A 56,808-nucleotide genomic window follows, 5' to 3' on the forward strand; every position below is an offset into this window, starting at 1 on the left:
TTCTAAAGTCCTCATTCTTATTAATAGTCATGTTACCTTGAAAAATTAGTTTTAGCCAATTTAAAAACGTCGTTTTACCCGTTTTGCGCTCTTCACTTACCAAACATAAAATTGGTAGTATTTGCGTGGGATGCTTCCATAGAATTGTGAGATAATCTAAACCTATTTCATAATGCTCATCAAAAATGTGTTTTAAGAAGGCTTTAGTTTTGTTAAAATCACCACTTAAAAATTCATGATGTAACTTTTCATATTCATTATAGAATCCATCAATATCTTGCTTGTAACTTATATGTGATGGTATTAAGCAAAATCCATTATATTTTTCAATTTCATCTAAATAATCCTTTCCTTCATCTGTAATTATTTCCCCTTTTTTCCATTTTAATAGCGTACTCCATTTGTCCCCGCTATGCAAAGGCACCAAAGCTTTCTTAAAGTATTCGGTGCCTATTCTTAAATATGTAGATTCTGTCATTATTAAAACAATTTACCTCTTAATGCTCCAGGTCGAGTAATTTGAGACGGTTTAATATCTAATACCAAAAATATTTGCGTGATTTCAGGATCTCTAATGATCATTTCATTAATTTCAGAGGCAATAGCATTTAATTTCAAGGTTCTTTTACTTAAATTACTCATATTGTTTTGTAATATTTTTGACGATGTTAATTTTGATGTTTTTTTATTGGAAGCTGAACTATTTTCTTGGATATTCTTTAAAAGATTAGACCTTTGGGGTCGTATTGAGTTGAATTTTTTAATGTTACCCATAGCAATTACTTCCCCACTTAAGGAATCAAGATATTTTAATATTAATTCTGTGATTTTTTTAAGTTGAACGCTTGAGCTACTTTGCGCTAATAATTGTTCACAGCGCTTTTTCTCAATTCTGATAGCTTTTAAAAGTTCTTTTTGCATAGCTGATATATTTGTTTTAGTCCTCACCATTATCTTCTATATTTTAAAGATTTAACTTCAGATAAAGCCACGTCAAAGTCTCGACGTTTTATAAACACACGTCTTCCTATTTTAAAGGCGGGTAGAATACCTTTCTTAATGTAATTATGGATAGTTAATTCCACCACACCTAATTCTTCAGCAGCTTCTCTAATGGAGAGTTTGGTGTTTTCTTTTGTAGAGAATAAAGGAGAGAGTCTCTTTTCAAATAGGGCATCTATATGACCTAGTAATTCTTGTTTAGTAAGTTCTTCAACTTGAAAAATTGTTTTCATTTATATAGTTTTACGATTAATAATACCGCTAAACTATATTGGATTAACCTTGAAAACCTGGTGAAGTAACTATGTAGTAGGTACTATAAATTTAATTCAATTACTTTTAAATCATTTTCGCATTGTTTTCTAGCATTTTCTGATAAAAATGGTAAGATTTTCACCAGCATCTTTTTTCGGTTTAACGTTGCTTTTAATCTGTATTCTTTATCATTCAATAGCTTCCCATGTACTTTTCTAATATTAGGTCCACTACATTTAAATTTCTTACCTATTAAATTCCAATAATCAACTCTTTTTAGGTCTTTAGATTCTATTATCTTCTCACTTACATATTCCCTATAAAAAATATAATAAGCTACTTCAGATGCGGTAAGAGACATTTCCGATAAGTTATCCACTATATTATCATCCAAATAATCTTTATCAAAATCAAGGTCTTCCATCGTAGGAGGTTTGTTCTTATTATCTATCTCATCTATTAACCATAAAATTTCTTTTAGAATTAATTCCTTTACACTAAAATCACGCCAGTCATTAATCAAATCATCTAATTCTATATCATCCTTATCTTCATGCTTTTGAAGAATTAAATTAGAAAAATCCTGTACATCATCATTGAAAGAGAATTCATTATTTTTATGGGTTAAATAAGACTTTATTAAAAAAACCCCTATTTCTTGAGGAAGGAAGAATTGTTGAAAATTTTCATACCAAGATATATTGACATCGAATAGAACAGCCTCACATTCGACAAGTGTCGAGTATGCACGGAAATCGATGTTTTTTGGAAACTCTTTTTTATAACGCTTTTTGAGAAATTTTTTCTTTGCTTTCTTTCCGACGATAGCGTGAGTTTCTAACATTAATTCATCCACGTAATGTTCTAAAAACAATCCCCTTGTGCCTGCAATATTTTCCATGATATTATATAATTCGGCAACAAGAACAGGATTTAACTCAAAGCATTTACTATCATAAAAAATCATAACGTCAAATTCAGTAGAATCATCAGGGTCAAAAAAATCTAAAAATTCTTTAAATGGTGTAAAAACTTTTCTCTCAATTAGTGCTTCTATCGTTTTTTTATCGAAAATATCAATATCAATGTCCGTTCCATTTAATAATCCTATAAATTGGTAACCGTAAATATCTGTTGAATAACCTTCTAGTTCTTTTTCGTGCATATTATAATTATATCGCTTTTATTTTAGGTAACTCTATTCTTCCGAAAACTGATCTAACAGCATCTAACCTAGCATTATTATCTACTTTGTGATACATGTTAAAAGTTTTCTGATCTTTATGACCTGTAATACTCATTATAGTTTTGTCGGCCACGCCTTTATTTCTCATAATAGTAACAAATGTTCTTCGTGCTGTATGAGTTGAAACTCTTTTATAAAAAGGCTTAACAATAGTTGTTTGATTTACACCTTTAATGCGTGTAAATTCAACATCATAATCAAATTTGGCTTCTTTTAGAATTGCTTTAATATATTCGTTTTGTTTTTGGTTTGATAATAAAGGTAGATTATAATCATATTTAGAAAGTATATAATTAGTGATTTCAAATAGAGGAATTTGTCGCTCTTCTTTACTCGAATCCTTTTCCTCTTTCAAAAAGATACAGTTATCAAAAACTACTCTCTTATTAACCTTCTTCAGCTCGCCAAATCGTAAACCTGTTAAGCATTGAAAGACAAAGACATCTCTAACTTTCTCCAAACTTCTAGATTTGCATTCATAGTTGAATAATTCTTCAACTTGGTCAAGCGTTAGCGCTTCTTCTTTAGTGACAACACGATTCGGTTTTTTAAAATTAATAAATACATCATTATATGTATAATTGTTTTTTAAAGCCCAATACATAAACGTTTTTATCAAACCAACATTTCTTGCAAGTGTATTAGTATAGTGATTTCTATTGGTATAACAAAAATCTACAAATTGGCTATAAAATGATTCATTAATATTACTGAAAGTTAGTTTATAGGACTTTTCTTTCTCAAAATCTTCGAGAAGGTTCTTTATATTTTTATAACGCTTAATAGTAGATGGTTTCCATTCCTTATGTAGGTTTTTCTCTGTTGTAAAATCCTTATAGACTTCAAAAAATCTGTTACTTTTTTGAGCACTTTTTTTAAAACGAACATTAAAACAGTCTTTTATATATTTTGAAGTGAACTCTTGCTCCATCCTTTTGCAATCAGATTCATCAACCATAAAAGCTTCAGCATACCTCCCCAGCTGAAGATTAATGGTTGATGAATTAATATCCTTATTAGCACCTTTTAGAAACGGTCTATTATTTTCCTTATCCCAACTTTTAGGTTTGATTTTTTCACCAGTAGAATAGACAAACTTTTTTCTTTCTTCTTTGAAATAGCATGAGAAATATATTAAGGATTCTTTTTTGGTGTTTGCTTCTTTAAGATAAAAGGTATAAGTCATTTTGCTAGGAATAAAGAGGTGACAAATTAGGTGACAATTAGGATATATTTCGATATCATTTCAATTGAAAACAAACATAAAGATATTCTTACAAAAACCTAAAAATCCCGTAGTATTGTTATAAACAGTAAAAATAAATAATAAAACGGATAATTCTCTCCGACTCCACTTTTAACCCTGTAAATCATTGATTTACAGGGTTTTATTTTTTTAGTTGACAATTTAGTTGATATTTTTGAATTAATAATAATTACAATTTTATATTTCTCTCGGTTATCAGTTTGCTGATAGATTTTTTCTTCTTAAACATTTCGATAAACAGTATTTAAAAATTCATTAATTGAATTTGTTTTATTTTTTATTTTCGAAGACGCCCATTTGCAAAAAAAATGTGCATCTTAATTAGTAAAAACACCCATAGCTATAGTATCTTTAATGCTTAGATATGTTAGAAAACCGTATTATGAATCTTGAAGTATTATATGAAAACAGCAAATATTTAGTTGTAAACAAAGAGGCTGGACTTATAAGTGAGAAAAACCCGTTTGAAAATAACACGGTGGAGGATCAAGTTTTAGACTACCTTTTACTAAATAACCCAAAACCTTATATTGGCGTTATTCATAGATTAGATCGGGTTACGAGTGGCGTGCTTATTTTCGCCAAGAAAAAGAATATTCTGGTTCACTTTAATAATTTATTTAGCAACCGCAAAGTTCAAAAAACATATCTGGCAATTGTTTCTAAAAAGCCTTCTAAAAACAAAGAGCATTTAAATCATTTTTTGGTGAAAAATAATTTAGAAAAAAGAGCAGACATTGTTAAAAGCGAATCCAAAGACACTTTGGAATGTCGACTATCTTACGAAGTTATAGACCAAAACGAGCATGGTTATTTATTGGAAGTAAAACCAACTACTGGCCGATTTCATCAAATTAGAGCGCAATTATCTCATATAGGACTTCCTATTATAGGGGATGAAAAATATGGTTCAGATCAAGACTACTTGCCACTTGCCATATGTCTTCATGCTTGGAAATTAAGCTATAAAATTGCTGGTTCTGAAGACATCCAAACCTTTCAGGCGCCTTTGCCTAAAAATAATTTTTGGAAATTTAAATCTGTTTAAATCCAAATGTATATTATTCCCATATTTGAAAAAACTAAAAAATTAAATCGCCGGGAAAAAGTGTAAATCGCTTATATTTGAATACAGGTAGAAATATAATTATCAGATAATCAACTTATATGCTTTCAAGAAAAATTGTTCTGATTTTAGCTTTTTTCTGCCTGGTAAAACTATCACTTCATCTTATTGCTGATTCCAACTCCGGATTTCAAGGTGATGAATTATTACACATTGAAACTGGAAACCATCCCAGTTTTGGTTATATGGAGTTCCCACCCGTTATTGGCTGGCTGGCGTTTATTCAAAATCAATTTCATTCGTCATCCGTTTTTGTACACCACATCTTTTCGCACCTAGCTTCTTTTTTCATTTTAATACTTATTGCACTCATAACCGTTAAGTTAGGCGGCAAATCTAAAGCTGTATTTATAGTATTACTTTGTGTTTTAACGGCACCCGCTTTTGGCCGAGGTCATCAATTATTTCAACCTGTAGTTTTTACACATTTCTTTTGGCTTTTTTCGTTTTATCAAATGGTTAACTATATTCGAACTTTTGAAAAAAAACATTTATTATACCTAACCGTCGGTCTTGGTTTAGGGTTTCTTACCAAATATGACATTCTTTTCTTTATTGCAGGACTAACCGGTTTGCTGTTTTTTAAACGGATAAGATTAGCCATCTTACAAAAGGATATATGGAAATACATGTTACTATTTATAGTTATAATAACGCCTAATGTGTTGTGGCAATACACTCACGATTTTCCGGTTCTGGACATGTTTGCGCGACTTTATGAAACCCAATTAGACAAACTAACTATCTTGGGTGTTCTTAAAAATATAATCATATCCTTAAATCCTGTAACGGCCGTCTTTTGGTTGGCAGGTTTTTTTTATATGTTAACCGCAAAGAACAATTACAAATACCGCCCTATAGCCTTCACTATATTAATATCCATAATACTTTTGGCAGGTAATAAAAGCAAGGCCTATTATTTTTATCCTGCTATGATAACGCTGCTGATTTTCGGGAGCATATGGTTTGAACAAAAAGTTCTAACAAAACGTAAATGGATTATATATCCAGCAACAACATTACTTGCTTTGTCTGGTATTATTTTAATACCATTCGGACTAGCCGTGTTACCATTGAAAACCTTTATAAAATTTGCAGGAATAGAAAAAAAAGATAATCGTTATGAAGTAACATATACCGAATATTATTCAGAATCGAAATGGGAAAAAACTATGCTGAGTTTAAAATCTGTTTATGATAGTCTGCCAGCTGACGAACAAACATACGCTTTAATTTGGGGTAAACATTACAGTCAAGCGGGCGGCGTTAATCTTTTTAGGAAAAAATATCAGGTTCCAAAAGCCTTTTCATATCATGGAAGTTTTTATCTCTGGACAGCAGAAGAAGGCGATTTACCAAAAACAATTATAGCTTTTAGCAATGGTGACGCTAGAATAGATTTTTTTCAAACCTTTTTTAATTCTGTTGTGGCTGTAAAGCGCATTTACAATCCATATGCAGATGATGAAAAACATGTATGGCAAACTATTTATATATGTAAAGAGCCTAAAGTAAATTATCACCAATTGCGAAAAGAATTTAAAAATCGTGTTTTTGAATAAGTTCAAAGCTATAAATGCGCCTATAAATGCCTTATATTTGAATTTCGCTAATTGTACCCAGAAAACAACAAAGTATGAAATATAATCTCTCTAGAATGATGTGTTTAGATATGTATTTATCTGCCTTGCCTTTCAAAGAATATAAGGAAGTTAAGGATCAAATAAAACCTTCCAAGTCCAAAAACATGCCATTATTAAGTTGGGATATCTTTAGTCAGCAATATTCACAAACGCTTGATGACCTGAAAACAGAAAACGATATTAAAATGGTTAAGTTGTTTGCAGAAAAAGAAAAATGGCAAAACGAAATAGATTCTATTTTTGAAAATCAAGATTTTGAAGCCTTGATTATTACGGATATTGAACAAAAAATACTTTGGGTAAATGATGGTTTCACAAAAATGACCGGATATTCTAAAACGTATGCCGTTAATAAAACCCCTAAATTTCTGCAAGGACTAAATACTTCTGCAGATAGCAAACAGCAATTTCGAGCTAAATTAAACCGATTAGAACCTTTTACAGAAATTATAACCAATTACAGAAAAGACAACTCGCCTTATACATGTGAAGTTAAAATCATTCCTCTGTATGCTGAAAATGTAACACACTTTTTAGCCCTAGAAAGACAAGTAGTATGAACATAGAAGAGCGCATAAAAAATTCATCAACCACCATTTTCAAAGCGGTATTCCCGAATACAACTAATCATTACCACACCTTATTTGGAGGAACGGCTATGCAATTAATGGACGAAACTGCTTTTATTACGGCCACACGATTTAGTCGGCAAAAAATGGTAACCGTCAGTAGTGATAAAATAGATTTCAAAAAACCCATTCCCGCTGGAACCATAATAGAATTAAGCGGCTATGTTACGCATGTAGGGAATACCAGTTTAAAAGTGCGAGTAGATATTTATGTTGAAGAAATGTATACGGATTTTAGAGAAAAAGCCGTTTCAGGCGAATTTACCTTTGTGGCCATTGATGAAAACAAAGCACCCGTAAAAATTCTATAAGTACAGTTATATTACAATCAACTTATAAACGTAATTAACGGATTAAAATCACGTAACAACTCCCGCTAATATCTAAATTATGATTAAAGCTATCATCATAACGACTTTCATTTTATTTGCAAATGTCCTGTTAGGACAAAATGACAACGCGATTTTTCAATTTGATAAAAACCTCAATCAATTTCATAATGTTCGAGACTTATGTGTTTCTGAAAGTGGAAAGGAGGCGTTTTTTACACTTCAAAGTCCTAATGGCGAAATTTCACAAATAGCCACCATGAAGAAAGAAGATAACGTATGGTTAGAACCCGAACTATTACCTTTCTGCGGTGCTTATATGTATCTAGAACCGTTTTTATCTAGCAACGGCAATCGCTTATTTTTTGTCTCTGATAGACCTCTTTATATTAAGCAAACCGAAAAAAAAGACTTTGACATCTGGTATGTGGATCGAAATTCCAGAGATCAAAAATGATCAGAACCTAAAAATTTGGGATTGCCAATTAATTCGAATTTAGATGAATTTTACCCTTCCGTTAGCGACAATAACAATCTTTATTTTACCATGGACTCTCCTGAAGGTTTAGGGAAAGATGATATCTATTTGTCTAAATGGGCGCAAAGCACCTATCAAAAACCGGTTTTATTAAGCGAAAACATCAACAGTAGCGGTTATGAATTTAATGCGTTTATTTCCAAGAAAGAAGATTTTATACTATTTACAAAATACAATGCTGAAGACGGTCATGGCAGTGGCGATTTATATATTTCCAAAAAAGATGTCGATGGAAATTGGCAAAAATCCACGAATTTAGGACTTCCTATTAATTCAAAATATATGGAATATTGCCCTTTTTATGATGAAACTAATGGAATTCTATATTTCACAAGTAAGCGACAGCAGGTTACACCTAAAACATTTAAAAATATTTTAGATTTCAAAAATTATATTAAAAATGGCGAAAATGGTTTAAGTAAAATTTACGGCACTTCCTTTAAAATTGAATAGAAACAAGCATCCAATTAAAAACCTTTGAAAATAATTTATAACCTATAATCATTAATGGAACCCTGTGCAAATCAGGGTTGATAATTTGAGTTTAAAGAGTACATTTCAAATTAAAAATTTTTATCTAACTTAGATTAAAAGCTTTCGTTTATCTAATTCATATGTTACTAACCTATTACATATTATCCGCCTTATTTATTACCGTTAGTCTGTTACCCCTTATACCGCATCAGCACTGGATGTTTCGGGTTTGGGAATTTGGGAGGATACAAGTCATGTTCCTTCTGCTCATAACATTGGCAATAGGCCTTCTTTTTGTAGAAGATAAAACGCCTCTATTTTGGGCAAGCGTTTTTATACAGGTAGGGCTCATAATTAATAATATAATCATCTTATTTCCTTATACCACGGCCTATAAGCGAAATAAAACTGAAAATATCGACAATAATTCTGAATCAATTTCTATTATATCGGTTAATGTGTATCAATTCAATGAACGGTATGACGATTTAATAAAATTAGTTGAAAAAGTGCAGCCAGATATTCTGCTCACTATGGAATCGAATCAAGCTTGGGAAAATGGGCTTTCCAAAATTGAAAAGGATTATCCAAACTTTAAAAAAGTAGCTTTAGAAAACACGTATGGTATTCATTTTTACACCAAACTAGACGTGAAAACTATAAAAGTGAACTATTTTGTAGCAGATGATTTGCCTAGTATTGAAGCGTCTGTAGTTACCAAAAACGGCACATCATTTACTTTTTTCGGTGTGCATCCACCACCGCCAAGTCCTACTGAAGAGGACAATTCCAAGGAACGAGATGGCGAATTGCTTTGTATAGGTAAGAAAGTTTTAGAAACCAAAGGTCCTGTAATTGTTGTTGGCGACTTTAATAATGTTGCTTGGGCTAAATCGTCAATTCTTTTTAAAAACACCTCAAAATTGATAGATCCCAGAATAGGTCGTGGTTTTATAGCTACTTATCATGCTAAATATAGACTGCTTAGATTTCCTATTGATCTATTTTTCCATACATCAGATATTTTTGTTCAAGACTTTAAAACCTTATCAACTATTGGTAGTGATCATTTGCCACTGTTCTGTGAATTCTTTATAAATGAAAAGGAAGATGTTCAAGAATCGGAAGTGGAAACACTAAATGAGGGAGAAAAAGAGGAAGTGGAAGAAATGATTGAAGATGGAATCAAAGAACAAGGTGATAGACCAAAAGTAGCCACTAGCTAATAAAAACGTCTAGCTAAAAACCATAAATGGTGTGGTTTACTTTTCAATAACTACTTTTAAATAATACACAAAAACTATTAACTTCATCTATTTGTGATGTGGTGTCTTTGAGTTTTTGTGACTTTGAGACTTTGCGCTATAATGCAACTAGAAGAAACAATGGCTAATTAGGGCTGAACAATTTCAAATCCATCATGTTCCCATTTAGAAATGCCACCTTGCAAATCATAAACCTTGGTAAACCCAGCATCCACCATTTTCTGTGCACATTTAGCACTACGACCACCAGATCTGCAATATAAAATAACTGGTTTATCCTTATCCAGCTTTAAAATATCTTGATCAAAAGTTGGCGATAAAAAATCGATATTCTGAAAATCTGGAATATACCCCTCTGCATATTCTTCTGGAGTTCGCACGTCTAACAACTGTACATTATCCATTTCTAAAAGGGCTTGCATTTCTTCGCTTGTAACCACTTGTATAGCATCATTTTTAGGCTCGTTTTTACAACCAACCAAAACCATAGTGCACACTAGTAAACTAAAATAAAGTATTTTTTTCATAACATTTTATATTTAAGATTGTACAACGTCGCCGGTCCAATCTGTAAAACCACCTTCTAAATTATAGGTGTTGGCAATTCCTAACTGATTCATAATGGAGCAAGCCTGGGCACTTCGCGCACCAGAACGGCAATATACATAATACGCTTTTGTTTTATCCAACTCTTGAATACTACTCATAAAAGCCGGCGCATCATAGATATCCATTTGAATAGCGTTAGGAATCATCCCTTCTGAAACCTCTTCATCTGTACGGACATCTAAAATAATCGCTTGACTATCCTGTTCCAATTGCTCACGCCATGCTTTTTGTGTTAAATCTGCCATTGTCATTATATTTTGCTCAAAATTACTACATATTAAGGAATACACGAAAAAAAACCACACGCGTTATGAATTCATTCCAACATCTTTATTGCTAAAACCCCTTATCTCTTGATGGTACAGCCAATAGCACGCGTTTGTTTTTCTTTAATATCACGACCTTCTAATAAAGCATCCACAGCATTTTCGGCATATTTTTGATTTACGGCATTCACATCTTGATAATTATCATCAATGGCTCCTATATATTTTACTTGGCTCCCCGCATCTACCTTTTGCAGGACATAGACATGAGGCGTTTTTCTAGCGCCATATTGCGGAAATATTTTTTGTCCAGCATCCATTAGGTAAGGAAATGTAAACCCTTTCGATTTTGAACGCGCTTTCATGGCATCCATACTATCTCCTTTTTGTAAATCTGGATTATTGGGCATAATAGCAATAACAGGATAGCCTTTTGCAGCATATTTTTTATCCAATGCGATAATGCGATCTTCATAAGCCACTGAATATGGGCATGTATTACACGTAAAAACTACTATAAAACCCTTCGCATCGGGATAATTTTTTAAAGAAACCATATTGCCATCTATATTCTTTAAACTAAAATCGGTTGCCATATCACCAACTTTATAGCCCTGTGCTTCCACCGTATTTGTTAGTATGAAGAAAGCTAATAACCCAAAAAATAATGTCGTTATTTTAAATATTTTCATGTTCTATTTATTTAAAAATTGTTCTACTTCAGTTTGTAACGTTTCATAAGTAAACGTTTGCTCATAAAACTGTCGTTTATCATTACTATAAATTAATGTGGCAGGAATTGCGCCACTCCAATCGGCATTTACCTGTGGAATCCATGTATTACCGTCGGTATCATTTAAAACTAATATCTCCGATTGCAAGTTATGTTTAGCTATAAAAGGTTTCAACTTGCTGTTATATTGATGCGGAAAATCTAAACTAACCAAAAGTACCTTTACGTTTTCAGATGCAAAATCTCGACCTATTTTTTCGAAAGCTGGTAATTCTTTTATACAAGGTGCACACCACGTGGCCCAAAAATTAACAACATAAATGGTATTATCGGTTTTATTTAGTAAAGGTTTTAAACCCTCAAAATCCAGTATTTGCAAGCTATCTTTAAAGGTCTGAACGGTTTCGTCAATTTCAATAAGCTGTTGATTATCCGGAAAATTGTTACAATTCCACAACAGTAAAACAAAGAGGCACCACATATATTTCATAAGTATAAAAATACGAATTTGTTTTGTAACACTACAGTCATATCTTACATTTCAACTATTTCATTGACTTTTAAACCATTTTTATGCAATTAGTTTTGGATAGTTACATTTTCATTTTTATATTTGACATTCAGAAAACAAAAATGAACACAATTTTAAATCATACTTGGTGGTGGAACAATCGAAACTCAAAATTCGTGATCTAACCCTATACGTATATTTAAATTAAACATACTTAAAAAGGCTTGTCATTCACGACAAGCCTTTTTTTATTGCCTAAACTTTATGAAAAAATTCAGTCTTTACACACATTACAAAAAAATTCTTGCAGATACCATTACACCTGTGAGCGTTTATCTTAAAATTCGTGATAAATTCCCAAATAGCATTCTATTAGAAAGTAGTGATTATCATGCCAATGATAATACGTTTTCCTATATATGCTGCAATCCTATAGCGTCTATTTCGGTTAAAAATGAACAGATAATCCAAACATTTCCTGATGGAAGTCAATTATCCAATTACATTTCTGAAAAAGGCGCTGTGATTAATAAAATCCACAAGTTCACCAAGCGCTTTAAAATTCATGCTGATACAGACTTCAAATTTATAAACAACGGTATTTTTGGATATATGGCTTATGATGCCGTTCGGTATTTTGAAGATATTTCCATAGCTAAAAAAGAAGGCCATCAAGATATTCCTGATATTTATTACGCTGTTTATCAGAATATAATTGCTATTAATCATCATAAAAACGAAGCCTATATTTTTGCACATTGCTTTAATACGGAGAATAATATTGATGAAATTTTACAACTCATTACTTCCAAGAATTTTGCGGCTTTCAAATTCACGACCTCTGGAGAAAGCACGTCTAACTTAACAGATGCTGCCTATAAAGAACAAGTGGAACTGGCCAAACAACATTGTGCCCGAGGTGATGTGTTTCAATTAGTGCTTTCCAAAAAGTTTTCACAAAAATTTAAAGGTGATGAATTTAACGTGTATCGCGCCTTACGAAGCATCAATCCGTCGCCCTATTTATTTTATTTCGATTATGGCGATTTTAAAATCTTCGGCAGCTCGCCAGAAGCGCAACTCATCGTTAAAGGTGACAAGGCCGAAATTCATCCTATTGCAGGAACGTTTAAACGAACAGGTAACGATGAAAAAGATGCTGTTTTAGCCAAGCAACTTTCAGAAGATGCCAAAGAAAATGCCGAACACGTTATGTTGGTAGATTTAGCCCGTAATGATTTAAGTCGTCACGGAAGTCAGGTGGAAGTTGAAACCTACCGTGAAGTTCAATTTTTTTCACATGTTATTCATTTAGTCAGTAAAGTTTCGGGTAAAAAACATCCTGAAACCACTACTATGCAAATGGTAGCAGATACGTTTCCTGCCGGTACATTAAGTGGCGCACCAAAACATAAAGCCATGCAACTTATTGAAAAATATGAAACCACCAGTCGCGATTTCTATGGCGGCGCCATAGGTTTTATGGATTTTGATGGCAACTTTAATCACGCCATTATGATTCGAACTTTTTTAAGTAAAAACCACCAGCTTCATTGGCAAGCTGGAGCAGGCTTGGTATCCAAATCGGTTCCCGAAAATGAATTACAAGAAGTTTATAATAAATTAGGCGCGCTAACTAAAGCTATTGAATTGGCAAATGAAATTTAAACATGAAAAAGAACACACATATATTAGTCATTGATAATTACGATAGTTTTACCTATAATTTGGTACATTATTTAGAGGATTTAGACTGTGAAGTCACTGTAAAACGAAATGATCAATTAACATTGGAAGAGGTTGAAGCTTTTGATAAAATAGTATTATCTCCAGGTCCAGGGATTCCCGATGAAGCCGGATTGCTTAAAGCCATTATCCAAAAATATGCGCCCAATAAAAGTATTTTAGGTGTTTGTTTAGGTCAACAAGCCATTGGCGAAGTTTTTGGCGGAACCTTAACCAATTTAGAAACCGTTTATCACGGCGTAGCAACTCACATAACAGTTTCGGTAACCGATGAAGCGTTGTTCAAAGGATTAGGAAAAACGATGGAAGTAGGTCGTTATCATTCTTGGGTGGTTCATGAAAACTTACCCGATGTTTTGGAAGCCACTTCTTATGATGAAAACGGCCAAGTGATGTCCCTACGTCATAAAATTTATGATGTTCGTGGTGTACAATTTCATCCAGAATCGGTTTTAACCCCAAATGGCAAACAGATGCTTGCTAATTGGCTGAAGACTTAATCGCTTAATTAAAAAAGTTATAAAAAAATTAAAATAGTATCGAGAAGAACGTCACTTCGAGTGATTTTTGAGAAACGAAAAAATAGTATCGAGAAGATGAAAAACATACTTAACAGACTTATAAACCAAGAGCATATTTCCAGCGAGGAAGCTAAAGATGTTTTGGTAAATATGTCTCATGGCGATTATAATCAAAGTCAAATTGCATCATTTTTAACCGTATACATGATGCGCACCATTACCATCGACGAACTACAAGGTTTCCGTGATGCCTTATTAGAATTATGCATCCCTGTAGACTTAAAAGGCTATAATGCCATTGATTTATGTGGTACAGGTGGCGACGGAAAAGATACTTTTAATATTTCAACTTTAGCCTCTTTTGTAACATCTGGTGCGGGTGTAAATGTCGCTAAACATGGAAACTACGGCGTATCATCTGCCTGCGGATCCTCCAATGTACTGGAACATTTAGGTGTGAAATTCAGTAAAGATGTGGGCTTTTTAAAAACCTGTTTGGATGATGCCGGTATTTGCATCATGCATGCACCTTTATTTCATCCGGCAATGAAACATGTGGCGCCTATAAGACAGGATTTAGCCGTAAAAACATTTTTTAATATGTTAGGTCCTATGGTAAACCCTGCATTTCCTGAAAACCAAATGGTTGGTGTTTTTAGTCTGGAATTATTGCGTTTGTATAGTTACCTCTATCAAAATACAGCTAAAAATTACAGCATTGTTCATGCTTTAGATGGTTATGATGAAATTTCACTTACAGGTTCAGCAAAAGTCATAAATAACAATGCAGAATACATGATAAACCCCTCTAATTTTGGGGTTGAAACTTTAACGGAAGGTGCCATTCATGGCGGCCATTCGGTAGCCGCATCAGCGCAAATATTCACGCATATATTGGATGGTCAAGGCACCATTGCTCAAAACAATGTGGTATGTGCCAATGCCGCTATTGCCATTTCAACTGTAAATAATACGCCTATTTCTGAAAGTTTTGTTTTGGCACAAAATTCTTTAAAAAGCGGTGCCGCCAAAAAACGTTTTGAGACCTTAATTGCCTTGAGCAAGAAATAAAATGGCCGTTCAATAAAAGAAAACACATGGATATATTACAACAAATAGTAGCAGATAAATATCGGGAAGTTGCTTTTAAAAAACAACTCATTCCTGTTTCACAATTAGAGCAATCAGTTTTATTTCAACGTGAAACATTTTCACTAGTTAAAAACTTAAAAAATAGTACAACAGGAATAATTGCAGAACACAAACGACGCTCACCATCCAAGCACATGATTAACGATAGTTTAAATGTTTTTGATGTCGCTAAAGGTTATGAAAAAGCGGGAGTTTGTGGCATGTCTGTTTTAACGGATGCTAAATATTTTGGCGGATCATTAGATGATTTGTTGCTAGCCAGAGCCAGCTGCAATCTCCCCTTACTACGTAAAGAATTCATCATAGACAGCTACCAAATTATTGAAGCCAAAGCCTATGGCGCGGACGTTATTTTACTCATTGCTGCCATTCTTACACAAGCCGAAATTAAGACGTTTTCAGAATTAGCACAAAGCCTGAATTTGGAGGTTCTACTAGAAGTTCATAATGAAGAAGAATTACAAAAATCCATCATGCCAAGTCTTGATTTGCTCGGTGTAAACAATCGGAATTTAAAAACCTTTGAAGTTTCTTTAGAAACAAGCATGACATTAAGTTTCTTAATTCCAAACGAATTCATAAAAGTATCTGAAAGCGGAATCAGTTCTACCGGTGCTATTCAAGTATTAAAGCCTTATGGCTTCAAAGGTTTTTTAATAGGAGAAAATTTTATGCGAAGTGAAAACCCCGGAGATAGTGCTGCTCATTTCATTAAAGCGTTAGCGGAATGAAACTCAAAATTTGCGGAATGAAATTCCTCGAGAATATAGAAGCAATAGCAAAGTTAAAACCAGATTATTTGGGTTTTATTTTTTATAAAAAATCTGCACGGTTTTTTGATGGCATTATTCCAAAATTACCTTCAAACATTAAAAAAGTTGGTGTATTTGTGGATTCATCGCCATCAGAAATAATAATGATAGCTAATAATTACAATTTGGATGTGGTTCAGCTGCACGGAAATGAATCTGAAAAATTCATTTTAGAACTCCATAAGTCAGCAACATTGAATGCCGAAAAACATTTTGAGATATGGAAGGTATTTAGTGTCGATGATACTTTCAATTTCCACCAGCTAAAACCCTTTGAAAATAGGGTGAGTAAATTCTTGTTTGACACTAAAGGAAAACAACCAGGCGGTAACGGTTTCACCTTTGATTGGAATGCATTAAATGAATACCCATCTACAAAACCATTTATTTTAAGCGGTGGCATTGGTTTGGATGAACTTAAAAACATAGAAAAATTTTCAAAATTGGATGTCTCCAAATACTGCTATGCCATAGATGTAAACAGCAAATTTGAGATAGAACCCGGATTAAAAAGCAGTGTGAAATTAGAAGAATTTAAAAATAAATTAGAGCAATGGACATGTTATTAAGAACAGATACTAGTACATCAAAATTAACATATCTTAAAATGTCAATCCATTGCACAACAACTAAATATTATGAGATACAACATTAACAAAAAAGGCTACTATGGCGAATTTGGCGGCGCCTACATTCCCGAAATGCTTTATCCAAACGTGGAAGATTTACGCCAAAAGTATTTAAAAGTCATGGCGGAACCAGAATTTCAAAAAGAATTCAAAGCGCTACTAAAAGATTATGTGGGTAGACCATCACCTTTATATTTCGCCAAGCGACTTTCAGAAAAATATCAAACCAAAATCTATTTAAAACGGGAAGATTTAAATCATACGGGCGCCCATAAAATCAATAACACTATCGGCCAAATTTTAATGGCACAGCGTTTAGGTAAAAAACGGATTATTGCCGAAACAGGTGCTGGACAACATGGTGTTGCAACGGCTACCGTTTGTGCTTTAATGGGTTTGGAATGCATTGTTTATATGGGCGAAATCGATATGGCACGCCAAGCACCAAACGTTGCTAGAATGAAAATGTTAGGAGCCACAGTTATTCCTGCTGTTTCAGGCAGTAAAACACTTAAAGATGCTACAAATGAAGCCATTCGTGATTGGATAAATAATCCGGTGGATACACATTATATTATTGGAAGCGTAGTTGGTCCACATCCCTATCCCGATATGGTAGCACGTTTTCAGTCTATTGTTTCTGAAGAAATAAAATGGCAGTTGCACGAACAGGAAGGACGAGAAAATCCCGATTATGTGATAGCCTGTGTTGGTGGTGGCAGTAATGCTGCAGGTGCTTATTATCATTTTTTAGAAGATACTAAAGTGAAACTTATTGCTGTAGAAGCTGCTGGAAAAGGTGTTAATTCAGGCGAAAGTGCCGCGACATCTGCTTTGGGAAAAATAGGCATTATTCATGGAAGCAAAACCTTATTAATGCAAACAACGGATGGGCAAATTACAGAGCCCTACTCTATTTCTGCAGGTTTAGATTACCCTGGAGTTGGTCCTATGCACGCCCATTTATTTAAATCGGGTCGTGCGGAATTTATTGCCATCACCGATGATGATGCCATGGAAGCTGGATTAGAATTATCTCAATTAGAAGGCATTATTCCCGCCATAGAAACAGCCCACGCTTTAGCCATATTTAAAGAAAAGACCTTTAAACCAGATGATATTGTAGTTGTCAGTTTATCCGGTCGTGGTGATAAAGATTTAAGTACCTACAGTGATTATTTTAATTTGTAACACAGGCCCTCATGAACAGAATAAATAAAAAATTACAAGCAGATAAAAAATTACTATCTATCTATTTTACAGCTGGATTTCCAAGCTTGAATGACACAGCAAGCATTATTCAAGATTTAGAGAAAAATGGTGTGGATATGATTGAAATTGGTTTACCCTTTAGCGACCCATTAGCTGACGGCCCCACTATTCAGGCTAGCTCTACTCAAGCTTTAAAAAATGGCATGACTACGGATATCCTATTTAAACAACTTAAAGATATTCGACAAACCGTCTCCATTCCCTTAATAATAATGGGTTATTTTAATCCCATTCTACAGTTTGGCGTTGAAGCTTTTTGCGAAAAATGTCAGGAAATCGGCATGGACGGTCTCATTATTCCAGATTTACCGGTAGATGTTTATAATGAGAAGTATAAAGCTATTTTCGAAAACTACGGACTTATTAATGTGTTTTTAATAACGCCACAAACTTCGGAAAAACGCATTCAATTTATCGATTCTATTTCAAGCGGTTTCATTTATATGGTAAGTAGCGCTAGTGTTACCGGTGGGCAATCTGGGTTTGGAGATGAGCAAATGGCTTATTTTAAACGGATTGAAGCCATGAATCTGAAAAATCCACAAATAATTGGCTTCGGCATTTCTTCTAGCGAAACCTTTAAACAAGCCACAAAACATGCTAAAGGCGCCATAATTGGAAGTGCGTTTATAACACATATTAAGAAGGAAGGTATTCAGGGAATTCCTAACTTTGTAAATCATATTCTTTCATAAAATATATAATATGTTCAAAATCCTTAACGACTGGAAGCTATTAATTTTACTATGTTTAACACTGGGATTGGCTCCATTTTATCCAGAACCTCACATCTGGGGGAAATTAAAATGGATTATTGGTGGTGCTGAAGGCATGGGATTTATGGATTGGTTTGACGTGGTTTTACACGGCTTTCCGTACATACTATTAGCACGCTTTTTAGTGGTGAAATTTCTATTGAAAAAAGTTCAAACTCCTATAAAATAAAGCGAAAACATCATATTTGTTATCTTCGCATTTTATAAATTATTTTATATGATTTCAAAGTCCAACATGAACAATAAAGCACTTTTTAACTATTTTGTAGCCGTTCTTTTTTGCTTTATTTCTCAAATGTCATGGTCCCAAAATGACACGCTTGTTTTAAAAAATAACGATAAAATTATTGGAGAAATCAAATCCATGGATCGTGGAGTCTTAACCGTAAAAACGAGTTATAGTGATTCTAATTTTAAAATTACTTGGGTTGACATTAGAAGTATTCGCAGTGAGCAAACTTTTTTGTTAAACCTATCAAATGGTAATCGTGTTAATAGTTCATTGAATACAAAAGCTGGTGAAGAAAATCAAGTTACGTTGATTGAAAATGAAACGGAAATCACCATACCCCTTGAAAATATTGTATTTATTAAACCTATAAAAGACGATTTCTTATCCCGAATAACCGCATCCATTTCTTTAGGTTTAAACATTACTAAAAGCAATAATTTAAAACAGTTCTCCGTTAGTAGTAATTTAAGCTATACCGCTTATAAATGGGTTTTAAATGGCAGTTATAATTCCGTACGAAGTAATCAAGATGACGTGGATGAAACACAACGAACCGATGCCAGTGTAGGTTTTAACTATTTCATGAAAAATGATTGGTTTTATTCTGCCGAAGCCAATTTCTTATCAAATGATGAACAAAAATTAAGTTTAAGATCTACTCTAAAAACCGGTTTCGGAAAGTATTTTATTCATACTAATAAATTATACTTTGGCGGTGGCATCGGTGTAGGTTATAATAACGAGCAGTTTTCAGATGAATTGAATACTCAACGAAACTCCATGGAAGCTTATGCCAATATATCTTTAAACATGTTCGACTTTAATGATTTTAGCATGAAAACAGGTTTAACTTTTTATCCTAGTTTAACGGAAACCGGTCGGTACCGAGCCGATTACAATCTGAATTTAAAATATGATTTACCGCTAGATTTCTTCATCAAATTAGGACTAACCTACAACTACGACAGCAATCCTGTAGAAGGCGCTTCCGTGTCAGATTATGTCTTTCAATCTACTTTTGGCTGGGAATTTAACTAGAACGTTTTTTATTCTTTAGCATTTTCAGATACATATATTCTACTTTCTGTCGTGCCCAAGGGGTTTTTCTTAAAAATTTTAAACTGGATTTAACAGATGGCTTATCTGTAAAACATCTAATTTTTATGGTATGACCCATATATTCCCATCCATAGTGCGCTTCCAGATCTGTAAGGATTTTTTCAAGCGTTATACCATGTAACGGGTTATTTGGCTGCTGTTCCATTATTTAACGTACTAAATCTCTAATTTTTACGGCCTTTTCAAAATGATCCAATTGATGTGTTTGAATCCACCAAGTGGCCGCTTCCATCAATACTTTTGGATTATCATTTTTATTCGCAAAAAAGGCATAGAAAGACAAGCCAACGTTCTCGCCTTTCTGTGCTATTTTAGTATTACAAACGTGTATGATTTTAGCTTTTAATTCTGCCGTCATATTTAATCTCTTCTACTTTTTGGTCGTCTGCTTGTTGAACGACTCTCACTTCCTCTAGATGATTTTCTAGACGAATTTTCTTGTGAATTTCGCGGCGTGTTAGACTTGGATTTTTTAGGCCCTGAAGATTGACTTCTACCTTGACCTTGTTTAATAGGCTGCGTTGAGGCATTTGGATCTGGTTCAAAACCCTCCAAAATAGTCACTGGAATGCGTTCGCCTACTAATTTTTCAATATCACGTAAAAAAGTCGTTTCATCAGCACTTACCAAAGAAATGGCTTCGCCACTTGCTCCTGCTCTACCCGTACGTCCAATTCGGTGCACATAATCTTCCGATATATTAGGCAACTCAAAGTTAATTACATGTGGTAATAATGGAATATCCAAACCACGAGCAGCGATATCCGTAGCCACTAATACACTTATTTTGCCAGATTTAAAACCAGCCAACGCTTTGGTTCTAGCACCTTGACTTTTATTTCCATGAATGGCTGCAGCAGTAATATCACTACTCACCATTTTCTTGGTCAATTTATTAGCACCATGTTTAGTACGTGTAAATACAAGCACCTGATTCCAATTACCTTCGGAAATAAGCTTAATTATTAATTCTGTTTTTTTGTCTTTTGCAACCCGATATACTTTTTGGGAAATAGCATCCACCGTTGTATTTTCAGGTGTTGCTTCCACCATAACCGGTTTTCGTAAAATACCGTTGGCTAATTTTTTAATATCTTTTGAAAAAGTTGCAGAAAACATCAAATTCTGTCTTTTAACAGGCATTAAAGCCATGATACGTTCAATATCACGCAAGAATCCCATATCTAGCATTCTATCGGCTTCATCTAAAACAAGAATTTCTATTTGTTTTAAGGAAATAACACCTTGATTTTGCAAATCTAAAAGACGTCCTGGTGTTGCTACCAAAACATCCACACCGCGATTAAGCGCTGCAACTTGCGGTTTTTGATTTACACCGCCAAAAATGACCAAAGAGCGTAAATCTGTAAACTCACTGTACGACCTCACGTTTTCATGAACTTGAGCCGCTAATTCTCGTGTTGGCGTTAATATTAAAGCACGAATTGGTCTTTGTCTAGAGGTTTCTTTTTGAGATAAAATATGTAACAACGGCAAAGTAAAGCCAGCTGTTTTTCCAGTTCCAGTTTGAGCCGATGCTAAAACATCGCGACCTTCTAAAATTGGTGGTATTGCTTTTTGTTGAATGGGTGAAGGTGTTTCATAACCTTGATTACTGACCGCTTTTAAAAGGGCGTCAGACAAACCTAATGAGCTAAATGACATATATATTATTTGTGAAGTGATAATCTAATAAAACAGATGCCACTTCTAAAGTTAGTGGCAAAGGTAAGCTTATTTAATTCCAAAATCTGCAATAAAAACGATTTTATACACGGTACTTCAAGCGGAATAATTAACATATAATACATTGATTTTAAGATAGTTTTAATGTAATTACAACATAAATTTCGTAAATTATGTTAACATTAAAAACAGATATATTATGGGAACTATAGAAGAAAAAAGAAAATTTAAAACATCAAAGGAACAAACTAACCCTACAAATCCAACAGGGAATACCAATATTAAAACTAATGATTTTGATATTGATAAAGATACCATTAAGGAGCAAAGGAGTAAAAAGTGATTGCTCCATTTAAGTGGAAAAAGCCTATTTCAGCAATTGAAATAGGCTTTTTTTATGAAAACTTTCCACCGAATAAAGTAGCCAAAATTATCTCCAAACTATACTTACAAATGATTGCAGAATTGCTTTATTTTGCAATATGGAAAACACCCTAAAATCTTATATTCCTGAAGCGGCTATTGCACAAATCCGTGAATTGCTAGATCATGATGATTTATCTATAAAAATTAAACCCGAACGCAAAACGCGTCATGGCGACTATAGACGGCTGCTAAATGGCAAACATGAAATAACCATCAATTCAAATTTAAATACCTATAGATTTTTAATAACGCTTATTCATGAAGTAGCTCATTTTGAAGCTTACAAAACATTTGGGAAAGGCATTAAACCACATGGTAAAGCGTGGAAACACACCTTCCAAAAACTCATGTTACCGTTTTTAAATCCTGATATTTTTCCTATGGATTTATTACCGCTTTTGGCCAATCATTTTAAAAACCCTAAAGCCAGTAGTGATACAGACGTCAAGTTGGCTTTCGCCTTGAAACAATTTGATCCACCAAATGATAAAACCTATGTTTTTCAAATTCCAATGGGCACCACTTTTAAACTCTATAATGGCAAAGTTTTTAAAAAAGGAAATAAACGTGTTAAACGAATTGAATGTATTGAAATTAGAACGGGAAAATTGTATCTTTTCAACCCAAATGTAGAAGTAGAAGTTTTAAATGATTAATGAATATCTTACTAGGATTATGATTTCAAATTACAATTCTAGTATAGATTAAATGAAACTAAATGAATAAAAATTATTACGCCATATTAATGGCAGGTGGAGTCGGCTCTCGATTTTGGCCTGTTAGCACACAAGATTTCCCCAAACAATTTCACGATATGCTCGGAACGGGCCATACGTTAATTCAAAAAACATTTAGCCGTTTAAGCACCATCATTCCAAAAGAAAATATATTTATACTTACCAATGAAATCTATAATGATTTAGTGCTGGAACAACTTCCTGAAGTTACCGAGCGTCAAGTTGTTTTAGAACCAGCTATGCGAAATACAGCGCCTTGTATTTTGTATGCATCCTTAAAAATTCAGAAAGAAAATCCTGATGCTTTAATGATTGTGGCACCAAGTGATCATTGGATTGAAGATGAAGCAGCCTTTACTAGTAATGTGAAACAGGCTTTTGAGTTTTGTTCAAAACAGGATGCTTTAATGACTTTGGGAGTAAAACCGACCTTTCCAAATACCGGATATGGTTATATAGAATATGATAAATCTTCAGAAGCGCCAATTAAATCGGTTTCCCAATTTCGTGAGAAGCCAAATTATGAAACAGCGAAATCCTTTATAAACAAAGGGAATTTTCTATGGAATGCTGGCATTTTCATGTGGAGCGTTTCAAGTGTAATTGATGCTTTTAAAACGAATCAATCTGAATTATTTGCACTTTTTCAAAAGGGAATGGATGCCTATAACACCGAAAATGAAGCGGCGTTTATTGCAGAAAATTATGCTAAATCAGAAAACATTTCAGTGGATTATGCCATTATGGAATCTTCAAAAAATGTATATGTGCTTCCAGCTACTTTTGATTGGAATGACCTGGGAACTTGGGGTAGTTTATATGATAAACTTGAAAAAGACAGCAATCAAAATGCTATTGTAAATGCGCAAACCCTAACCGAAAATGCTTCTGGAAACATGATTAGAACAGAAAGCAAAAAACTGGTTGTAATAGACGGTTTAAACGATTATATAGTTGTCGAGAAAAAGGAAGTTTTACTTATCTTCCCAAAATCTAAAGAACAAGAAATAAAAGAAACTTTACTTCGTGTAAAGGACAAATTTGGTGATCAATTCATTTAATACGAATGGAAGAAAATAAATTCAATTTCTCGGATGAGGAAGAAAAGAAAGATCAAGCAGCTGATGAAGCTAAAAAAGATGCGGCTGTAGCCGAATCAAAAAAGGCTGTAACTAAAGATGCTAAAGGTCTTTTTCAAAATATCAAAAAGTTTTTAGTGGAGCTGTTGGATTTTCGTGAAGATACCGATCGTGATGAAACTATAGAAGCCATTAAAAAAGATATATCCTTTAAAGGCGCTACCGCTTGGATTTTAGTTTGTTCTATTTTTGTGGCCTCTATTGGATTAAATGCCAACTCTACAGCAGTTGTTATTGGTGCCATGTTAATTTCCCCTTTAATGGGTCCAATTTTAGGTGTGGGTTTTTCTGTGGCTGTCAATGACATTGACACCATGAAAAAGTCGCTAATTAATTTAGCCACCATGATTGTGTTAAGTTTATTTACGGCATTCCTTTTCTTTTGGTTATTTCCATTAAGTGAAGATACCTCCGAACTTTTAGGTCGTGTTCAACCGGACATTCGTGATGTATTAATTGCCTTTTTTGGCGGGGCCGCCTTAATAATAGCCAAAACAAAACGTGGTACAATTGCCTCCGCTATTTTTGGTGTTGCCATTGCTACAGCCTTAATGCCGCCTTTATGTACTGCTGGTTATGGTTTAGCAAAAGGAAATTGGCCTTATTTTTTTGGTGCCATGTATTTATTTATTATAAACACCATTTTTATTGCCTTAGCAACATTTATAGTATTGAAAGCTTTACGCTTCCCCATGTTAAAATACGTGAATTCTAAAAAAAGAAAGCGCATTGCCAGAATTGCCTCCTTATTGGCTATTGTAGTTATGATTCCTGCTGCATACACCTTTGTGCGTGTTTTGCAAAAAAGTAATTTTGATGTGGAAGCTAGAAAATTCGTGGATACCGAATTAAAAGGGTTGCCACAATATGAATATATTAAGAAGAATACCATACCAAGCTATAATAATGGAGATTCCTATATTGAATTTAACACCTATGGTTTAGGCGAAATTCCTGAATCCACCATTGGTCTTATTCGAAGCAAAACGGCCAGTTATCCGGCCTTAACAAAAACGCGAATCATTTTCAATCAAAGTCGGATGGAGCAGTATGACAATATGAAATACATGGAACAAATTAGGTTTCGTGATTCGGTTGATTTAGTAACGCAGACTCAAAAAATCGTGTCGTTGGAAAATCGTGTGAAGGCATTATCTGCATATGAGAAAAACACCATTCCTTTTCATGATGTCTTAAAAGAGGCTCAAATTAATTACGAAAATTTACAACGTTTTAATTATGCTACTGAAATTGTTTCAGATTTTAAAAATACGGATACAATTTCTGTGTTTTCAGTTAAATGGAATAAATCTAAAATGAATGCTACTGCTGTTGAGAAAGAACAAGATAAACTAGAACGTTGGTTAAAGGTGAAATTAAAGTTAGATACGCTTATAGTTAGACAAATAGATTAATTAACTACGTTCTTCTTGGTACATTTGACGCACTTTTTTAAAAAGCTCTGAAGAATATACAAAATTAGTTACAGCTTCATTATCAGTTCTAAAAATGTTTTCTTTAGAACCTTCCCATTCTTTTAATCCATCTTTTAAGAAGACAATTTTCTGACCGATTTCCATTACGGAGTTCATGTCATGAGAGTTAATTACGGTGGTAATATTATATTCTTCTGTAATTTCTTGAATCAAGTTATCAATAATCATAGCTGTTTTAGGATCTAAACCTGAGTTTGGTTCATCACAAAACAAATAATTAGGTTTGTTTACAATAGCGCGTGCAATAGCAACACGCTTTTGCATGCCTCCAGATGCTTCACTAGGCAGTTTATTGTGGGCGTCTTCTAATTTAACCCGTTTTAAAACAAAATCAGCGCGGTCTTGCATTTCGCTTTTACTTTGCTTGGTAAACATGCGCAAAGGAAACATAACGTTTTCTAAAATAGTCATAGAATCGAAAAGTGCGCTACCTTGAAAAACCATGCCCATTTCAGCACGTAGTTCACTTCTTTGATCGTCTGATAATTCTGAATAAATTTTACCATCATAAGAAATAGTTCCTTCATCCGGCGTAAATAATCCTAATAAACATTTCAAAAAAACCGTTTTTCCTGATCCACTTTGACCAATCACTAAACTTGTTTTCCCCTTTTCAAAACTGGTAGAAATACCTTTTAAAATATGAGAATCACCAAACGATTTGTGGATACCTTTAACTTCTATCATACAGTCAACATCATTTGAGTTAATATATAGTTACAAAGAATAATCATAACACTGGTCCACACAAACGATGTGGTACTTGCTTTACCAACTTCCAAGGCACCACCTCTCATATAAAAACCATAATAAGAAGGGATGGTAGCTAAAAGGAAAGCAAACACAGTAGTTTTTATAAATGCGTAGGTAATGTGAAAAGGAATAAAATCCATTTGGACACCGGTTACATAATCTTCAACTGTTGCAAAACCACCAAAATAACAGGCCGCTAAACCGCCTACAATACCTAAAAACATAGCAATAGATATAACAAAAGGATATAACATTAATGCCACAAATTTTGGGAAAACCAAATAATTCACCGCGTTTATTCCCATTACTTCCAATGCATCAATTTGCTCTGTAACGCGCATGGTACCAATACTGGATGTAATGAAAGATCCCACTTTTCCTGCCATAATAATAGAGATAAAAGTAGGCGCAAATTCCAAAATTACAGATTGCCTTGTGGCAAAACCAACAAGCGTTTTCGGAATAATTGGACTAGTCATATTCAATGCCGTTTGAATGGTAACAACACCACCAACGAAGAAAGAAATAAAGGCTACAATACCTAATGAGCCAATAATTAAATCGTCAATATCATTAAAAATTAAGCGTTTCATCACAGACCACTTCGTGGGTTTGCGAAAAATTTCCTTAATCATCAAAAAATAAGCACCAATATTATGTAGGTAATTCATTCTGCGTTTTCTTCCGGCTAAAATAAAGAACAAAAATGTATTTAACGGTAATTTTAATTAGGGAAATTTAAAAATCATTACTTTTGAATTTAATTTAACATTCAAAATGAAAAATCTTCTTCTTTTTACGGCGATTGCCTATTTTATAACGTCGTGCCAAGCCCAAAAGCCAACTGTAGAAACAGTAGTTTCATCAGAAAAAAACATGCAAAACAGCAATCCTAAATTGGTTGTTGGTATTGTTGTTGACCAAATGCGCTATGATTATTTAACCCGATTTTATAATAAATATTCCGAAGGCGGTTTCAAACGCATGATGAATGAAGGCTTTAACTGCAAAAACAACCATTTTAATTATATTCCGACTTATACAGGTCCTGGTCACGCTTCCGTTTTTACTGGAACTACGCCTAAATATCATGGAATAATTGCTAATGATTGGTACGATAAAGAATTAAAAAAATCGGTTTATTGCGCAGGCGATGATACCATGCAATCTTTAGGCACAACGGATGACGCTGGCCAAATGTCACCACACCGTATGCAGACAACTTCTTTTGCTGATGAAAATCGACTATTTACACAAATGCAAGGAAAAACTATTGGTGTAGCATTAAAAGATAGAGGCGCCATTTTACCAGCTGGACATACTGCTAATGCTGCCTATTGGTTCCATGGAAAAGATGAAGGAAAATGGATTAGCAGTACTTTTTATATGGCCGATTTACCAAAATGGGTGAAAAATTTTAACAGCGCCGACATTGCAGAATCGTATTTAAGAGAATGGAATACGCTTTATCCAATAGAAACTTATACAGAAAGTGGCCCTGACTTAAGCGCATTTGAAGGTGGTTTTAAAGGAAAAGAAACGCCTACTTTCCCTTATGATTTAGCGATGTTAAAAGACACGAATAAAGGTTATGATATTTTGAAAGCAGTGGCTTACGGAAATAGTTTAACAACCGATTTCGCTTTAGCCGCCATTGCTGGAGAGCAATTAGGACTAGATAATTATACGGATGTATTAACTTTAAGCTATTCTGCAACGGATTATGTAGGTCATAATTTTGGTGTAAGTTCCAAGGAAGTTCAAGATACCTATTTAAGACTAGATTTGGATTTAGAGCGCCTTTTCACGTATTTAGATAAAACAGTTGGTGTTGGTGAATATACGGTTTTTTTAACCTCGGATCATGGCGCTGTGGAAGTGCCTTCCTATTTAAAATCTGTAAAAATTCCATCAGGATATTTAAACAATAAGGAAACGAAACAGCAATTTAATACCTTCATGAAAGAAACGTTTGGTAGTGATGATTTAATTGAAAATGTTAGTAACAGTCAAATTTTCTTGAATAGAGAGAAAATTTTAGCTTTAAAATTGAATTTATCCGACGTTCAAGAAACGATTGTAAACGCTCTAATTAGTTTTACGGATGTAGATAAAGTATATTCTGCAACAACAATGAATAATGCCTCTTTTACTGTTGGTATAGAATCTTTATTACAAAATGGCTTTAATCAAAAACGATCTGGCGATGTTTTAATAGTTCCAAATGCTGGGCATCTTTCCTACAGCAACACGGGCTCTAGTCATGGAAGTGGTTATAATTACGATACCCATGTTCCTCTATTGTTCTTCGGAAAGGGTATTACTCACGGTAGTACATTAGAAAAAACAGTTATTCCAGATATAGCAACTACCATGTCTGCCATGTTAGGAATCAGTTTCCCAAGTGGATCAACTGGTAAACCATTAGAGTTTGTATTAGAAAAAAAGTAGATATAAATAATCAACAGGAAAGTTTAAAAGCTTTTCTGTTGCTTTATTTTCGGTATAAGAAGTAATTATTTACCAAGCCTATGTAAGTTTCTTTGGCTTCGTCTTCTGTAATATTTTTTATTTGAAATAAAGCGTTCGTTTTAAAAGCAGTAATTAAAGGTTTACTGCTGCTAGGCCGACTATAATCGTTAGTAGCCTTTTTATAATAGGCATAAAGACGCAATAGAAAGTCAGCAGGAAACGGCTCATGATAATCGTTAATTCTATCAACAGCTTCCTTAAAGGCGATATCTAATTCTTCCGAGGTCATTCCTTTTCAGCTATGATACTTTCAGCGCCGCGCACTTTTTGATTCAACCTCACTTTAATATTGGTACCTAAAGGCAAAAACAAATCTACTCTTGAACCGAATTTTATAAATCCAGAATCCATGCCTTGATTAATTTCTTGTCCTTCTTTAGCATAGTTAACAATACGTTTAGCCAATGCTCCAGCTATTTGTCTGTATAAAACAGGTCCGTAAACCTCATTCTCTACAACTACTGTTGTACGTTCGTTTTCCTCACTAGCTTTTGGATGCCATGCTACCAAATATTTTCCAGGATGATATTTGCTATAAATTACCTTTCCTCCTATTGGATAACGGGTAACATGAACATTTATAGGAGACATAAAAATACTTACTTGCAAACGTTTTTCTTTGAAAAACTCCTTTTCAAAAACTTCCTCAATCACCACAACCTTTCCATCAACTGGAGATACCACGTAATTATCATTATAAGATGTTTGGCGTTTTGGGTTTCTAAAAAATTGTAAAATCAGCAATAAAAAGACCAACAAAATAATCATAACCATCATGTTTAACCATGGCAGAATGATATACGTATCAGTAATTAAAAATAAGGCTACCACAATAACAAGCGTACCTACAATAATTTTATGACCTTCTTTGTGAAACATATTAAATAATATCTAAAAACAGATGAACAAATGGTGCAGCAAAAATAATACTGTCTAGTCTGTCTAGCAAACCGCCATGACCGGGCATAATTACACCACTATCTTTAACACCTGCTTGACGTTTAAATTTGGATTCTATTAAATCTCCTAATGTACCAAAAACACTAATTATAATGGCTATAATAAGCCAATTATTGAAATTCAATGTTTCGGTAAAGATAGCAATAAAATAACTAGCTACAGACGAAAAAAACAAGCCACCAATAAAACCTTCAACCGTTTTTTTTGGTGAAATTTTTTCAAATAGTTTTTGTTTACCAAAGTTTTTTCCGACTAAAAAAGCAAAGGTATCGTTCACCCAAACTAATATAAAAGATCCTAATAAAATTAAAGGATTGTAAGTACCTTGATAATTAGCTATAAGCACCAAAAACACAAATGCACTAGACAAATAAAAGGTGGAGATTAGAAAGCGTTTAGAAATAAACAGCGGTATTTTCTTTTCAGAAAACAAGTCTTTAATTAATATGAGTTGCACAAAAATTGTTATTACCTGAAGTATACGTGTTGCTGGAATTAAACCCGTATCCGACTTCATTAAAAATTGCCAATATCCAAAAACGAGATACATGGAAACGAATATAAAATATGGCCAATTTGATTTGTAGTTAATGAGCTTTTTAAATTCGCCCATACAAATCAAGCCAAACACAAAAAACAGAATAATTAAGGCATGTTCGTTTAATAGAGACAGCATTAACAAGGAAATATACAACAGCCCTGTAAAGGATCTAATAAGGATTTCTTTCATGCTAAAGGTCTTCTAAAAGAAGTAGATATAAATTTTTGGAATTACTACCATAATTCATAAAGTCCTCTTCTTTTTCTTTAGTATCTAAAGTTTTAAAATGCTTTATGGTGGTAATATTGGTAGGTATTTTTGTAGTATTATTATTTTTGATGCCACGTAAACCTTCACCAATACTTCCGGTAATTTGACTTGTAGTAGCAAAAACAATAACATGCTCTGGAAATTCTACGAGTCTTTTTTCGGCTATTTGATTGGATGAAATAAGTAAGGAACCATCATCAGCAATTAAATTTTCGCAAGTGGTTAAAAAATATGTGGCTTCAGGACTAACACGCGTAACATTTAAACCAGAGTTTTCAAAGCGTAAACGCAGTTGCTCATCATAAATTAAGACATTGGTATCTTCCCAATCATTCTCAAGAATAATATTATTTAAACTATCAAAAACCTCATCTAAATTTTCACAATACAGAAATTTGCCACCATTTTTTTTGAAGTTTATAGTAAACCGCTCATCTATAGGCAATTTAATTTCTGGCATGTATTTACCACGCTCATTAGATTTTAATTCATTCTCCGAACTATCCGTTTTTGAACCAAAAATTTTTCTGAATAGACTCATTTATGTTTTCGCTATTAATCTGAGTATTTTAAGGTGTTCTTCAAATATAAAAAATCTTAAACGAACCGTAAGGCTAATTTAAGATTTTAAATAAATGTTAACAGTAAAAATATGATTATTCTTCTTCTTCAGCAAGTAAAACTTGTGGTCCAAAAGCACGTTTACCAAATATTTTTTCTAGATTGTCTTTAAAAATAACTTCTTTCTCTAATAAAACATCAGCTAATTCGGTTAACTTATCTTTATTTTCTTCTAGAATTTTTATTGCACGATGGTACTGTTCTTCTATGATCCGAGAGATTTCGTTATCAATTAATTCCGCAGTTTTTTCACTGTAAGGTTTGGTAAAACCATACTCGTTTTGACCTGAAGAATCATAATAGGTTAAGTTTCCAACTTTTTCGCTTAAACCATAAATAGTTACCATGGCACGCGCTTGTTTGGTTACTTTTTCCAAATCGCTTAACGCACCAGTGGAAATTCTATCAAACATCACTTTTTCTGCAGCACGACCACCTAAAGCGGCGCACATTTCATCTAGCATTTGTTCTGGATGCACAATTAAGCGTTCTTCTGGCAAATACCAAGCCGCTCCTAAAGAACGTCCACGAGGAACTATAGTAACTTTTACTAATGGCGCAGCATGTTCAAGCATCCAACTTATAGTAGCATGACCAGCTTCATGGAAAGCAACAGCCCGCTTCTCGCCTGGCGTAATAATTTTATTTTTCTTTTCAAGACCACCAACAATTCTATCAACGGCATCTAAAAAGTCCTGTCTATCAACAGCTTTCTTATTATTTCTAGCGGCAATTAATGCGGCTTCGTTACAAACGTTAGCAATATCTGCTCCAGAGAAACCTGGTGTTTGCTTGGATAAAAAATCGATATCTAAATCGTCTGATTTTTTCAAAGGCCTTAAATGCACTTCAAAAATTTCCTTACGCTCACGAACATCCGGAAGATCTACAAAAATTTGTCTATCAAAACGTCCGGCACGCATTAAAGCTTTATCCAATACGTCAGCTCGGTTAGTTGCTGCAATCACTATAACGTTAGAGTTAGTACCAAAACCATCCATTTCCGTTAATAATTGGTTTAAAGTATTTTCACGTTCATCATTAGAACCTGACATATTATTTTTACCACGAGCACGACCAATAGCATCAATTTCATCAATGAAAATAATTGCTGGAGATTTCTCTTTGGCTTGTTTAAATAAATCACGCACACGAGAAGCTCCTACACCTACAAACATTTCCACAAAATCTGAACCTGATAATGAGAAAAATGGCACCTTGGCTTCACCTGCAACGGCTTTGGCTAATAATGTTTTACCTGTTCCTGGAGGCCCTACTAATAATGCACCTTTAGGAATTTTACCTCCTAAATTTGTGTACTTATCTGGATTCTTTAAAAAATCTACAATTTCTTGTACTTCTTCTTTAGCACCTTCTAAACCAGCTACATCTTTAAAAGACGTTTTAACATCCGTATTTTCATCAAATAATTTAGCACGTGATTTACCTATATTAAATAACTGACCACCAGCACCACCACCAGAACCGCCTGACATACGCTTCATGATGAAAATCCAAACACCAATTAATAAAATAAACGGTAGCAATCCAATTAAGAAATCACCCCATAAATTTTGTTCAGTTTTGTATTCTACTTTAGGTCTAGGATCTAAATTTTCTGTTTTTATTGCCGTAGCAATATCATCTTCAAAGTTTTGAAGATCTCCAAACTCAAAACGATAGTTTGGCGCTTTTCCTGATGACGGTAAAATTGAATTTGGTTTCGATTTTTTATGAACTTCTTTTGCTTCTGCTTCCTTTGTTAAAAAAACTTTAGCTTCCCGCCTATTTACAATTTCTACTTTATCAACATCGCCATCTTTTAAGTAGGACATAAATTGAGAAGGTGTAGTTGGATTTGTTTCATCAAATCCACTGCCGCCCAAAATTTGCATTCCTAAAAATATAACTATGATTCCACCATAAATCCAATATGGATTGAATTTAGGTTTTTTGTTTTTGGTGTTTTTAGTATCCTTTGTCATTAATATTCCTTAATAGTTTGTTTCAATTACCGTTATTTTTGCGTCACCCCAAAGGCTTTCAATATCATAATACTCACGAATATGTTTTTGAAAAACATGAACAACAACGTTCACGTAATCCATTAATACCCATTCGGCATTTTCAGAACCTTCAATATGCCAAGGCTTATCTTTAAGTTCTTTACTTACTTTTTTCTGGATGGAGTTTACAATGGCGTTAACTTGCGTATTTGAAGTACCTTCGCATATAATAAAGTAATCGCAAACCGTGTTTTCAATTTCGCGTAAATCTAAAATATTTATCTCTTTTCCTTTTACGTCCTCAATTCCGCTTAAAATAGTAGCTATCAATTGGTCTGCATTGATTTGTTTTTTTGCCATTCAATTAATTTAATTTGTGCAAAGTTATTATTTTTTTAGTTCTTTATACCGTAAAAAAATCATAAGATTTTTCGTCTCTATTCAATAATTTACAGAATGCATATAATCAAACTTGATGCCACCGATTCTACCAACTCTTATTTAAGAGCATTAAGCATAAAGGCACCCTTGGAAGATTACACCGTCGTCACTGCGAAACAGCAAACTAGCGGCCGTGGACAACGTGGTACAACATGGGAATCTGACAGTGGCAAGAACCTGATGTTTAGTGTATTCAAAGACGTTTCGTTTATTAAATTTCGCGATAACTTCTATATTAGTTTGGTAACCTCTCTTGCTATCATCAAAACATTACAATATTTTTTAATTCCCAAATTACGCATTAAATGGCCTAACGACATTTTGTCAGAGGACAAGAAAATATGCGGGATTCTTATTGAAAATATTATTAAACAAAACACATTTGGTGGTACTATTATAGGTATTGGGTTAAATGTGAACCAAATGCAATTTCAAAATCTTCCAAATGCATCGTCTTTAAGACTAATTGCAGGCATGCCTTTTAATACAGATGAAGTTTTACAAAGCGTTGTTACTAATTTAGAATTCTATTTTAATGAATTAAAAAACAATCAGCATATTGCTTTAAAGGAACTTTACGAAAGTTATCTTTTCAGAAAAGACAAACCTTCTACTTTTAGAGATCAGGAAAATTCATTATTTACCGGATATATTAAAGGCATAAGCAATTCAGGCAATTTACGTGTTTTATTAGAGGACGAAATTATTGCCGAATACGAATTAAAAGAAATTGCGTTGCTGTATTAAACCGCTTTAGGCATGTTGGTTGCCAAGGTTTCGATAAATTTTGAAATAGGACCTTTAATCATCATAGCCATCATTGGATTAAAATCGCCACTAAATTGCAGTTGTACTTCACTGGTGTTGGCATCTATTTCTATAATATTTCCGATTAAAGAAAAATCCAACTTTCCACCAGCTGCACCTAATACAATTTGACTATTTGGTGTCATTTCTTTTTTCTTCAAAACTATTTCAGGCATCCCTTTTAAAGCGAAAAGGAATTTATCCTCGCCTAACACTTCAAATTTACTGATATTTTCAGGCATTAATTTTTCGAAGTTTTTAATATCCGACAAGAAATTAAATACAGCTTCTGACGATTTATTTATAGTAGTTTTCGGTGATTCTAAATTCATAATAATGGGTATAAAATTTAATAAATAATATTAATTAGCATTCCATTCAGAAGGATTTGCATTCCAAGTTGCTAAAATATCTTGTTCTTTTGTTGAAATATAATTGGAGTGGTACGCTTCTTCTAAAAGTGCATTATAATCACTTAAGGTTATTAAATGAACATTTTCTTTTTCAAAATTGGCTTTTGAAACATCAAATCCATAGGTAAAAATAGCAATCATTCCTTTAACATTAGCATGATTTTCTCTTAAAGCGCGCACCGCATTTAAGCTACTTTGACCCGTGCTAATTAAATCTTCAACTACCACCACATTTTGTCCTGGTTCCAAATGACCTTCAATTTGATTTTGGCGACCGTGACTTTTTGCTTCTGGTCTTACATAAACAAAAGGCAAACCAAGATACTCGGCTACCAACATACCTATACCAATGGCTCCCGTTGCAACACCTGCAATGACGTCTGGCTTACCATATTCTTTTTCAATTTGTTTGGCCATAGTTTCGCGAATGTAATTTCTAATCGGTGGGTAAGAAAGTACAATTCTATTGTCGCAATAAATTGGCGACTTCCATCCCGAGGCCCAAGTAAAGGGATCATTTGGCTGTAATTTTATGGCGTTTACCTGAAGTAAAACTTCGGCAGTTTTTCTGGCTGTGTGTTCGTTAAAAATCATAGCTTCAAAATTACAAATTTTTACCTAATCTACATTTTTAAAAATGGTTTTAAAATTAATTTTTTAATTGTATGGCTATGATCTTTTTTTTAATATTTTTACCAAACCTAATTGCAATAACAGACCGTATGTATAAAGTATTTGTTAATGATAAACCAATTATCTTAACAACAGAGGTTGAAAAAGAAGCATCTTTTAAAAACTACTTATTAAAATCTGTTTCCATAGCGAAAGTCATTAAAGAACTTAACAAAAAATCTGTTAAGGAAGTTCACCTTATACATGCCAAAGAAGAAAAACTTCTGAAAAAATTCCTAAAGAAACTACCCAATGTGGTTGCAGGTGGTGGCAAGGTTTTTAATGATAAAGGCGAAATATTATTTATTTACAGAAATGATAAATGGGATTTACCCAAAGGGAAAACCGAAAAAAAAGAAAGCATTGAAACTACAGCCATTCGTGAAGTAGAAGAAGAAACGGGGATTTCAGGCTTAAAAATTGTGAAACCATTAGAAACCACATACCACATTTTCAAGCGCAACGGAAAATATAAAATAAAAATAACCTATTGGTTTGAAATGACATCCTCTTACTCCGGTCCTCTAGAGCCCCAAGAAGATGAAGGCATTACCAAAGTTGCTTGGCTAAACCCACAGGAGGCTGAAAAAGCTTTAGAAAATAGTTACGCTAATATTAAGTTACTATTTTAAATCATAGTCTTCAAAACGGTTAAAAAAGCTGTTTTTAGATAATTTGGCATAGCATTATTTTTAGAAAACTTCTGATTTATTTCAATTTCAATACCCAAATAATTGGCAGGAAACTGTTTTCGCAAATAGCTTGTAAAACCATCGGCTTTACCTAGATACGGCTGATTAAACCGAATTTTATAGATCTCACTGCTTAAAATTTCAGATTTTAAACTCTTACAAAATTGTTTTTCCTGAAGAACGCGAGGATCAAAGAGTAAACCGATATCTACTGAACGTTCCTCTTGATTCCAGATTGGCGTGAAACTATGAATGGATAGATGCAACACGGTTTCTCCTTGTTTAATAAGATTAGAAATTTCACATTCTACGGCCTCCCGATACGGTTTATAAAATTGTTGAAGAACGTTATCCTTTTCCGCTTTTGTAAAGCTTTTTGTAAATTCAGAAAATAGATTTTTATGATGTAATGACCGATTCAATTCCACTAACAACCGACTTACCGTGCTAAATTTAGAAAAATCGGCGAGCGGTTTTAAAGCCTGAAACAAATCCAAAGCACCTAAATCATAACCGCGATGGGAATTTAAAATGGCATTCTTATTTTCAAATAGGGATTGAAATTCTTTCGGAATATCATTTCCTCCATGTTCGCAGGTTAAAACAAGTTTCAAGGTTGAAAAAGTTCGTTTTTATTAAGGCAATCCGCTAATTCCAAATATACTTTTCTAATATTTTGTTCTGAATAATCATTTGCAACCGCTTTCAAAATACGGGTTGACAAGGTGCCTTCATTTAAAATAATAGAAATAGCTGCATGATGAGACGAATCTATATGCTCTTTTACCAAATTAAAAAGATGGTGCCACAAGACTTGAACGGTCACGCTTTCTTCGACTTGAAAAAGTTTTAAATACTCTAAATTAGAAATCGTATAATTTTCACCTTCTTTAATAATAGGATTTAAAATGGCAAATAAATCTTCTTTCGTCCATTGTTTTTGGTCGTGTAAAAGTGCTAATTTCTTATTCACCAAAAGTTTTAAAACTTCAATAATAAGTACACAAACAGCCATATCTGCTTTTGGACATTCCTGAATATCCACCAATCGAATTTCAATTGCATTTCTATCAAAACGTGCAATTGCGCCACGTGAATTTAAGAAATGATGATCTAAAATATTATTGGTATCATGTGGTTTTATGGCAAGATTAATGGGCTCGAAAACCGTTGCATAATAATCCACTTTAGAGAAAACACGTTCTGGAATTACCAATCCTGTTAATTCTGGAATTTCCTTTTGATTGGTTTTGTAATATTCTAATCGCGAGTCCTTAATTCCGGTGTTTTCACCTTCTAAAATAGGGGAACTTGCGCATAATCCCGGAATGAGCGGTAAAATGATTCGAATGGCAGCGTGTAGCTTTTCAAACTCTTTATCATCAAAAAACGGCAAATTAATATGGGTACTTTGCACATTACTCCAGCCGTGACCTTTACAATTAAAAATACGATTATAAAGTTCATAAACTTCACTATAACTATGTTTCCATAGTTCGGTATCTGTTAGCGGATTTAATAAAGGATGCGCTGCTGTTGGTAATAAATGCGCGTCCATTCCTTTTAAAAGCTTATTAATTTCTAAAACGTTTTTATGAAATAACTCGGACAATCCATTTAAATTGGTTGTAGGGCCATTGGTTTTTAATTCTAAAACATGAGCCACTAATTCATTACTCCAAGCAATGTCGCCATTTTCAAGATCAGAAGTCAACTCACCTGCTTTTTTGGTTAGTAATTTATCAACAATAGCGGCTGGTTTAAAGCTATTAAAAACGAGCATATACTCCAATTCAATGCCATAAACTTCAAACAAATGATATCTTTTTGAACTCATAATTAATCCAATCTGTTTTTAAGAGCCGTTAAAATATCTATATAAACACCATCACCATAAAAGGCATCTTCTACGCCAAAATCAATATTAGGGTTATCATTAATTTCTATTACCATGGGTTTTCCATCCACCACTTTAATATCAATGCCATAAAGACCTTTTCCCATTAGTTTAGCCGATTTCAAAGCCATATCTATTATTTTTTGTGGCACATCTTCAATTGGTAAACAATCGGCATTACCTAATTGATCATCTTTAGTATCCGCACTCCAATTATAAATTTGCCAATGGTCTGGCGCCATATAATATTTACAGGCAAAAAACACCTTATCGTCAATAATTCCAATGCGCCAATCATAATCTGACGGGCAAAATTCTTGAGCAATAATCAAATCAGATTCTTTAAGCATACTGGTTACTAAAGCATGATACTCTTCTTCTGTTTTTGCTTTTTTCACACCAAAAGAAAAAGTGGAATCAGGCGCTTTTAACACGCAGGGCAACCCTACTTGACTAATTACATCGTTTCGATTATCCTTATGTACAATAATGGTTTTTGGGGTAGCAATGTTGGCATTATTCAAGGCTTCTGCCATATAAACCTTATTACAGCATTTTAAAATGGCATCTGGATAATCCACAATGGCAATCCCATCTTGCTGTGCTTTTCTAGCAAATGCATAGGCTTCATTATTAACTTCCGTGCTTTGACGGATTAACAGCGCATCAAAAGAGGACAAACGCGATAAGTCTTTTGGCTCGATAATTTCCGCATAAATATTCATTTTTTCGGCCACATCTATAAAACGCTTTAATGCTTTTGGGTTACTTGGCGGCGCGGGATCATTAGGATTGACCAAAATGGCTAAATCGAAATCCGATTTGGTTAATTTCGGCGTATCATAGCGTTTTTTAGCAAAATATTGATTGGCAAACTCATGAACACTCGGCATATGTTCTTCCGGAATTTCCGACTCCGAAATAGCTCGAATACTCTGAACATGCCATTTATTACTATGATTAAATTTTACACGTAGAAATGGCACTTGGAAATGTTTATAAAACATGGAACTTAATTCCTTATACTTATGCGCCACATTTTGACCAAAATAGATACTTAACGTAAAGTCTTGTGACTTGATGTTTTTTAAACTTGTCTGAATCACGTCATCAAACTCGTCGGACACAATCCGCACCAATTTCAGCGCTTTTAAATCTACAATATTCTTAACCGTTGGAATGGCTAAATGGCCTCTTGCTTCAGCTAAAAGTGACACATAATACCCTTTAGATTGGTATGAATAATCTTTACATAAATTAAAGATTCTAGCTTTTTTTAAAAGAGAAAATTTTGGATTGGTTAGGTAATCTTGTGATGAAATAACAGTTATGTTCTCAATAGAGAAATTCCATTTTTCAGGTTGATTAACAACAATATACTTGTTCATTAAAGGCGTAAAACGCGATATAGATTTGATTCAAAATTAGGTTATTTTTAAACACATTTTACATGATATAAAAAATAATTTTTGATAGACTAAAACATCGCTAACAATCTACATTTCAAACCGCCATACCTTTATAAAATTTAATTATTTCACGCGATAAACGGGATATTGTTTATAAGCCGCCTCTGAATTCGGAGACCTTTCGTAGAGCCAATTTAATTGCATATACCAATTATTGGCAAATTCAAGTTCAGATTGTTTTTTGGATTGAAATTCCAATTTTAATTCTGCATTATTATCCAATAAATCTTTAGAGGTATCTTCAAAAACATAAGGTGAAAACCCTTCTTTTCTTTGTAAAATAGTATCGAAAAAATTCCAGTTAAAAAAAGAATCTGGGCCTTGCGGCTCCAAGGTTTCTAAAATATAACGCATACCATTTTGCTTTGTAGCAATGAGATAGTCGCCTTTTCTAAAAGCAACCGATTCTTGTGACGTTAAAACGGTAGTTTGATAATGCTGATAATGACCTTCATACGGACTTTTACGGGTCTCAAAATCCGCAATTTTATAGGATTCTACGGAGATAATAGTGTCATTTTTGAATCGCGACATTTCAATCCCGTTTCGCTTTAATAAATCAATAATTTTGTGCCAACCTTGGGGAATTACATAGGCTTTTGGAACAGAAACCTCTACAGTCGGTTTAAAGTAATTTTGATATGTAACAGGTTTCTCAAAAGGTTTATTTCTATTATATTTTAAGCGCTGTTTTCCTGTTACAGCACTAGTTATCATTTCCCCTTCAAAACCTTTGAAGTTTAAAGTCGTAAATTTTGTGGTATCTACTTCCCAATCTAAAACATAGGTTTTTTGATTTTTAAATTTTTCAAACGCTGCTTTTCGTAGTTCAGAAATCTGTTTTCCTTCTTTTTCAATAATAGCAAGCATACTTCGCATTAATTCATAAGTTCCTTTCACTCTGGGCTTATAAGGTTTTAGCATGTGTGTTTCCACCATCATTCCAAACACATTCCAGAGCGCGGTATAACCTGTTGAATATCGTGGATAATCCATAAATTGGCTAAAACCAATTTCAGGAACTTCATTGAAAACATTGACATAAGGTGTAATATCCCAGTCTTTTTGTTGTAAATCGGCTTCTAAAGCGGGCATCATTTTGTTTTGCAAAAAATTACCTAATGCGCCACCTAATTTATTGTGCTGGGTAAATAAATGCGTCAACGTATATTGGTAATCTGCGCCATTACTAACATGATTATCAATAAAAATATCGGGTTTTACTAAATGAAATATCTGTGCAAAGGTTTTGGCATTTTCGGTATCGTTTTTTATAAAATCGCGGTTCAAATCATAATTCTGGGCATTACCTCTAAATCCATAAGCTTTTGGACCATCTTGATTGGCACGTGAACTTGTATTCCTATTTAAACTACCACCTACATTATAAATGGGTATCGTTACTAATACGGTATTTTTTGGTGTTGCAATTTTCCCTTGGGCCATATCGCGGTATAACATCATGGAAGCATCAATACCATCACTTTCCCCAGGATGAATGCCATTTATAATTAATAAAATACGCTTTTTTTTCCGTATAGTTTCAAAATTAAATTCGGATTCTGAATTAAATGTTACCATATGCAAAGGCTCACCAGAATCCGTTTTGCCAATGGCCTTAATCTGAATTTGCGGATATACCTTCGCTAAACCTGTATAAAACTGAATGGTTTCTGAATAAGTTGCTGTTTCTATCCCCTTACTGGTTTCAAAAACAGTTATAAAATCAGTTTTCTTGTTTTGAGCTTGTAAAAAATTGAAGGCTAAACAAATAGTTAGCAGGAGACCAAATCGAATCATAATTAGATATTTATAGGGTAAAACTAATCAATTTATCAGAATTTAAGCTTGTTGCCGCTCATAATAACTGTACTTTTGCAGCCTTAAAAAAAGTAAAATGACCCAATTTTTTAAAAAATTTACAACTAATCCTAAAAATGATATTTTAAGCGGTGTTACCGTGTCATTAGCCATGATACCAGAAGTAGTAGCATTTGCTTTTGTGGCGCAAATTGATCCGTTGATGGCGCTTTCGGGTGCATTTATCGTGGGATTGATAGCTGCTATTTTTGGAGGAAGACCTGGATTAATTTCTGGTGCTGCTGGTGCCGTTGCTGTAATTTTTGTGGCTATGATTGCCGAAGGCCATACTAAAGGCATGCTTTTCGATCAGCCCATAGAAAACATGGGTTTTTTCTATTTAATGGCCTGTGTTATTTTAATGGGCATCATTCAAATTTTAGCAGGTGTATTTAAATTAGGACGTTTTGTGCGCTTAATTCCGCATCCTGTTATGTTGGGTTTTGTTAACGGTTTGGCTATTGTTATTTTTTGGGCGCAGGTAAAAATGTTTACGCATAAATCTTTAGAAGTTTCCACAGATGGTGTTAAAACATACGTAAGTACCTATATGCAGGGTTCGGAACTTTACATGATGCTGGGCTTGGTGTTTTTAACCATGGCAATTATGACGGGTTTACCAAGAATCACTAAAAAAATTCCAGCAGCTTTAACGGCTATTTTAGCTACAACTTTCATCACAATCGGATTTAACTTAGATGTATCAACTGTTGGATCTTATATTATTGAAGGTGGCGGAACCGGTTTAAAAGGTGAGTTTCCCACTCCAAATTTAGAGTTGTGGCAAAATCTTCCTATTAATTTAGATACTTTAAACTTCATTTTACCATATGCCTTTCTAGCAGCTTCTGTGGGCTTGATCGAATCGTTGATGACTATGAATTTGGTGGACGAATTAACAGATACGCGTGGAAATGGCGACAAAGAATGTATTGCCCAAGGAACGGGGAATATTGTGTCGGGTCTTTTTGGCGGAACTGGAGGTTGTGGAATGATTGGTCAAACGGTAATTAATATTAACGCTGGTGGTCGTGGCCGTTTATCTGGTATCGTAATGGCGTTAACGCTACTAACCTTTATACTTTTTACTGACAAATTAATTGAACAAGTACCAATAGCCGCGCTAATAGGCGTTATGTTTATGATGGTTATTGAAACCTTTGCTTGGTCTAGTTTTAGAATTATTAAAAAAATCCCATTATCTGATGCATTTGTTCTAGTCATAGTTTCATCTGTTACGGTGATATATGATTTAGCGATTGCCGTATTTGTTGGTGTCATTATTTCAGCTTTATCGTTTGCTTGGGAAAACGCCAAACGTATTAGAGCCCGAAAACGCATGCGCGAAGATGGCACGAAAGTATATGAAATCTGGGGCCCTTTGTTCTTTGGAAGTATTACGGCTTTTAATGAAAAATTTGATGCGAAAAATGATCCTCAAATGGTGGAAATAGATTTTGTAGAATCTCGCATTAGCGATCACTCTGCTCTAGAAGCCATTTTTAATTTAGTTGAAAAATACGAAGCTGAAGGAAAAACCATCAAACTAAAACATTTAAGCGAAGACTGTAAACTTTTACTTTATAAAGCCAGTCCGAAATTTAAAGAAGTTATTATCGAAAATGTGGATGACCCGCGTTATCATTTGGCTGCAAACCCAGAAGAATTTCCAAAACCACTTTCAGAATATAAGTTTTAAGCTGTAAAATAAATCTAGCCTAGTAAATTTTTTCATCCATTTAATTTGCATGAGGTACTTTCGTCGATTAATTATACATCTATTTTCGTCACAGCGAGTATAAGAATGGTTTACCCGATTAATTTTTGTAAGACAAATCAACTTTTGAATATTTGCAAACATTAATTAATCTAAACCCTAATGAAAAAAATTACAAAATTTATATTTTCGAGTTTGTTCGCTATAATCGCAACTTTCTCTGCAACCGCATCAAACAATTTGGATGATGTTAACTTACCTAATACTAATCCTGATAGTTCTTTTACTACTGAAGAGTGTTATGCTTCTACAGTTGTTGATTTTCAACAGGGAACACTAAAAAATGGTGGTATAATTGGAGCAGATCGTTCAGATCCTAGTAAAGCTTTATATCAGCCTGATGCTTCCAATGCTGCCGGCGGCTTTGTTTCTTTGGGAGTCAGTGGATATATAATTCTTGGTTTTGACGGTGTAATCTATGACCAAGCAGGAAATGATTTTATGATTTATGAAACGTCATTTGCAGGAGATAATTGCAATTCTACTTCAGAAACGGCTTTAATTGAATTGTCGCAAGACGGAATTACTTGGGTAACATATGGTGAAATTTGCTTAGATGAAGCAATAGACTTTTCAGGTTTAGGTCTAAACTATGTATCTCAAATTAAAGTTACGAATACAGCTAATACCCCTGATGGATATGATTTAGATGGTGTGATTGCTATTAATGGCTGTCAAGAACTTATTCAGGAATGTTATGGAGCGGAAGTAATTTCTTATACTGCGGGCTTGACTAATACAGGTGTTGCAATGACAAACCCTAGTAGAATTAACCCAGCGAAAGCATTAGGACAGCCTCAAGGTAATCAAACTGAAAACTTTGTATCACTTGGATTTGGTGGTGAAGTTGTTATTGGATTTGATGGTGTTGTTAAGAATGAAGTTGGTAATGATTTAATTATTTTTGAAACAACTTTTGGAAACAAAAACTTCTCTAATTATCCAGAGTCGGCTGATGTCTATATTTCTCAAAATGGTGTTGATTTTTACTTGTTAGGCTCTGTACTTACTAGCGAATTTGCAACCTTTGATATTGATAATGCATTAACGCCAACGCCATTAACGTATATTACACAAGTTAAGCTTATTGATACAACTCCAACAAATTCTATTTCTGATGATGGTTTTGATCTTGATGGAATTATAGCAATCAATGGTTGTAGTGAACCTGAAAACGTTGTGTTTGCACGTTGTTCAGCATATGAAGTACTTGAATATAACGAAGGTACTACGCGTTCTGGAGGAACTGTTAACCCAATCAGAACTCAAAACCCTAATAACGTTCTTGGTTACCCTGAAGGAACAGACGAATATGGCGTATTTACAACTCTAGGTTACGGTGGAAATATCGTTTTATCTTTTGAAGGTGCTGTAGAAAATGTTGATGGAGATGATTTAAGATTTATAGAAACATCATTTAACCAAAGTAATGGATGTGGAGCTTACCCAGAATTTGCTGATATTTATGTTTCTTTTGACGGTTTTAGCTGGCATATGGCTGGTACTGTTTGTAAAGAAAACAATTCTATTGATATTTCAGATGCTGGTAACTTTGAGTACATTAATTTTGTAAAAGTTGTAAATAATGATACTTTATCTACTACTCCTGACGGTTATGATTTAGATGGTGTTATTATTATTGGAACTTGCGATGAATCTTTATCAGTAGATGATCAAGTTTTCGCTTCTAAACCAAGTATGGATGTTAAAGTTTATCCAAACCCTGTTGTTGATTCGGCTACAGTTAGATTTACTGCTTCAGAAAATGGTAAAGCAGGAATAGAAGTTTATGATTCTTACGGTAGAGCTATCACTACACTTTTTAAAGGAGACGTATTTGCAGGAGAAGACTATAAAGTTGAATTTAAAACAAATAACTTACCTAACGGAATTTATATTGGTAAAATAACAAATAACAATGTGACTAAAACAATAAAAATTGTTGTTTCTCGCTAATTAAACTACAATATCAATAGAAAAAAAAGCTGCCATATGGCAGCTTTTTTTATGCTCAACATTTAATTTGAAAACAACATAATTGCTGAATGTTGAATAAAAGTGTTCGATTTTGTTTTTTTGAGTTAGATTAGATATTGCTTTCACAATAGTCAATTTCCATTAAAACCATTGAATAAAAGTCTGCGCATTCATACAAAGAGGATTTTAATTGACATCAAACTGTAGAAGGTTGTTTTTTAATTGGAAATTAAAATACTTTATAAATAAATAGGACTGCACTTTACTTAACCCGAACACTATCAGGAACCAAAACCTTATAATCGCCTTTGTTTCTAATAACATCGCGAACAATACTGGAACTTATATAAGACGTTCTTGCAGCTGTTAATAAAAATACTGTTTCTATCTTGGATAATTTCCTGTTCGTATGAGCTATAGCTTTTTCAAATTCGAAATCGGCTGGATTTCTTAAACCGCGTAAAATAAATTCCGCATTAATTTCCTTGCAAAAATCGATAGTCATACCTTTATATGTAACCACTTTTACTTTCGGTTCATCTTTAAAAGCATCTTCAATAAATTTTTTGCGTTCTTCAAGCGTGAACATGTATTTTTTCTCGGCGTTGATGCCAATAGCAATTACAACTTCATCAAAAAGATGCACTCCCCGACTAATAATATCGAAATGACCTAGAGTTAATGGATCAAAGGACCCTGGAAATAAAGCTTTTTTCACAATTTAGAGTTTTTCTAATTCTTTTTCAAAATACTCAATATATTGTACATATTGAGGCGTTTTACTCGCATATTTTCTAGTTAATGCAGCCCATTCTTTAAACTTTTCTATGTTTTTCGAAACGAAATAACCATTGGACATGTTTAAAGCCATTTCACATTTCATAGCATCATCATTAGAAACTTCAATGCCTTTCGTAAAAGCTATTTCAGCCTTTTCCAACTGCTCTGAATTTAAATAGGCATATCCTAATTCTTTATATAAAAGTTGATTTTTAGCGTCATGTGCAAAGGCTTTTTCTAAAACTGGAATGGCCTTATCAAACTGTTGTAAGGCATTGTAAGCAAAGCCTAATTCAAATTCTAAACCATCGTGATTTGGTTCTATATCGTAAGCTTTCAAAAGTGGCTTTAAAGCATTGTGACTGGCAGAAACATGATTGTAATGATAGCCTATTTGTTTTAAATATGCCACGTCATCTTCAACCTTATAAATAGCAAGCCAATCCGGTTCTTCTGGAAGTTTTAGCGCCTTTTTTTGAGTTTCATTAAGCACTGAAACTTGGCTCGTGTTTTTGCTTAATCGTGCAATAACCAAACTTGTTTTAGGCTCTACAACTTCATTGGTAATTATGGTATTATCTACTACTTTAAAAGTATCCTCTTTACGAAACGTAAATCCTGCGCTTTCATCAATATAGATATAGCCATAAATATATGAATCCGATTCCGGAGATTTCGGAAAAGCTACCCATTCATTTACGGCGTCATAATACTTGGTGCTAAATTCTAATTTAGGAATAGAATCTTGGGAGAAACAGACTTGAAAAGATAAAAAAATAATTAACACAACTGAGAAATGTTTTTTCATAAAAACTTATTTAGACGAATATTGGGTTAATCAAAGATACAATTCAATAATTAAATCCTACTTTAATCTCCCTCCTTTGGAGGGATTAAGGGAGGATTCAATAGCATTTCCAAACAATTCTTCCAAACTAATACCAGCAGCTTCGGCTTGTTGTGGCAAAATACTGGCTTTAGTTAATCCAGGAACCGTGTTAACTTCCAACAAATGGGGTTCACCATCTTTAAAAATATATTCGCTTCTAGAGAAACCGGTCATTTTTAGAATTTCGTAAACTTTTTTCGCTAAAACGCTTACTTTTTCCGCATCGGCTTCTGAAATTCGTGCTGGTGTAATTTCTTGAGATTGGCCGAGGTACTTCGCTTGATAATCGAAAAAATCGTTATCGCTCACAATCTCGGTAATGGGTAGCACGGTAGTTTGACCTTTGTAGGATATGACGCCCACAGACACTTCAGTTCCATCCAAAAAAGATTCGATAATAACTTCATCATCCTCTTTGTAAGCGACCTCTAAAGCTGCATTAAATTCTTCTTTTTTATACACTTTTGAAATACCAAAGCTACTTCCTGCACGATTCGCTTTAACAAAACACGGCAAACCTACTTTTTTAATAATAGCGTCTTCGTCAATTTCATCACCTAAATTAATATAATAACTTTCCGCTGTTTTAATTCCATAAGGCTTTAAAACGCTTAAACAATCGCGTTTATTAAACGTTAAAGCGGCTTGATACATCCCACAACTGGTATGCGGAATTTTTAAAAGCTCGAGATAAGATTGCATATAACCATCTTCTCCTGGCGATCCATGAATGGCATTAAAAACACAAGCAAAGGTTATCTTTTCGCCGTTAATATTTACGGAGAAATCGTTTTTATCAACGGGAAATTCTTCAGAATCATCGGCAACATAAACCCACTTATTTTCAAAAATATGAATTCGGTATGGTATGTAATTTTCTATAGTATTTAACGCATTGTATACCACGTTCCCGCTTCGAAGGGAAATTTCGTACTCACTAGAGTAACCTCCCATTATTATAGCAATATTTTTTTTCATTAGCTGTATTTCCTTGATTCTAGGTTTCAGAGTGCAAATTAAAAATCATTTTTAGTCCAAAACTAGCAATAAAACGTATCTATTATTAATAAAGCTAAAATATCACTAATAAATCAAAACTAAAAACAGTTCTGTTTTTATATATTTGCCCAACAAATACGTTTCCATGAGTCTTATAAAATTCTTGACTAGTAAAACATTCCTAATACAAATTGTCCTAGCCGTTGTTGGCGTTGTTGTTTTGTGTTTTATATTATTGAAATGGTTGAATATTACCACCAACCACGGAGAATTTGAAACCGTACCGGAACTGAAAGGAAAATCTATTGGCGTTGCTAATATTGAGTTGACGGAAAATAATTTAAAATTAGAAATTTTAGACTCTTCAAACTACAACCCAGATTATCCTAAATTTTCGGTTATTGAGCAAGATCCTATTGCAGGCGAAAAAGTAAAAGATGGTCGTAAAATTTATGTCACTTTAAATCCGTCCGGATTCCGAAAAGTGAAAATTCCGAATTTAAAAGAAAAAACGTTCAGACAAGCCAAGCCAACTTTAGAAGCTTTAGGCTTTGTAATTGGCGAAATAACATACACCGATTATTTAGGTGAAAACGAAGTAGTAAAACTAAAGCACAAAGGTGCAGAAATAAAAGAGGGTGACGAGTTGCCTAAAACATCTAAAATCGATTTGGTTTTAGGAAATGGTAACAGACCAGGTTCAAATTAATTATGGTAGAAGATTATACTCCAGAAAATCAAAGCGAAAACGACGAATTATTTGAACATTTTGCTTTTACTGCCGACAAAGGTCAAACCCCACTTCGGATAGATAAATATTTAATGAATTTTATTGAAAACGCCACGCGTAATAAAATTCAAGCTGCCGCGAAAGAAGGCAATATTTATGTGAATGATGTGGTGGTAAAATCCAATTATAAGGTAAAACCTCATGATAAAATTCGGGTGATGTTCGAGCATCCACCTTATGAATACCTACTCACGCCAGAAAATATTCCATTAAACATAGTTTACGAGGACAACGATTTATTAGTCGTTAATAAAGAACCCGGTATGGTAGTTCATCCTGGTCATGGTAACTATTCCGGGACTTTAATTAATGCGCTTATTTATCATTTTGAAAACTTACCTAATAATTCTAGTAACCGTCCAGGATTGGTACATAGAATTGACAAAGACACGAGTGGTTTGTTGGTAATTGCCAAGAATGAAGAGTCTATGACGCATTTAGCCAAGCAGTTTTTTGATAAAACTAGTGAACGTGAATATGTGGCAATTGCTTGGGGGAATATGGAGGAAGATGAAGGCACTATTGAAGGCAGCATTGGCAGACACCCAAAAAACCGTTTACAAAACACCGTTTACACCGGAGATGACGCCGATAAAGGGAAACCAGCCGTTACGCATTATAAAGTTATTGAACGATTAGGCTATGTAACGCTCGTTTCTTGTAAATTAGAAACCGGCCGAACGCATCAAATTCGTGTGCACATGAAATATATTGGTCACACACTTTTTAATGACGAACGCTATGGTGGCGAGCGTATTTTAAAAGGAACCACGTTTACCAAATACCGTCAATTTGTAGATAATTGCTTTAAAATTTTACCAAGACAAGCACTTCATGCCAAATCTTTAGGATTTATTCATCCTAAAACAGGCGAAATGATGCGTTTTGATTCTGAAATTCCACAGGATATGCAAGCATGTATTGAAAAATGGCGTAGTTATTCCAATCATCAAGATTCAGAATAAATTTCCTTTATAGTTTTATAAGAAAGAATAAAATTAGAAATTGATTTTTTCAGAAGTGAATTGTAACTTTGGTAAAAGCAAAATAGTTACGAACCTTTAAATCGATTCCTAATTTTAGGATTTTTTACATATGAAACTCGTTTTATCTCCAGCCAAATCATTAGACTACGATAGTAAATTACCAACTACTATAGGCACAGATTCTATATTTTTAAAGGAATCTGAACGATTAAATTCTGCACTTAAAAAGAAATCAGAAAAGGATTTATCCAAGTTAATGAAGATTTCAGATAACTTAAGTCATTTGAATTATGAGCGGAATCAAGACTGGAAATTGCCGTTTACAAAAGAAACGGCCAGACAAGCTATTTACGCTTTTAACGGCGACGTATATCGCGGTTTGGATGCTTACACTATTCCTAAAGATAAAATAGAAAAACTTCAAGATACCGTTCGGATACTTTCCGGCTTATATGGTGTTTTAAAACCTTTAGATTTAATCATGCCTTACCGTTTAGAAATGGGCACTAAAATGCCTGTGGACAAGCATAAAAATCTATATGAATTTTGGCAGAAAAAAGTGACCAAAGCCTTAAATGATGAGTTGAAAGATGATGAGTTATTTCTGAATTTGGCCAGTAACGAATATTTTAAAGCTATTGATAAAAAGACCTTAAAGGTGCCGATTATTGATGTGGATTTTAAGGAGTACAAAGATGACAAATATAAAACCATCGGTATTTATGCCAAAGCGGCCCGTGGTTTAATGACGCGTTTTATAATAGACAAAAACGCCCAAACCTTGGATGACATTAAAGCATTCAATTTGGACGGTTATGGTTTAAGTGATGAATTATCCACTAAAAACAATCTCGTTTTTACCAGATAATTTAAAATAGTACATATTTTAAGCTTTAGCTTTTTTATCAATGCTTATTTTTTCTTCTATACGCACTTGTTTTTTAATTCGTGGTCTTCTTACGCCGTATGAACCACGATTAATTTTACCGCGTCTTGTTTTTTTATCCCCTTTTCCCATAAATTTTTATATTATAATGTGAAGTGATAATTTACAATAATTTAATGGCCTTTAAAAGTATAAATGACTTTCTTTCATAAACATCCCTACCAACCATTTATTCAAAAAGATACCACCAAATTAATTGTTGGCACCTTACCGCCGCCGCGTTTTTCTACCCGCCAATTGCATGAAAAAGATGTGGATTTCTGCTATGGAAGTTATTTTAATAGTTTGTGGTTGTTTATAGACAAAATTCACAATTTAAATCTGCTTTATGATAATTCAGAAGCCGCCGTATTACAGCGTAAGCAGTTTTTAATTCAACATAAAATTGGTGTTTGTGATATTGTAGATAGTGCGGAACGTGAAAAAATTGATGCGTCAGATTTGGGCATGAATAATATTAAACTTCGAAATATTATTGGGTATATAAAGCAATATCCTAAAATTGACACCTTGTTATTTACGGGAGGCAATAGTAAAAATGGGCCCGAATATTTCTTCAGAAAACATTTAAAAGCTAATAATTTGAAATTGGAAGTCGTTTCCAATAAAGTACCTCGCATTCATCAATTTTATTTAGATTCTAATGATAAAAACACAGCAAAACGCTTAATTAAAACCGTTTCCTTAACATCTGGTTCAGGTGCTGCCAATATTTCTATTAGCAGATTACCACTTTATAAGCAACTAAAAGCGCGGAATCCCAATTTCAACACCTTTGATTTTCGGGTGCTGCAATACCGCGAATTCTTTTAAATTAATACGGTTTTGTTATTAGATAAATAACAATTGTTATAATTTTTAGAATTTTTAATCAATTTAAAGCTTAAAAATCCTATTTTAACAACCGCTAAAAATATCAATAATGAAAAATAATCTACTATTCCTTTTCACCTGCCTATTCCTAGTTTCTTGCTCCAGCGATGATGACGCGGTAACGGTTCAGCAATGCGTCAAACCAACTAGTTTGGTAGCTAGCTTGATCACATTTGAAAGCGCGACAATTACTTGGTCTGACACCAACAACGCCAATACGTTTACTGTTGAATATGGCACAACCGGTTTTACTTTAGGCTCTGGAACAACTAAAAACAGAACGGAAGCATCTGTTATGCTAACTAATTTGTCAGCAAACACCAGTTATGATGTATATATTAAAACAGCTTGCAGTATAGAAAATTCCAGTATGTATTCTGAAGTATTAACCTTTACAACGGCCGTACCATTAGTAATTCCGCAATTACTTCCAAATCTATCCGATTTAAATTTATTTGTTGGAAACTTAAATAATCTAACGCCAAGCTCTCGTGCTTTTGAATACAATTTAAACACACCATTATTTACAGATTATTCCCATAAGCAACGCTTAATTGCTTTGCCACCAGGAACTAGTATGGATTATGTTGACAATGGCTTTCCAGATTTCCCTGATAACACCTTGATTTCAAAAACCTTCTATTATTTTAATGATGAACGTAACGAGTCATCGGGCAAAACTATTATTGAAACCCGTATTTTAATAAAAATAAATGGTATTTGGGAATTGGGCAACTATAAATGGAACGCCAATCAAACAGATGCTGTTTTAGATGATTTGGCGCATACCGTTCCTGTAAATTATGTCGATATGAATGGGACAAGTCAAAATATAAATTATGGTATTCCTAATATGCAAGATTGTATAGATTGCCATATAAAAAGTAGCGTCATTACGCCAATCGGCCCAAAATTACGTACTATGAATTTCAACAACCAACTTCAAGATTTTATTAATGCAGGTTATTTAACCAATTTATCGAGTCCTTCTAGTGTGACTTCTTTACCAAACTGGGAAGACACAAACAACACGCTGGAAGAACGCGCTCGTGCTTATTTTGATGTAAATTGTGCGCATTGCCACACGGAAGGTGGTTTCTGTGAGTACCAATCAGATTTACGTTTAAATTTTGAAACTCCCTTAGCTGATTCCATGATTGCGGAATTAAAAGCAAGTATTGATAGTCGCATGGGCCGCTACAGTGCCGGTTTTAGTATGCCGTTAACAGGAACAAGCATGATACATAGTGAAGGTTATAGCTTAATAAGACAGTATTTAAGTACACTTTAAAATTCACCTATTAAAAAACCCAATGATACTCCTATCATTGGGTTTTAAACTAATTAACTAAAAAACTAATTTGAAAAACTAACTTATTTTCTATTTGTTTGGATTGAAATTTTCTGGTAAATAATCGTTTACGTTAAAATTAAAATAAATTTCTTCATCTATTTCAACGATGTCAATTTGGCTCCAGTCAATCGCATTTTTTCCTTTTAATGCATTAAATTCCTTTGGTAAATACGCACTTGTATTAAAATCCAAGACCGTTTCTTCTGGCTTTTCAATCAGACAAATTTTACCCCAATTTAAATTATTTTTACCCTTTAACGGATTAAAGTTTTCTGGCAAATAATTATGAATATCAAAATCGAAAATCATTTGCTCGGCGACCTTATACACATAAATATCTTCAACATGTAAAACCCTGTTACCATTATCAGGTTCGGTTGAATCCGAAAGCGGATTGGTATTATTTTTATCTGAAATAAAGTTACTTGCCACAGCTGAACTGATGGTTAATAAAAAACTACTTAAAATTAATAAATGTTTCATTTTTCTGTTATGATTAAGTCATTCAAATAGTAAGACTATCTAAAAGCTGTTTCGTTTCATTTTTTTAGAAACATTTAACAATAAAACACTGATTTTAAGAGTATTTAAGAAATTATACCGTTTTTCAATTGTTATAAATTTTTTAATCTACTACGGCTTCCACATTTTTATAAATAAAATCTACAGAATCCGTATTATTTATAATGTCAAAAGTCAAGCCTCTTAATTCGGCGCCCAAATATGAAACGCCTTTAGTTCTTTTAATTTCCTCCAAACCGCTCCAATCCTTTACAATTAGTGTGGCTTCAGCGCATAATCCATCACCTTGCACATCAATAGTAAGAGATTCTTCGCCATTTTGCTTATTAAAACTATTTAATAGATACGTTAGGTTTCTGGCACCTATTCTGTCTATTTCTTTCACAAGTTCTTGTTGATAAATGCCCGTTTCTGGTTCATTTGAATTTAAAATAGAACTCGTGTTTTTGCATACCGTAGTTGTGCACGAAATGGCTAAAACTAAAATGATGACTAATGGTAAAATGGCTTTTAATTTCATATATATTATTTTGGTTAAGCATAAAAACGTTGGACAATAGCATTTAGTATGAGTATTTATTTATAAGAATAGTTACAATATTTCCGAAGGTATTAAGTTGCTAATTTTCAACTAAAAGAAAATGTAAATACACTAGGAAACAAAAGTAACTTTAAACCTTTTTAAAAATTCGAGGTCTTATTTGAACAACTTAAATTTTTAGATCATGAAAAAACTTTTAATCATAGCAATAGTATTATGCAGCATGCAACTATCTGCTCAGGACAGAAAACAAATGCATAAAAAAGGAAATGGCAATGAAAAAATGCAAACTTACACGCCGGAAGAAAGAGCGCAATTACAAACCAAGAAATTAACATTGGCTCTAGATTTAAACGAAGCACAACAGCAACAGGTCTTGGCCTTGCAGTTAGAGAATGCGGAGGAACGCAACTTAAGAATGGAAAAGCGGAAAAGTGCAAAAACAGCACAAGAAGCAAGATCATTTTCAAGTGATGAAAAGCTTCAAATGAAAAATGCTAGGCTAGACAAGCAAATAGCCCAAAAAAGTAAGATGAAGACTATTTTAAACGACGAACAATATAGCAAATGGGAAAACTTTCAGGAAAAACGTTTGGAAGAAAGACGCGAACCCATGAAGCATAGAAAACAACGTAAATAATATGAATTTGATTTTAGTCACTTTTAAAAAGGATCCGATGGTAAAAATCGGAGCCTTTTTTCATTAATTGCATATTTTGTTGTTTCTTTAAATTCTAAATATAAAAAGCCCCATCATGAAAAAACTACTATTAATAATTGTATTGACATTTGTTGGCATGCAAGTTTCTGCACAGCAAACAACGGATTCGAATTCTAAACTTGAAAAAATAGCCAGCGAGCAAGTTGCCTTATTCCATAAAAAGCTAAATTTAAATGAAAAGCAACAAGAATTGGCAACAAGCCTAATTTTAGAGCATTTAAAAACAGAAAAAACTCAAAAACTTATAGGTACTTCCAAATCTAAATCTGCTTCATTAGAATCGGATAGCAAGATAATGGAGCTTATAAACCGAGCGCTTTTGGATGAACCAATTTTTGACAAAGAGTTTACGGAGATTCTAGATGAAAATCAAGAACAAATTTTAAATAAGATGATTCCTAGAGTTTAGGTTCTCTTAATAATAAAGCATAAAAAAAGCGACTTGAAATTCAAGTCGCTTTTTTTGTTATAAGGTTTTTGCAACGGCTTCAACAGCTGCAATCGTTTTATCTAAATCGTCGTAGCTTAAGGCATCTGTAATAAACCACGTTTCAAAAGCACTTGGAGCAATATAAATTCCGTGATTTAACATACCGTGGAAGAATTTCTTAAACGTATCATTATTTCCAGAAGCCGCTGATTGGAAATCAACAACCGCTGTTTCAGAAAAATGAACCGATATCATAGATCCCACACGATTAATAGTGTGAACGACTTTATTAGCGTCTAAAACGCGCGCCATACCCACATGCAAATAAGCCGTTTTCTCTTCTAAACGCCTGTAAACCTCATCATCTTGATTTAAGGCTTGCAACATGGCCAAACCAGCAGCCATAGCCAAAGGGTTTCCACTTAAGGTTCCAGCTTGATATACAGGCCCAATTGGCGCTAGGTGATTCATAATTTCTTCACGAGCAGCAAAAGCGCCAACTGGCAATCCGCCGCCGATAACTTTTCCGAAGCAAACCAAATCTGCTTTAATACCATATAATTGTTGAACGCCACCTTTAGCCAAACGGAATCCCGTCATAACCTCATCAAAAATTAGAAGAATATTATGTTTAGTACATAAATCTCTTAAGCCTTGTAAAAAATTAGGTTTTGGAGGAATACAACCCATATTACCAGCAACCGGTTCCATAATAATACACGCAATTTCATTAGGGTTTGCTTCAATTAATTCACGTACATTATTTAAATCGTTAAAACGTGCTAACAAGGTATCTTTTGCAGTACCAGCAGTAACGCCAGGACTATTAGGCGAACCAAACGTTACCGCACCACTTCCCGCTTGAATTAAAAAACTATCACTATGGCCATGATAGCAACCGGCAAATTTTATAATTTTATCTTTTCCTGTAAAACCACGTGCCAAACGAACGGCACTCATACACGCTTCCGTCCCTGAATTTACAAAGCGAATTTTATCAATATTAGGTACCATAGAAACAGCTAATTCCGCAATCTGGGTTTCAACTTCTGTAGGTGTACCAAAGGACGTTCCTAATTTCGTTTTTTCAATAACGGCATCAACAACGGGTTGATATGCATGCCCTAAAATCATAGGTCCCCAAGAATTAATATAATCAATGTACTGATTATCATCTTCGTCAATTAAATATGGACCGTATGCTTTTTTTATAAAAATAGGTGTTCCTCCAACGGCTCCAAAAGCTCTTACTGGCGAATTCACACCACCTGGAATTACTTTTTCAGCATGTGCAAAAAGCGCACTACTTCGTGTATACTGCATAAAAATAGTATTTTAATTAATTTGATTTCACGACTAATAAATCGCCAATATTTAAATCATTAGACGCTAAATTATTAAGTTTTTTTAAATTATCAACAGAGGTATTATAGCGTTTAGAAAGAGAATATAAAGTATCACCTTTTATAACGCGATGAGATAAACCAGCGTTATTATTAGAATTAACCACTAATTTCCTTCCGGTAACAACTTCGTCATATTTATAAAGTTCAAAGCGTTCAATAAGACTGATTAATTTGTCGGGATACTTTCTATCCGTAGCATAACCCGCATCTTTAAGGCCTATAGCCCAACCTTTATAATCGTCAATTT

Annotated in this window: 65 protein-coding genes and 1 pseudogene (1 of these 66 only partly in view); 32 read left to right on the top strand and 34 right to left on the bottom strand. The window is 33.7% G+C overall.

From position 1 onward, the window contains the following. The 5 genes and pseudogenes from ES674_RS12885 to ES674_RS12905 all read right to left on the bottom strand — a co-directional run. Positions 1-478: pseudogene (locus ES674_RS12885) on the bottom strand (helicase); the annotation flags it as partial. Between the two features lie 2 nt (positions 479-480). Then, on the bottom strand, positions 481-921 hold the full coding sequence (locus tag ES674_RS12890; protein ID WP_148404641.1) for a hypothetical protein: 441 nt from the start codon (positions 919-921) through the stop codon (positions 481-483). Positions 922-950: 29 nt separating this feature from the next. Further along, positions 951-1,235, bottom strand: a complete 285-nt coding sequence (locus ES674_RS12895; RefSeq protein WP_148404643.1) for a helix-turn-helix domain-containing protein — start codon at positions 1,233-1,235, stop codon at positions 951-953. An 83-nt stretch (positions 1,236-1,318) separates the two neighbouring features. Continuing rightward, positions 1,319-2,422 carry a hypothetical protein gene (locus ES674_RS12900; protein WP_148404645.1) on the bottom strand — a complete coding sequence of 368 codons (1,104 nt, stop codon included), beginning with the start codon at positions 2,420-2,422 and terminating at the stop codon, positions 1,319-1,321. Between the two features lie 7 nt (positions 2,423-2,429). Beyond that, the gene (locus ES674_RS12905; RefSeq protein WP_148404647.1) at positions 2,430-3,689 is read right to left on the bottom strand and encodes a tyrosine-type recombinase/integrase; all 1,260 of its coding nucleotides are present in this window, start codon (positions 3,687-3,689) and stop codon (positions 2,430-2,432) included. Positions 3,690-4,152: 463 nt separating this feature from the next. Here ES674_RS12905 and ES674_RS12910 point away from each other — a divergent pair, with 463 nt between their 5' ends. From ES674_RS12910 to ES674_RS12935, 7 genes are all read left to right on the top strand, one after another. Further along, positions 4,153-4,818 (top strand): RluA family pseudouridine synthase, encoded by a 666-nt coding sequence (locus ES674_RS12910; RefSeq protein WP_246126052.1) that lies wholly within the window; start codon positions 4,153-4,155, stop codon positions 4,816-4,818. A gap of 119 nt (positions 4,819-4,937) precedes the next feature. After that, positions 4,938-6,458: an ArnT family glycosyltransferase gene (locus ES674_RS12915; protein WP_148404648.1), complete on the top strand. Its 1,521-nt coding sequence runs from the start codon at positions 4,938-4,940 to the stop codon at positions 6,456-6,458. A gap of 74 nt (positions 6,459-6,532) precedes the next feature. Next, positions 6,533-7,099, top strand: a complete 567-nt coding sequence (locus ES674_RS12920; protein WP_148404650.1) for a PAS domain-containing protein — start codon at positions 6,533-6,535, stop codon at positions 7,097-7,099. Next, a complete protein-coding gene (locus ES674_RS12925; RefSeq protein ID WP_148404652.1) occupies positions 7,096-7,479 on the top strand; it encodes an acyl-CoA thioesterase in 384 nt (127 codons plus the stop codon). The genes ES674_RS12920 and ES674_RS12925 overlap by 4 nt, the downstream gene beginning before the upstream one ends. A gap of 79 nt (positions 7,480-7,558) precedes the next feature. After that, complete coding sequence (locus ES674_RS15655) at positions 7,559-7,954, top strand: hypothetical protein (protein WP_246126053.1); 396 nt, start codon at positions 7,559-7,561, stop codon at positions 7,952-7,954. Between the two features lie 21 nt (positions 7,955-7,975). Continuing rightward, on the top strand, positions 7,976-8,488 hold the full coding sequence (locus ES674_RS15660; protein ID WP_246126054.1) for a hypothetical protein: 513 nt from the start codon (positions 7,976-7,978) through the stop codon (positions 8,486-8,488). 296 nt (positions 8,489-8,784) lie between these two features. Beyond that, entirely contained in the window at positions 8,785-9,735 is a 951-nt protein-coding gene (locus tag ES674_RS12935) for an endonuclease/exonuclease/phosphatase family protein (protein ID WP_246126055.1), read from the top strand. A 167-nt stretch (positions 9,736-9,902) separates the two neighbouring features. Here ES674_RS12935 and ES674_RS12940 read toward each other — a convergent pair whose 3' ends face one another. The 4 genes from ES674_RS12940 to ES674_RS12955 form a co-directional block, all read right to left on the bottom strand. Then, positions 9,903-10,301, bottom strand: a complete 399-nt coding sequence (locus ES674_RS12940; RefSeq protein WP_148404656.1) for a rhodanese-like domain-containing protein — start codon at positions 10,299-10,301, stop codon at positions 9,903-9,905. A 12-nt stretch (positions 10,302-10,313) separates the two neighbouring features. Continuing rightward, the gene (locus ES674_RS12945) at positions 10,314-10,628 is read right to left on the bottom strand and encodes a rhodanese-like domain-containing protein (RefSeq protein ID WP_148404658.1); all 315 of its coding nucleotides are present in this window, start codon (positions 10,626-10,628) and stop codon (positions 10,314-10,316) included. Between the two features lie 101 nt (positions 10,629-10,729). Beyond that, entirely contained in the window at positions 10,730-11,341 is a 612-nt protein-coding gene (locus ES674_RS12950) for a thioredoxin family protein (protein WP_148404660.1), read from the bottom strand. 3 nt (positions 11,342-11,344) lie between these two features. Beyond that, complete coding sequence (locus ES674_RS12955) at positions 11,345-11,872, bottom strand: TlpA disulfide reductase family protein (RefSeq protein ID WP_148404662.1); 528 nt, start codon at positions 11,870-11,872, stop codon at positions 11,345-11,347. A gap of 285 nt (positions 11,873-12,157) precedes the next feature. Here ES674_RS12955 and ES674_RS12960 point away from each other — a divergent pair, with 285 nt between their 5' ends. The 9 genes from ES674_RS12960 (at position 12,158) to ES674_RS13000 (ending at position 20,071) form a co-directional block, all read left to right on the top strand. Then, positions 12,158-13,561: an anthranilate synthase component I family protein gene (locus tag ES674_RS12960; protein WP_148404664.1), complete on the top strand. Its 1,404-nt coding sequence runs from the start codon at positions 12,158-12,160 to the stop codon at positions 13,559-13,561. Between the two features lie 2 nt (positions 13,562-13,563). After that, positions 13,564-14,139 (top strand): anthranilate synthase component II, encoded by a 576-nt coding sequence (locus tag ES674_RS12965; RefSeq protein ID WP_148404666.1) that lies wholly within the window; start codon positions 13,564-13,566, stop codon positions 14,137-14,139. A gap of 96 nt (positions 14,140-14,235) precedes the next feature. Beyond that, on the top strand, positions 14,236-15,231 hold the full coding sequence (gene trpD / locus ES674_RS12970; RefSeq protein WP_148404668.1) for an anthranilate phosphoribosyltransferase: 996 nt from the start codon (positions 14,236-14,238) through the stop codon (positions 15,229-15,231). Between the two features lie 26 nt (positions 15,232-15,257). Next, a complete protein-coding gene (gene trpC / locus ES674_RS12975) occupies positions 15,258-16,043 on the top strand; it encodes an indole-3-glycerol phosphate synthase TrpC (RefSeq protein ID WP_148404670.1) in 786 nt (261 codons plus the stop codon). Next, a complete protein-coding gene (locus ES674_RS12980) occupies positions 16,040-16,693 on the top strand; it encodes a phosphoribosylanthranilate isomerase (protein WP_148404672.1) in 654 nt (217 codons plus the stop codon). The genes trpC and ES674_RS12980 overlap by 4 nt, the downstream gene beginning before the upstream one ends. A 69-nt stretch (positions 16,694-16,762) precedes the next feature. Next, a complete protein-coding gene (gene trpB / locus ES674_RS12985; protein ID WP_148404674.1) occupies positions 16,763-17,944 on the top strand; it encodes a tryptophan synthase subunit beta in 1,182 nt (393 codons plus the stop codon). A gap of 11 nt (positions 17,945-17,955) precedes the next feature. After that, complete coding sequence (gene trpA / locus ES674_RS12990) at positions 17,956-18,720, top strand: tryptophan synthase subunit alpha (protein WP_148404676.1); 765 nt, start codon at positions 17,956-17,958, stop codon at positions 18,718-18,720. A gap of 10 nt (positions 18,721-18,730) precedes the next feature. After that, a complete protein-coding gene (locus ES674_RS12995) occupies positions 18,731-18,970 on the top strand; it encodes a hypothetical protein (RefSeq protein ID WP_148404678.1) in 240 nt (79 codons plus the stop codon). Positions 18,971-19,018: 48 nt separating this feature from the next. Beyond that, a complete protein-coding gene (locus tag ES674_RS13000; protein ID WP_246126056.1) occupies positions 19,019-20,071 on the top strand; it encodes a DUF481 domain-containing protein in 1,053 nt (350 codons plus the stop codon). Here ES674_RS13000 and ES674_RS13005 read toward each other — a convergent pair. From ES674_RS13005 to ES674_RS13015, 3 genes are read right to left on the bottom strand one after another with little or no spacing between them, the layout of a single operon-like run. After that, positions 20,064-20,297 (bottom strand): VF530 family protein, encoded by a 234-nt coding sequence (locus ES674_RS13005; protein WP_148404680.1) that lies wholly within the window; start codon positions 20,295-20,297, stop codon positions 20,064-20,066. The two genes, ES674_RS13000 and ES674_RS13005, sit on opposite strands and share 8 nt — an antisense overlap. A 3-nt stretch (positions 20,298-20,300) precedes the next feature. After that, the gene (locus tag ES674_RS13010) at positions 20,301-20,510 is read right to left on the bottom strand and encodes a DUF6500 family protein (protein WP_148404682.1); all 210 of its coding nucleotides are present in this window, start codon (positions 20,508-20,510) and stop codon (positions 20,301-20,303) included. 2 nt (positions 20,511-20,512) lie between these two features. Beyond that, on the bottom strand, positions 20,513-21,817 hold the full coding sequence (locus tag ES674_RS13015) for a DEAD/DEAH box helicase (protein WP_148404684.1): 1,305 nt from the start codon (positions 21,815-21,817) through the stop codon (positions 20,513-20,515). Between the two features lie 220 nt (positions 21,818-22,037). Here ES674_RS13015 and ES674_RS15440 point away from each other — a divergent pair, with 220 nt between their 5' ends. The 4 genes from ES674_RS15440 (at position 22,038) to ES674_RS13030 (ending at position 25,555) form a co-directional block, all read left to right on the top strand. Next, complete coding sequence (locus ES674_RS15440) at positions 22,038-22,181, top strand: hypothetical protein (protein WP_170234018.1); 144 nt, start codon at positions 22,038-22,040, stop codon at positions 22,179-22,181. Between the two features lie 139 nt (positions 22,182-22,320). Next, positions 22,321-22,920, top strand: a complete 600-nt coding sequence (locus ES674_RS13020) for a SprT-like domain-containing protein (protein ID WP_148404686.1) — start codon at positions 22,321-22,323, stop codon at positions 22,918-22,920. Positions 22,921-22,982: 62 nt separating this feature from the next. After that, entirely contained in the window at positions 22,983-24,062 is a 1,080-nt protein-coding gene (locus ES674_RS13025) for a mannose-1-phosphate guanylyltransferase (protein ID WP_148404688.1), read from the top strand. A 5-nt stretch (positions 24,063-24,067) separates the two neighbouring features. Beyond that, positions 24,068-25,555, top strand: a complete 1,488-nt coding sequence (locus ES674_RS13030; protein ID WP_148404690.1) for a DUF389 domain-containing protein — start codon at positions 24,068-24,070, stop codon at positions 25,553-25,555. On the opposite strand, the gene ES674_RS13035 is transcribed toward ES674_RS13030, so the two are convergent. Together ES674_RS13035 and ES674_RS13040 are read right to left on the bottom strand one after the other, a co-directional pair. Then, complete coding sequence (locus ES674_RS13035) at positions 25,556-26,323, bottom strand: ABC transporter ATP-binding protein (protein WP_148404692.1); 768 nt, start codon at positions 26,321-26,323, stop codon at positions 25,556-25,558. After that, positions 26,320-27,060 carry an MlaE family ABC transporter permease gene (locus tag ES674_RS13040; protein WP_148404694.1) on the bottom strand — a complete coding sequence of 247 codons (741 nt, stop codon included), beginning with the start codon at positions 27,058-27,060 and terminating at the stop codon, positions 26,320-26,322. Before ES674_RS13040 ends, ES674_RS13035 begins: the two co-directional genes overlap by 4 nt. 106 nt (positions 27,061-27,166) lie before the next feature. On the opposite strand from ES674_RS13040, the gene pafA reads away from it, so the two are divergent. Continuing rightward, positions 27,167-28,840 carry an alkaline phosphatase PafA gene (gene pafA, locus ES674_RS13045; protein ID WP_148404695.1) on the top strand — a complete coding sequence of 558 codons (1,674 nt, stop codon included), beginning with the start codon at positions 27,167-27,169 and terminating at the stop codon, positions 28,838-28,840. 43 nt (positions 28,841-28,883) lie between these two features. Here pafA and ES674_RS13050 read toward each other — a convergent pair whose 3' ends face one another. From ES674_RS13050 to rsfS, 6 genes are all read right to left on the bottom strand, one after another. Further along, positions 28,884-29,150: an acyl-CoA-binding protein gene (locus tag ES674_RS13050; protein WP_148404697.1), complete on the bottom strand. Its 267-nt coding sequence runs from the start codon at positions 29,148-29,150 to the stop codon at positions 28,884-28,886. Beyond that, on the bottom strand, positions 29,147-29,800 hold the full coding sequence (locus ES674_RS13055; protein WP_148404699.1) for a phosphatidylserine decarboxylase family protein: 654 nt from the start codon (positions 29,798-29,800) through the stop codon (positions 29,147-29,149). Before ES674_RS13055 ends, ES674_RS13050 begins: the two co-directional genes overlap by 4 nt. 1 nt (position 29,801) lies before the next feature. Continuing rightward, positions 29,802-30,611, bottom strand: coding sequence for a phosphatidate cytidylyltransferase (locus ES674_RS13060; protein ID WP_148404701.1), 810 nt, complete (start codon positions 30,609-30,611; stop codon positions 29,802-29,804). Between the two features lies 1 nt (position 30,612). Continuing rightward, positions 30,613-31,233, bottom strand: coding sequence for an LUD domain-containing protein (locus ES674_RS13065; RefSeq protein ID WP_148404703.1), 621 nt, complete (start codon positions 31,231-31,233; stop codon positions 30,613-30,615). Positions 31,234-31,348: 115 nt separating this feature from the next. Further along, on the bottom strand, positions 31,349-33,298 hold the full coding sequence (ftsH, locus tag ES674_RS13070; protein ID WP_148404705.1) for an ATP-dependent zinc metalloprotease FtsH: 1,950 nt from the start codon (positions 33,296-33,298) through the stop codon (positions 31,349-31,351). A gap of 9 nt (positions 33,299-33,307) precedes the next feature. After that, positions 33,308-33,679 carry a ribosome silencing factor gene (rsfS, locus tag ES674_RS13075; RefSeq protein ID WP_148404707.1) on the bottom strand — a complete coding sequence of 124 codons (372 nt, stop codon included), beginning with the start codon at positions 33,677-33,679 and terminating at the stop codon, positions 33,308-33,310. A gap of 96 nt (positions 33,680-33,775) precedes the next feature. On the opposite strand from rsfS, the gene ES674_RS13080 reads away from it, so the two are divergent. Then, entirely contained in the window at positions 33,776-34,507 is a 732-nt protein-coding gene (locus ES674_RS13080; protein WP_148404709.1) for a biotin--[acetyl-CoA-carboxylase] ligase, read from the top strand. Here the strand turns inward: ES674_RS13080 and ES674_RS13085 are convergent. Then, entirely contained in the window at positions 34,504-34,899 is a 396-nt protein-coding gene (locus ES674_RS13085; protein WP_148404711.1) for an SRPBCC family protein, read from the bottom strand. The two genes, ES674_RS13080 and ES674_RS13085, sit on opposite strands and share 4 nt — an antisense overlap. Before the next feature lie 30 nt (positions 34,900-34,929). Beyond that, positions 34,930-35,574: an orotate phosphoribosyltransferase gene (gene pyrE / locus ES674_RS13090; RefSeq protein ID WP_148404713.1), complete on the bottom strand. Its 645-nt coding sequence runs from the start codon at positions 35,572-35,574 to the stop codon at positions 34,930-34,932. A gap of 128 nt (positions 35,575-35,702) precedes the next feature. Between pyrE and ES674_RS13095 the strand changes: the two genes are divergently transcribed. Beyond that, on the top strand, positions 35,703-36,284 hold the full coding sequence (locus ES674_RS13095) for an NUDIX hydrolase (protein ID WP_148404715.1): 582 nt from the start codon (positions 35,703-35,705) through the stop codon (positions 36,282-36,284). Here the strand turns inward: ES674_RS13095 and ES674_RS13100 are convergent. The 4 genes from ES674_RS13100 to ES674_RS13115 form a co-directional block, all read right to left on the bottom strand. Next, positions 36,281-36,958 carry an N-formylglutamate amidohydrolase gene (locus ES674_RS13100; RefSeq protein WP_148404717.1) on the bottom strand — a complete coding sequence of 226 codons (678 nt, stop codon included), beginning with the start codon at positions 36,956-36,958 and terminating at the stop codon, positions 36,281-36,283. The genes ES674_RS13095 and ES674_RS13100 overlap by 4 nt on opposite strands. Beyond that, positions 36,955-38,181, bottom strand: a complete 1,227-nt coding sequence (locus ES674_RS13105; RefSeq protein ID WP_148404719.1) for a glutamate-cysteine ligase family protein — start codon at positions 38,179-38,181, stop codon at positions 36,955-36,957. Before ES674_RS13105 ends, ES674_RS13100 begins: the two co-directional genes overlap by 4 nt. A gap of 2 nt (positions 38,182-38,183) precedes the next feature. Then, positions 38,184-39,629, bottom strand: a complete 1,446-nt coding sequence (locus ES674_RS13110; protein ID WP_148404722.1) for a RimK family protein — start codon at positions 39,627-39,629, stop codon at positions 38,184-38,186. A 144-nt stretch (positions 39,630-39,773) separates the two neighbouring features. Next, the gene (locus ES674_RS13115) at positions 39,774-41,510 is read right to left on the bottom strand and encodes a M14 family metallopeptidase (RefSeq protein ID WP_148404724.1); all 1,737 of its coding nucleotides are present in this window, start codon (positions 41,508-41,510) and stop codon (positions 39,774-39,776) included. A gap of 97 nt (positions 41,511-41,607) precedes the next feature. Here ES674_RS13115 and ES674_RS13120 point away from each other — a divergent pair, with 97 nt between their 5' ends. After that, on the top strand, positions 41,608-43,269 hold the full coding sequence (locus ES674_RS13120; protein WP_148404726.1) for a SulP family inorganic anion transporter: 1,662 nt from the start codon (positions 41,608-41,610) through the stop codon (positions 43,267-43,269). 180 nt (positions 43,270-43,449) lie between these two features. Further along, complete coding sequence (locus tag ES674_RS13125; RefSeq protein WP_148404728.1) at positions 43,450-45,303, top strand: T9SS type A sorting domain-containing protein; 1,854 nt, start codon at positions 43,450-43,452, stop codon at positions 45,301-45,303. Positions 45,304-45,586: 283 nt separating this feature from the next. On the opposite strand, the gene coaD is transcribed toward ES674_RS13125, so the two are convergent. Genes coaD through ES674_RS13140 form a run of 3 tightly spaced genes read right to left on the bottom strand, consistent with a single transcriptional unit; the run spans position 45,587 to position 47,971 of the window. Next, a complete protein-coding gene (coaD, locus tag ES674_RS13130; RefSeq protein WP_148404730.1) occupies positions 45,587-46,042 on the bottom strand; it encodes a pantetheine-phosphate adenylyltransferase in 456 nt (151 codons plus the stop codon). Between the two features lie 3 nt (positions 46,043-46,045). Then, a complete protein-coding gene (locus tag ES674_RS13135) occupies positions 46,046-46,912 on the bottom strand; it encodes a tetratricopeptide repeat protein (protein WP_148404732.1) in 867 nt (288 codons plus the stop codon). Between the two features lie 57 nt (positions 46,913-46,969). After that, on the bottom strand, positions 46,970-47,971 hold the full coding sequence (locus ES674_RS13140) for a D-alanine--D-alanine ligase (protein ID WP_148404734.1): 1,002 nt from the start codon (positions 47,969-47,971) through the stop codon (positions 46,970-46,972). Between the two features lie 166 nt (positions 47,972-48,137). Here ES674_RS13140 and ES674_RS13145 point away from each other — a divergent pair, with 166 nt between their 5' ends. The 3 genes from ES674_RS13145 to yaaA all read left to right on the top strand — a co-directional run bounded on the left by ES674_RS13145 (position 48,138) and on the right by yaaA (position 50,636). Continuing rightward, positions 48,138-48,701: a PASTA domain-containing protein gene (locus ES674_RS13145; protein WP_148404735.1), complete on the top strand. Its 564-nt coding sequence runs from the start codon at positions 48,138-48,140 to the stop codon at positions 48,699-48,701. Between the two features lie 2 nt (positions 48,702-48,703). Beyond that, the gene (locus ES674_RS13150; protein WP_148404737.1) at positions 48,704-49,747 is read left to right on the top strand and encodes an RluA family pseudouridine synthase; all 1,044 of its coding nucleotides are present in this window, start codon (positions 48,704-48,706) and stop codon (positions 49,745-49,747) included. Between the two features lie 130 nt (positions 49,748-49,877). Further along, the gene (gene yaaA / locus ES674_RS13155) at positions 49,878-50,636 is read left to right on the top strand and encodes a peroxide stress protein YaaA (RefSeq protein ID WP_148404739.1); all 759 of its coding nucleotides are present in this window, start codon (positions 49,878-49,880) and stop codon (positions 50,634-50,636) included. Between the two features lie 18 nt (positions 50,637-50,654). Here the strand turns inward: yaaA and ES674_RS13160 are convergent, their stop codons facing one another. Then, complete coding sequence (locus ES674_RS13160; protein ID WP_148404741.1) at positions 50,655-50,786, bottom strand: 30S ribosomal protein THX; 132 nt, start codon at positions 50,784-50,786, stop codon at positions 50,655-50,657. Between the two features lie 63 nt (positions 50,787-50,849). On the opposite strand from ES674_RS13160, the gene ES674_RS13165 reads away from it, so the two are divergent. Together ES674_RS13165 and ES674_RS13170 are read left to right on the top strand one after the other, a co-directional pair. After that, entirely contained in the window at positions 50,850-51,527 is a 678-nt protein-coding gene (locus ES674_RS13165) for a uracil-DNA glycosylase family protein (RefSeq protein ID WP_148404743.1), read from the top strand. Between the two features lie 109 nt (positions 51,528-51,636). After that, positions 51,637-52,878, top strand: a complete 1,242-nt coding sequence (locus ES674_RS13170; RefSeq protein ID WP_246126057.1) for a fibronectin type III domain-containing protein — start codon at positions 51,637-51,639, stop codon at positions 52,876-52,878. 90 nt (positions 52,879-52,968) lie between these two features. Here the strand turns inward: ES674_RS13170 and ES674_RS13175 are convergent, their stop codons facing one another. Beyond that, positions 52,969-53,424, bottom strand: coding sequence for a hypothetical protein (locus tag ES674_RS13175; protein ID WP_148404745.1), 456 nt, complete (start codon positions 53,422-53,424; stop codon positions 52,969-52,971). Positions 53,425-53,566: 142 nt separating this feature from the next. Then, complete coding sequence (locus ES674_RS13180) at positions 53,567-53,983, bottom strand: hypothetical protein (protein WP_148404747.1); 417 nt, start codon at positions 53,981-53,983, stop codon at positions 53,567-53,569. Positions 53,984-54,188: 205 nt separating this feature from the next. On the opposite strand from ES674_RS13180, the gene ES674_RS13185 reads away from it, so the two are divergent. After that, positions 54,189-54,644 (top strand): hypothetical protein, encoded by a 456-nt coding sequence (locus ES674_RS13185; protein WP_148404749.1) that lies wholly within the window; start codon positions 54,189-54,191, stop codon positions 54,642-54,644. A 115-nt stretch (positions 54,645-54,759) separates the two neighbouring features. Next, entirely contained in the window at positions 54,760-55,134 is a 375-nt protein-coding gene (locus ES674_RS13190; protein ID WP_148404751.1) for a hypothetical protein, read from the top strand. A gap of 57 nt (positions 55,135-55,191) precedes the next feature. Here the strand turns inward: ES674_RS13190 and hemL are convergent, their stop codons facing one another. Then, positions 55,192-56,478, bottom strand: coding sequence for a glutamate-1-semialdehyde 2,1-aminomutase (gene hemL / locus ES674_RS13195; RefSeq protein ID WP_148404753.1), 1,287 nt, complete (start codon positions 56,476-56,478; stop codon positions 55,192-55,194). A 16-nt stretch (positions 56,479-56,494) separates the two neighbouring features. Then, positions 56,495-56,808 carry the 3' portion of a glucosaminidase domain-containing protein gene (locus ES674_RS13200; protein ID WP_170234019.1) on the bottom strand. 499 nt of this gene lie beyond the right edge of the window, so the window shows 314 of its 813 coding nt (coding positions 500-813); its start codon lies beyond the right edge, outside the window; its stop codon occupies positions 56,495-56,497.

This window comes from Bizionia myxarmorum (assembly GCF_008086205.1).
Taxonomy (GTDB): Bacteria; Bacteroidota; Bacteroidia; order Flavobacteriales; family Flavobacteriaceae; genus Algorimicrobium; species Algorimicrobium myxarmorum.

Coding starts and splice junctions, on each gene's coding strand:
- ES674_RS12890 (WP_148404641.1), bottom strand. CDS start 921: ATGCAAAAAGAACTTTTAAAAGCTATCAGAATTGAGAAAAAGCGCTGT.
- ES674_RS12895 (WP_148404643.1), bottom strand. CDS start 1,235: ATGAAAACAATTTTTCAAGTTGAAGAACTTACTAAACAAGAATTACTA.
- ES674_RS12900 (WP_148404645.1), bottom strand. CDS start 2,422: ATGCACGAAAAAGAACTAGAAGGTTATTCAACAGATATTTACGGTTAC.
- ES674_RS12905 (WP_148404647.1), bottom strand. CDS start 3,689: ATGACTTATACCTTTTATCTTAAAGAAGCAAACACCAAAAAAGAATCC.
- ES674_RS12910 (WP_246126052.1), top strand. CDS start 4,153: ATGAATCTTGAAGTATTATATGAAAACAGCAAATATTTAGTTGTAAAC.
- ES674_RS12915 (WP_148404648.1), top strand. CDS start 4,938: ATGCTTTCAAGAAAAATTGTTCTGATTTTAGCTTTTTTCTGCCTGGTA.
- ES674_RS12920 (WP_148404650.1), top strand. CDS start 6,533: ATGAAATATAATCTCTCTAGAATGATGTGTTTAGATATGTATTTATCT.
- ES674_RS12925 (WP_148404652.1), top strand. CDS start 7,096: ATGAACATAGAAGAGCGCATAAAAAATTCATCAACCACCATTTTCAAA.
- ES674_RS15655 (WP_246126053.1), top strand. CDS start 7,559: ATGATTAAAGCTATCATCATAACGACTTTCATTTTATTTGCAAATGTC.
- ES674_RS12940 (WP_148404656.1), bottom strand. CDS start 10,301: ATGAAAAAAATACTTTATTTTAGTTTACTAGTGTGCACTATGGTTTTG.
- ES674_RS12945 (WP_148404658.1), bottom strand. CDS start 10,628: ATGGCAGATTTAACACAAAAAGCATGGCGTGAGCAATTGGAACAGGAT.
- ES674_RS12950 (WP_148404660.1), bottom strand. CDS start 11,341: ATGAAAATATTTAAAATAACGACATTATTTTTTGGGTTATTAGCTTTC.
- ES674_RS12955 (WP_148404662.1), bottom strand. CDS start 11,872: ATGAAATATATGTGGTGCCTCTTTGTTTTACTGTTGTGGAATTGTAAC.
- ES674_RS12960 (WP_148404664.1), top strand. CDS start 12,158: ATGAAAAAATTCAGTCTTTACACACATTACAAAAAAATTCTTGCAGAT.
- ES674_RS12965 (WP_148404666.1), top strand. CDS start 13,564: ATGAAAAAGAACACACATATATTAGTCATTGATAATTACGATAGTTTT.
- trpD (WP_148404668.1), top strand. CDS start 14,236: ATGAAAAACATACTTAACAGACTTATAAACCAAGAGCATATTTCCAGC.
- trpC (WP_148404670.1), top strand. CDS start 15,258: ATGGATATATTACAACAAATAGTAGCAGATAAATATCGGGAAGTTGCT.
- ES674_RS12980 (WP_148404672.1), top strand. CDS start 16,040: ATGAAACTCAAAATTTGCGGAATGAAATTCCTCGAGAATATAGAAGCA.
- trpB (WP_148404674.1), top strand. CDS start 16,763: ATGAGATACAACATTAACAAAAAAGGCTACTATGGCGAATTTGGCGGC.
- trpA (WP_148404676.1), top strand. CDS start 17,956: ATGAACAGAATAAATAAAAAATTACAAGCAGATAAAAAATTACTATCT.
- ES674_RS12995 (WP_148404678.1), top strand. CDS start 18,731: ATGTTCAAAATCCTTAACGACTGGAAGCTATTAATTTTACTATGTTTA.
- ES674_RS13000 (WP_246126056.1), top strand. CDS start 19,019: ATGATTTCAAAGTCCAACATGAACAATAAAGCACTTTTTAACTATTTT.
- ES674_RS13005 (WP_148404680.1), bottom strand. CDS start 20,297: ATGGAACAGCAGCCAAATAACCCGTTACATGGTATAACGCTTGAAAAA.
- ES674_RS13010 (WP_148404682.1), bottom strand. CDS start 20,510: ATGACGGCAGAATTAAAAGCTAAAATCATACACGTTTGTAATACTAAA.
- ES674_RS13015 (WP_148404684.1), bottom strand. CDS start 21,817: ATGTCATTTAGCTCATTAGGTTTGTCTGACGCCCTTTTAAAAGCGGTC.
- ES674_RS15440 (WP_170234018.1), top strand. CDS start 22,038: ATGGGAACTATAGAAGAAAAAAGAAAATTTAAAACATCAAAGGAACAA.
- ES674_RS13020 (WP_148404686.1), top strand. CDS start 22,321: ATGGAAAACACCCTAAAATCTTATATTCCTGAAGCGGCTATTGCACAA.
- ES674_RS13025 (WP_148404688.1), top strand. CDS start 22,983: ATGAATAAAAATTATTACGCCATATTAATGGCAGGTGGAGTCGGCTCT.
- ES674_RS13030 (WP_148404690.1), top strand. CDS start 24,068: ATGGAAGAAAATAAATTCAATTTCTCGGATGAGGAAGAAAAGAAAGAT.
- ES674_RS13035 (WP_148404692.1), bottom strand. CDS start 26,323: ATGATAGAAGTTAAAGGTATCCACAAATCGTTTGGTGATTCTCATATT.
- ES674_RS13040 (WP_148404694.1), bottom strand. CDS start 27,060: ATGAATTACCTACATAATATTGGTGCTTATTTTTTGATGATTAAGGAA.
- pafA (WP_148404695.1), top strand. CDS start 27,167: ATGAAAAATCTTCTTCTTTTTACGGCGATTGCCTATTTTATAACGTCG.
- ES674_RS13050 (WP_148404697.1), bottom strand. CDS start 29,150: ATGACCTCGGAAGAATTAGATATCGCCTTTAAGGAAGCTGTTGATAGA.
- ES674_RS13055 (WP_148404699.1), bottom strand. CDS start 29,800: ATGTTTCACAAAGAAGGTCATAAAATTATTGTAGGTACGCTTGTTATT.
- ES674_RS13060 (WP_148404701.1), bottom strand. CDS start 30,611: ATGAAAGAAATCCTTATTAGATCCTTTACAGGGCTGTTGTATATTTCC.
- ES674_RS13065 (WP_148404703.1), bottom strand. CDS start 31,233: ATGAGTCTATTCAGAAAAATTTTTGGTTCAAAAACGGATAGTTCGGAG.
- ftsH (WP_148404705.1), bottom strand. CDS start 33,298: ATGACAAAGGATACTAAAAACACCAAAAACAAAAAACCTAAATTCAAT.
- rsfS (WP_148404707.1), bottom strand. CDS start 33,679: ATGGCAAAAAAACAAATCAATGCAGACCAATTGATAGCTACTATTTTA.
- ES674_RS13080 (WP_148404709.1), top strand. CDS start 33,776: ATGCATATAATCAAACTTGATGCCACCGATTCTACCAACTCTTATTTA.
- ES674_RS13085 (WP_148404711.1), bottom strand. CDS start 34,899: ATGAATTTAGAATCACCGAAAACTACTATAAATAAATCGTCAGAAGCT.
- pyrE (WP_148404713.1), bottom strand. CDS start 35,574: ATGATTTTTAACGAACACACAGCCAGAAAAACTGCCGAAGTTTTACTT.
- ES674_RS13095 (WP_148404715.1), top strand. CDS start 35,703: ATGTATAAAGTATTTGTTAATGATAAACCAATTATCTTAACAACAGAG.
- ES674_RS13105 (WP_148404719.1), bottom strand. CDS start 38,181: ATGAGTTCAAAAAGATATCATTTGTTTGAAGTTTATGGCATTGAATTG.
- ES674_RS13110 (WP_148404722.1), bottom strand. CDS start 39,629: ATGAACAAGTATATTGTTGTTAATCAACCTGAAAAATGGAATTTCTCT.
- ES674_RS13115 (WP_148404724.1), bottom strand. CDS start 41,510: ATGATTCGATTTGGTCTCCTGCTAACTATTTGTTTAGCCTTCAATTTT.
- ES674_RS13120 (WP_148404726.1), top strand. CDS start 41,608: ATGACCCAATTTTTTAAAAAATTTACAACTAATCCTAAAAATGATATT.
- ES674_RS13125 (WP_148404728.1), top strand. CDS start 43,450: ATGAAAAAAATTACAAAATTTATATTTTCGAGTTTGTTCGCTATAATC.
- ES674_RS13135 (WP_148404732.1), bottom strand. CDS start 46,912: ATGAAAAAACATTTCTCAGTTGTGTTAATTATTTTTTTATCTTTTCAA.
- ES674_RS13140 (WP_148404734.1), bottom strand. CDS start 47,971: ATGAAAAAAAATATTGCTATAATAATGGGAGGTTACTCTAGTGAGTAC.
- ES674_RS13145 (WP_148404735.1), top strand. CDS start 48,138: ATGAGTCTTATAAAATTCTTGACTAGTAAAACATTCCTAATACAAATT.
- ES674_RS13150 (WP_148404737.1), top strand. CDS start 48,704: ATGGTAGAAGATTATACTCCAGAAAATCAAAGCGAAAACGACGAATTA.
- yaaA (WP_148404739.1), top strand. CDS start 49,878: ATGAAACTCGTTTTATCTCCAGCCAAATCATTAGACTACGATAGTAAA.
- ES674_RS13160 (WP_148404741.1), bottom strand. CDS start 50,786: ATGGGAAAAGGGGATAAAAAAACAAGACGCGGTAAAATTAATCGTGGT.
- ES674_RS13165 (WP_148404743.1), top strand. CDS start 50,850: ATGACTTTCTTTCATAAACATCCCTACCAACCATTTATTCAAAAAGAT.
- ES674_RS13170 (WP_246126057.1), top strand. CDS start 51,637: ATGAAAAATAATCTACTATTCCTTTTCACCTGCCTATTCCTAGTTTCT.
- ES674_RS13175 (WP_148404745.1), bottom strand. CDS start 53,424: ATGAAACATTTATTAATTTTAAGTAGTTTTTTATTAACCATCAGTTCA.
- ES674_RS13180 (WP_148404747.1), bottom strand. CDS start 53,983: ATGAAATTAAAAGCCATTTTACCATTAGTCATCATTTTAGTTTTAGCC.
- ES674_RS13185 (WP_148404749.1), top strand. CDS start 54,189: ATGAAAAAACTTTTAATCATAGCAATAGTATTATGCAGCATGCAACTA.
- ES674_RS13190 (WP_148404751.1), top strand. CDS start 54,760: ATGAAAAAACTACTATTAATAATTGTATTGACATTTGTTGGCATGCAA.
- hemL (WP_148404753.1), bottom strand. CDS start 56,478: ATGCAGTATACACGAAGTAGTGCGCTTTTTGCACATGCTGAAAAAGTA.